We start from the raw sequence: 52,569 nt of genomic DNA, 5'->3' as shown, positions 1-52,569 counted from the left end.
CCATCCGTGGTCACCACCCCGCCGCGCGATTTCAGTCCCCGGGGCGCGCCGACCACCTATTTCTGGGACCCCGATATCATCGCGGTCGATCCGTCGTTCAACGACCTCGCCCAGCCCAACGCGCCAATCCAGCGTCTCCATACCGGACTGCTGTGGGCCGAAGGCCCGGCCTGGAGTTCGCAGGGCCGCTATCTCCTGTGGAGCGACATTCCCAATAATCGCCAGATGCGATGGACCGAGGATGACGGCCGCGTCAGCGTATTCCGCACCCCGTCCAACAATTCCAACGGCAACTCGTTCGACTTCCAGGGCCGGCAGCTGTCCTGCGAGCACCTCACCCGCCGGGTGGTGCGCTACGAGCACGACGGCACCGCGACCGTGCTCGCCGATAATTTCGGCGGCAAGAAACTCAACTCGCCGAACGACGTCGTCGCCCATCCCGATGGCAGCTACTGGTTCACCGACCCGCCCTATGGCGGCCAGCTCTATGAGGGCGAACCGGACGTTGCGGGAGGCCCCAGCAATCCTGCCGGCAAGCTCAACCCTCGGATCGGCCAGCCGGCCGGCTTCGTGCCGGGCAAGCGCGAGCTGCCGACCAATTGCTATCGCATCGACCCCTCAGGCCGCGTCGATCTGGTCGTGACCGAGGAGCAGGTGCCCGATCCCAACGGCCTGTGTTTCTCGCCCGATTACAAGAAGCTCTACGTCGCCAGCACCGGCAAGGGGCCCGGCGATACCGGGCCGGGCGGCAAGGGCGACATGTTCGTGTTCGATGTCGGCACCGACAACAAACTGTCGAACCACAAGCGGTTCAGCGACTTCATGGTAGATGGCGTCAAATGCGGACCGGACGGCGTGCGCTGCGACGTCAACGGCAATGTCTGGGCTTCCAGCAATGCCGGCCGCGCCGTCGGCTACAGCGGCGTGACGATATGGTCACCGGACGGCAAGTTGATCGGCCGGATCCGCCTGCCCGAAGTGTGCGGCAACGTCTGTTTCGGCGGGCCGAAGCGGAACCGCCTGTTCATGGCCGCGAGCCAGTCGCTCTACGCCGTGTACACCGCAACCCAGGGCGCCGGCCCGGGCTGAGCCGTTCGGCACGACGCGAAACAGCGCAAGGAGAAGCCGGCGCAACCCGCCGGCTTTTTCATGCCACACAGTCCTCGACTTCATCTTGTCTCGACAGTTCTTTGTCTCAAGAAATCTTTGGGGATGCTCACGCCTGTGCGCGACCATGCGCATGCGTGGGGTCTCCGCAGTCATACGGAGGCAAATTGTGGCTCCATTGTGCTATATTGAACAGACGCACCAGCGTATTTCGCTATGAATGTCTGAGTTTCATCACGAAAGAATTTTCAAACTAGGGCCCGGCCGGTGTGCCGGGCTTTTGCATATTCGCCTTCGTTCCGCTGGTGGGTCAGGCGCTACGCCCTGCCCGTCGCCCGGTCAGATGCCGCGCCCCCAATAGCAGGGCGGATCGAACCCAACAGTCCTCAATAGTCGCGGCGAGGCTTTTTAGTGCGCTTTCCGCCCTCGTAATAGGGATTGACGACGCATTGTGCGGCGCGGCCGGATGCCGACATATTGCACTGTGGGATCGAGGTGTAGCCGCATTCGAAGTAGAAATCGTTCCGGCCTGTGTAGACCTGAAGGCAGACGGGATATTTCGGATCATAGGTCTGGGCGTGCGCCGACGGCGCTGCAACAGCCGCAGCAATCGCCAATGCAGCCAACGTCAGAATGCGCATCAGAACTCCTTCGACGGCAGAATTGCCCGCTGCCGGGATAACCCCGCGCGGGTGCCGGTAGTTCCTCTCGGACAAGCCGCGCATGCCCGATCCGGAAACCCCGACGCTACATCGCACCGTCGAGAGAGGCCAGCCTGCAGCCGATTGAACCCGGCTGCAGGCCAGGCTTACTTGTCGAGATTACTTGCCGATATTTCTGATGATTGTGCTGGTCGTATCGTTCATGGCGCGGAGCATGGTGGTGGTCAGCTGCAGGGCCATATGCCGCTGAGCCATCATGGCTTTGCAGACTGACCATATCCAGTTCGCCGCCACACACCCGGTCGAGCTCGGTTGCTGACAATTCGTGCACAAGATTAGTCATGTTGTTTTCCCCCAACTGGATGTACCGGCCGGTACTAAACGTTCGATCAGCGGATCGGGAAGATGTCCTTCCACGGGGTCGGCTGAAGCGGCTTCGGGAACAGCACTTTCAGGATGTCGGGAAAACGGATGCAGCCACCTTCGATCACGCCGCCGGCCACGATCTCCAGTTCCTCGATCGCCAGTTCACGGTTTTCGGTATTGCGCTTGGTCATCACATTTCTCCATCGGTTAAGAATGAGGTGAAGAGCGTTAGTGCTCGTCATGACGCAACACTAGGCTTGCCGATCGCGGATCACCGTGACGATCGTCACATGAGCCGGAATGACCGGTGCGGATGAGGCCGATGCTTCAAACCGTGACTTACCTCACGGCACGTCGCTCGCGCGAACCTAGCCTGCCCTGTCTGACGATGCGGATGGTCCCTTCGTCCCACGACAGGAGACAGATATGGAATCCGGGCAAATCAAAACCAGACCGCTCAGGGAAACCGAACTCGACACGATCGCGGGCGGCCGGACTTGTAACCACGGTCCGCCCAGGATGGAAGTGAGCATACCGTTCGGCGGCCAGGTGCTGGTGATCTGGGCGACCTCCACCTGCTCCGGCACCTACTGGTACGTGAAGTAATGCGCAGGCCGGCTCCTTTGGCGGCCTAACCTTCCGCTGATTGTCCGTCCGCGACAATGATCGCGCGCCAGAACCGCCGCGCTTTCGCGGACGCGTGGCTGGTTCGCGTCTCCTGGCCGTGATAGTTATTGCGAAACGGTCAAGTTTGAAAAAAAACGTGACGGGAGATCGCCATGGCTTACCCCAAAGAGGCCCACTTCAAAGCGGCGCGCTTCAAGGACTTCGTACCCCAGGGGGTGATCCCCGCGGTGCTGCTGCCGTTCCACGACGATCTCGCCATCGACGAGTCGAGCTTCCGCAGCCATCTGCGTGACGTCGCTGCTGTCGAGGGCCTGTCGGCAGTAACGATCAATGCGCATTCGACCGAAGTGGCCTCGTGCACATCCGATGAGCAGAGCCGGGTGCTTGACATCGCAGGCGACGAGATCGGCGATCGGCTGCCGTTGATCCACGGCATCTGGGCGGACGGCAGCCTCGAGGCGGCGCGGATCGCAAAGCGCGCGCAGGCCGGCGGCGCTTCGGCGCTGCTGGTGTTTCCGCCGGCGCCCTTCACGCTCGGCCAGACCGCTGACATGGCGCTCGCGCACTTCAGCACAATCGCGGCGGCCTCCGATCTGCCGCTGATCGTCTTCCAGTATCCGCTGGCGACCGGACAAGGTTATCCCGCGGCGACGCTGACCCGCCTGCTCGACGAAATCCCCACCATCCGTGCCATCAAGGACTGGTCGCAAAGCGTGCCGCAGCACGAGGCGCATGTAAGGATGCTGCAATCGCGAAAGCAGCCGGTCAACGTGCTCTCCACCAACAGCGCCTGGCTCTTGAGTTCGCTCGTGCTCGGCTGCAACGGACTATTGTCGGGAAGCGGCAGCGTGATCGCCGATCTGCAGGCCCGGCTGTTCCGCGCGGTCGAAGCCTGCGACCTTGCCGAGGCGCGGCGGCTGAACGATCGCATCCATCCGCTGATGGCTGTGTTCTACGCCGATCCCTTTGTCGACATGCACAACCGCATGAAGGAGGCGCTGGTTCTTCTCGGCCGCCTGCCGCGCGCCGTGGTGCGGCCGCCATTGGTCAAAATCAGCGAGCCGGAGATCGCGCGGATTCGCGAGGCGCTGGTGGCTGCAGGTCTGCTCGATGAATCCGGAAAGCGGCGCGAAGCTGCCTGACGTGGTCTCGCTACTGTTTGCCGGCGGTCGCGACCGCTTCGACGACCTGCTGATCGACGACGCTCAGGCGCCCCGGCAGCGCCCCTGAACGTACCAGCATCGCGACGTTGTTGGCGTCTTCGATCGTAAAGTTGCCCGATATGATCGCCGAGCCGCCGGTGATCGGCTCGCTGATAATCGACTCCGACAGCACCTGGTCGTCAACGACGATCGCGAACGGCTTTGTGATATTCTCCTGCGTGATGGTGGCGAAGCGCCGGGCGCCGCGCGCATTCAAGCGGAACGACGCGATCGGCTGCTGCGTTCGCGGGTCGATCAAGGGCGACGCGTCGATGATATCGTCGCCCTCCATTGCGACCTCCTTCAGGACCACAGAAGGCTCCCTGGTCTTGAAGTGGTAAAGAATTTCGGATGTCGGTGGCAGCGGACCTTTCTGAGCCAGCGCGGCGATCACGGACACATCGACCAGGCGAAACGTCACCCGCCCTCGCTTGCCGAGCAGCGCGCTCACGCGTTCGGGATCCCTGACGCCCGGCAGCAGCACACGAAGCCGGTCGGCCCCGTCGGGCTGCTGGCTGGCGTCCCTGATGCCTGCGTTGCGCAGGCGTTGGTCGATCATCTCGCCGGATTGCCTGACCAGTTCGCGCAGGCGCTCGGCGAACCCGGCCTCCGTCGGCATCAGGCGGATCAGCCCGTCACCGCTGTCGGTGACGCTGATCGTCTGTGCGCTGGAAGGCAATTCTTTCTTGGATGGCACCAGCTTGGCCAGCACGCGCTGCCGGTCCTTGGGCTCGGCAATCCGGACCTCGACGCCGCCGTCGCGCATCGCCAGACCGGAAAACGGAATGCGCCCTTCCCGCACGGTCCGATACAAATCATCGCGCAGCTCCGTCACGACTGCTTCGCGCAACGCGGCGCTATCGACCTTGAACAGAATCTTGGAGCCGCCTTGCCTGGCCAGCGCCTGCTCGGCATTGGCCGCAATCGTCGCGCGCATCTTGTCGACCGCCTGCGCGTCATCGGACGTCGCGCGCGGCGCGGCCACCGCCGAACACGCGGCGGACGCCAGCATGAAGGCGACGATAAACCCTGCCTTCTTGCCTCGCGCGTACATGGTCTCAGCATCCTCTCATCCGGCGGCACTGATGTGCCAGTCCTTTAGTGCCGGAGGGGCGCGCCGAGGTTCAAAAGCCCTTGCCAAAGGCCCAGGGCCAATATGAACTCCCGTAGCTACTCAGGCTGGGAGACGTCGCGTGAGCCCGATCGATACGCTGTTCACCAACGCAAAATTCGCTGACGGTTCGCTCAATGATGTCGCCGTTGCGAACGGACGCATCAGCTCCGTTTCGAGGGCGGGAACCCAAATCTCCGTGGGTGCGCCGACACGCGATCTCGGCGGCGCGCTGATCGTTCCCGGATTTGTCGAAGGACACATCCACCTCGACACCAGCTTCTATGGCGACGACTGGAAGCCCCACGAGCCCTATACCAACGGCTTCAATGTCCATGAACGCGTCGCCTTTCAGGCGCAAAATTTCGCCGAAGCCGCTCCCGTGGAAGTCCGCGCCCGAAATCAGCTCGAGCTTTGCATCGGCCATGGTTCGACGCATATGCGCAGCCATGTCACGGTGGACGGCACCATCGGGCTCAGATCGCTGGAGAAGATTCTGGCGGTGCGCGAAGCCTACCGGAATATCATCGATATCCAGCTCGTCGCGTTCCCGCAGAGCGGCATCCTGCAAAGCCCCGGGACAGCTGAACTGCTCGATGAAGCGGTGGCGATGGGCGCTGATCTCGTCGGCGGCATAGATCCCGCAAGCTTTGATCGCGATGTCGAAAAGCATCTCGACATCGTATTCGGTGTTGCCGAGAAACGTGGCGTCGGCGTCGACATACATCTGCACGATAATGGCACGCTCGGAATCTTCGAAATCGAACAGATTGCGGCGCGGTCGCGCGCGCTCGGCATGGGCGGCCTTGTCGCGATCAGCCACGCCTATGCGCTCGGCGATGTCGCCACGGACATCGCCAAACGCACGGCCGACGTTCTGGCGGAAAGCGACATTGCGATCATGACCAACGCGCCTGGACGCCGGCCCTTTCCGCCCGTCGCCCTTCTGCGCGAGGCCGGAGTCACCGTATTCGGCGGCAGCGACAATATCCGGGATTCCTGGTGGCCTTACGGCGATGGCGACATGCTGGGCCGCGCCAACATGATCGGCTACCGCTCCGGCTTCAACACCGACGACGAATTGGGGATCGCCTTTGACGTCGTGACCAGGGCCGGCGCGAAAGCGCTGCGGCTTAAGGGCTATGGGCTTGAGGTCGGCGACAAGGCCGATTTCGTGACCTTGAATGCGCAACATGTGCCGGAGGCAGTGGTGGCGATCCCGCGCGGGCGATCGGTCTACAAGAATGGAAAACTTGTGGCTCGCGATGGCATGCTGGCCCGATCGTAAGCCTGCCGCGACCCCGGACCTGCGAGCGACCTATCAAGACTTGCCCACGCGCCAGCCCATTTCCCAGAAGTCGGCTTCGAGCCGGGTTGCTTCCTTGAAGGTCGCGATCAGCTCGGCCTCGCGGGCCGGCGTCGCGTAGCGATCGGCAAGGGATTCCAGATGCGCCCGCGCGTTCGCCGCAACTTCCTGATAGGGCGCACCGGCATATTCGGCGATCCAGACACGATATGGGTTGGTTGCGAGCAGCGCGTTCGGGTGCGCGGCGAGCCTGGTTGCGATCTCGGCGTAACCGATCACGCAAGGCGCCAGCGCCACCTTGAGCGACAGCAGGTCGCCGCGCATCCCGGCGTCGAGCACATAGCGGGTATAGGCCAGCATCTCGACCGCCGGAGGGGCTTGTTCGAGATCGCCGGGCGACAGCCCCCAGCCGGCGCAGAGTTTGACGTGCAGGTCCATCTCGACGTCGAGAATCGCCGAAAGGCCGGCCGCCGCCTCGCGCATGTCCGCCAGCTGAGGCGCCTTGTAGACCGCGAGCGCGTAGGCGCGCGCAAACTCGATCAGGAACAAATAATCCTGAACGAGATAGTGACGAAACGCCGCCTCGGCGAGCGAGCCGTCCGCCATGGCGTTCGTAAAGGCATGCTCGGTGTAGGCGCGCCACTCGGCGGATGCTGCGGTCTTCAATCGCTCGAAGAAACTCATGATCTTTCGCTGGGCTGGCTTTTCAACGGATGGCTTGTCGGTGATAACAGACCACTGCGGCCCGGGACAATGCCCGCTCTGCGCAGAAGCATTTCATAGCCGGATGGAGCACGACGGCAGCTTGAATGCTGCTGCGACGTTTCGCGGATCAGCCAGCGCTGCCGGCGCTGGAACCCCGCGGCCTGGACGGCGTTGACGTGTATGGCAACCGTTTTGCGAAAACCCGTGATCATTGCCGTGATTGTCGCGGCCGTCTCGATTACCACCATCATCCTGGTAGATCACACCAACCTGATCATTGACCGACGGCCACCCCAGACGCCTCCCGGCACGACATTCAATACGGTGAATGACGCCGGCGCGACGGTTAATCCGACCCGGCCTGAATCTGCGATCAAGCCGACGCCGCCCGGCCCGGCACCGGTTCAGCCGGCCATCCCGGCCAAGTAGCCGACAGCGCCGCTGGTGCGCAAAAAAACCGATCGTGGTTGCCGGCAATCGCCTGCGAGTCGATGAATTCAGGATATCGGGCCGCGCCTTGCGCGGGACCCGTTGGCTAATCCGGCCGCCGGCCCTACCGGGTCACTTGGCGTAGCCCTGGGATCGGAGCCACGCGACCTTGCGGTTTCCGTTCATCCAGTCGTCGGCATCTGCCTTGCTGGTCAGCCCGGTGATCTCGCGTTGTTCGCTGCCGGGATAATCTGCCTGGATAGTCCAGTCGTCATCTGCGATCCGGACGGTCTTGAAGGTCACTTTTGCTTTTGCCATGAGACATTATGCACCATCCGGAGGGGACTGTGTGAGGTTTCTGAGGATTGAAACCAGCGCGCGGGCAATGAAAAAGGCCGGCAACCGAGGCGGCCTTATCGTTCCAGCACATAGACCGTCTGGTTATGCTCCCCACCCCGTGCTCGATGGGGGTCCATCCCATCCGCGTGTAGAATGCCAATCGCTCCGGCGATGAGCACAGATAGGCGCGCGGGAAGCCGCGTTCGAAACAGCATTGCGCCGCATGCCCGCACCAGCGCGCGTCCAACCTCTTGCCGCCTGTGCTCCGGCTCAACCCACACGGCGGCTACCCACGGCGCGTACTGCCTGCGTTCGGGAAGATCGCACGCGATGCCAAGTGTCGACCCCAGATACCGATCTCCGTCCGCCGCGACGACAGCAAAGGAGATGGGATCGCCCTTCATCATATCGAGCAAGCCGTTCGATACCGTGGAGTATGGGTGGCCGGAGGGGTCCCACCAGGCACGCCACACCCGGTCAGCGACGGTATTGAAGAACTCAGGCCGCTCCCGCAGGTCAAATATCTGCAAATGACGTCCCCCGACAAGGACGGCGAAATTTCTAGCCAGGACACTCCCGAAATCAATTTGGGCCACCGGGGGCAGACACGGACGTCGCCCAGGACGGACCGGCGACAGCTTGATCCGCCTGCCCAAATTGAAAGCATAACGGCAACAATTCCGTAGAAGTACGGAAATCGCGCACCGCCAAAGCAGCGCCTTGCGGGAAATCGCGGGGATCGTTCAATGGAACTTTAGTGTTTGCCGTCTATCAAGCCCGGCACCGACCATTACCGGCTGACATAGATCCGAGGGCGAGCCCAACCGTGCATCTTCAATTTTTTCGGGCTCTGGCCAACGTTGCCAATTCGACGAGGATCGGCGCGATCGAGTGCGTCGCCCGCTTTGGAAAAAACAGCTCGGGCAATATCGCGGTCCTGTTCGGGATTGTCCTGGTGCCCCTGCTGATCGCCGTCGGCTGCGCCATCGACTATTCGGTGGCGAACAATCAGCGCACCAAGATGCAGTCGGCGCTCGATGCCGCGATCCTGGCCGGCTCGATCGCCGGCAAACAAGCGCTCGATTCCGGCGCCAGCAGCACCGCGGCGATTGCGGCAGCCAATGCCGCTGCCGCCAATTTCTTCTCCGCCAATATAACATCGGGCATCTCGGCCAGCATCAGTACCACCTTCACGATGAACGGCCTCACGCTTGCGGGAAAGGGAACGGCGACGGGCACCGTTTCCAACTCCTTCATGAAGGTGGCCGGCCATCCGACCACGCAATTGTCGACGGCCTCGCAGTCGAGTTCGACGGCCCAACCTTACCTGAACGTCTACCTCCTGATCGACATCTCCGCATCGATGCTGTTGCCATCGACCAGTGCGGGCATCACGCAGATGATGAACGGCCAGGGCGGCTGCGCGCTGGCCTGTCATGACAAGGCCAACGGCACCGATTCATATGCCTGGGCCCTGAACAAGGGAATCGAATTGCGCTACCAGGTCGTCAATCAGGGCGTCCAGAATCTGCTGACACACCTCAACAGCAATTCCAGCCTGAAATCCCACGTCAAGGTCGGGCTGTGGTCGTTCGACGACAACCTGACGCAACTGACGGCTCCGACCTACACCTATTCGATGGTATCCGGCAATTTCCCGGCGCCTGCGCTTGCCAACACCGACGCATCGGCGGCAACGCCCTTCAACAGCCTGATATCGAAATTCATCAGCGATGTCGGCCCCGCCGGTGACGGCAGCTCAGCGTCGAGTCCGCAGAAAATGGTGATCATTGCCACCGACGGCGTCAACGATCCGACACGGGCGTGGGTCTCGGAGCCATCGCTTCGATCCCAGGTCAAGGTGTTCGATACGGCCTTCTGCAGCACGTTCAAGAGCAAGGGCGTCACCGTTGCGATCATCAATACGCCCTATTATCCGATGACCTGGGACTGGGGTTACAACGCGACGCTCGGCCAGCCCGGCAGCCTCGGCGGCGCGACCCGCGTCGACGATATTCCGATCGCATTGTCGGCGTGCGCAGGCAAGTATTTTACGGTGGCGTCAGACGTCGCCTCGATCCAATCGGCGTTCACAAAGCTTTTTGTGGCGGCGTCGCCGATACGGCTGACGAACTAGCGCGTGGACTCATAAGCGCGGAGCCATAGCCTGATTGACGCAAGTTGCACGAAGGCAAGGAAGTTGGCAGCCAGCTCGTCGTAGCGCGTCGCAACCCGACGGCATTGCTTGATCGGATTGAAGAAACGCTCGATCCGGTTGCGCTCGCGGTAGAGATAAGGGCTGAAGCAGATCGGATCGTTGCGATTGCGTTTTGGCGGGATGTTGGCCCATGCGCCTCGCCTCATGGCGAGCCCCCTGATCCAATCGGCGTCATAGCCACGGTCGGCAAGCAACGTTGATAAAGACCTGACCTAGCTGAGGTTTGCCAAGAACGCGTTTATCGCATCCGCACCTTGTTTGGGCTGCTGGCACATCCACCAATGACCCGCTCCTTCCAGCACTGCGACTTTTGCGCCGGCGCGCTCTGCAGAACGGCGCGCGAGCGTTTCTCCGCCAACAAAGGTATCTTCCGTAGCGATAATCGCTAGGCCGGGTTTGGCAACGGCTCGCGGCAAGCTCGCACCGAGATCGCGCATCACCGGTTGAGCGGCTGATCTGTACAGCGACAAAATCGCTCGACCCAGGTCCGCGTTCGCACCTGCGATCACTTTCTGAGCGATTGCTCTGGTCATGCCCAGGCTCACGTACCGCTCGACTCGGGCCTCTGCCGGCATGCTGGCCATCTGTGCAAGCGCCTGCTCGCCGATTTCTGCCGTCTGCCAAGCCTGTGCCATGTCGTGCCAGACGTAATCAGGGTCGAAGGCGCCCAAAATATCACTTGCCCAGGACCGTATCAGATCTGGACGGTCCATCGCGATGCGGATGACATGTCCGCCACCCCAATCATGTCCCACAAGATCGATGGGTTGTGCCAACTTTCCAAGTTCGACGGCGAGCCAGTCGCGATAAGCGTCGGTGGAACAGTCAAAGCCCGAAGGGATTGCGGAGCCAAACCCGGGTGGAGACAGACGAACAACGTCGTGGTTGCGCAAATGCGGGACTAAGTCGTCCCATACTGCCTCTGTTTCAGGATTTCCGTGAACGAAAACAATCGTCATCGCGGATCCCCCTTAAACAACGTTTTCGCAATGCCTGTGCGTACCGCCGTAACCTATCGCTTCGACGTTAATGCGGAAAGCGGGCTTCAAGGTGGTTTTTTGGTCGGGTCACGGTAAATTTGGGGTGGGCATGTCAGCTCATGGGCACTTCTCGGACATCCAGCATTGTCCGCTTTCTAGTCGCTATTGGTGGCATAGCGGACATCGGAAATTTATGAGTACACGGCCTAACGCGTCGAGCGGATGAGCTGGAGCGCCATCCGCCGTTCGAACCCAAGACAGGAGGGCGGACTGCGCCGCCACCTGTTCATCGGGCCGCGCCTTGCGCGACCCGTCGGGCTCTTTCCGCCCTATGGCCCTGGCCGAAACAGGCCGCGCGCAGATCAGTACCGGTCGTAGTAACGGCCACGCGGATAGTAGGCGTAGGCGTGCATGGGGTTGATGCCGCAATAGGCGTCGGTCCCGTACGCGGTCGCCATGCACTGCTGGTAGCTGGAGAACTGGCAATTGCCGGGATAGCCCCACTGGCGGCCCTGCAGGCAATAGCGATCCTGGATGCGCTCGGCTGCGGGTGCTGGCGACATCGATCCGACGACGGTCAAGGCGGAAACGGCTGCCAGAATGGCAAGGGAAACATTGCGGCGCATGGTCGAAACTCCTCGAATTGCTGTGAATCGCTTTCGATAGATAGACGGGCCAACCCCTCCAAAAGTTCAAACCCCCGGGGCGAATTAATTCCTGGTCATGTTCGAGGCGTTCATGACGTGGCTGGTCGCTGCCGGCGGATGATATCTGTTGTTGGGGTGCATCGCCGCCGCAGCGAGCAGGGCGAGAAGCACGAAACCGACTATCTTGCGCATCGTCCCGCTCGGTGTTTGGCGAGGAGCTCGCCGTTGATCTGGAGCGAGTGTGCCGAGGCTGTTTTTGCAGGAATGTGATCGGAATCACAAAGGGCGCCCAACTGAAGCGGCCTTATCTGTGTTGATGCTCAAGCCTATCACCAAGCCTAATAACGAAGCCTTGTAACGAAGCCTCGGCCGCTCGGAACCTTCTGACCCATCACGGATTTTCACCCCATGTACCTGAAAAAGCCGGCAGGGATGACCGAGGCGGCTAAATTCGAGGGCGTGCGGCGGGAGAAGGCGCGCTAGTATCAGTGACCGTGTTGCGCGTCTGTGCCGTGCTTTGGCGGCAGACGTTTCGCTCCGGCAAGCGGGCTCAACAATAAACCCGCGAGGCTGTTCTGGTTGGCGACTTCGAGGGATGTTCCGATGCGCATTTTGGCTTTGGCGTTTCTGACGATTGGTCTGGTTACCGCAGCCGAACAAGCTCCGGCGCAGACCTATGACCCGGCGTTTCCAGTTTGTGCGCATGTCGTTCCACCGAGAGGCGGTTCTTTCGAAGATTGCACCTACTATACGATGGCCCAATGCGCGGCATCGGCTTCCGGCCGCGCTGCGCAGTGCCTCCTCAACCCGTTTTACGCTCATGCGGCAGCGCCGAGACAAAGCGAGCGGCGTTATCGCCGGGGCTACTGAGCCGGTCCAGCAGGCCCGTTGGCGGCCCTATTCATCGGCTGCCCGATTTTGAAAGGGCCCGGTCGACGGCCAGCACCACCTGCGTGATGGCCTCGCTGCGCGTTTTCGTTTCGCCGGTTTTGGTGGTGTGGTCGTCAAGCGTCACCGCCCATCGCCACGAATTGGGCTGATCGCCTTCGAAAACCAGATAATTCTTGCCGCGGTATTCCATCGGAAAAAATTCGATACTTGTCTGCAATCAATGCCGGTCGCGCTAATCTCTCAACATACCACGGTTCTGCATCCGGCCGCACGATGAAATTCGTGCGCCACAGCCGAACGGGTGGCCGCGCTGGCAGGCGCGAAGCTTTCAAGGCCATCAGGCCAGCCCCTGCCCTCCCTGGCAATGATGACGGACCTGACAAGGCCCAATGAAAAGGCCGCAATGAGACGCTGGTTCTATTTCTCCCGCAGCGCTCGCGGCAGCGCGTCGTGCAGATGGACGGTATCCAGCACGTTTCCTGCCTCGTCCGCGATCAGAATCCTCATCGGCATGCCGTCGGCAGCGAGGACGATCCACTCGGCAAGCAATTCGCGCGCCGCCAGCAGCGCTTCCCGGCGCGCGGCTTCGAGGTCGGGCAGTTCGGTGCCGTCAGGATCGGTGTCCAGCTCATCGATGTGAAAATAATATCGCGGCATGCCGGTTTCTCAACCACCAAGGCGAACACGCTACTCAACCTACACATTCGCAATAGGTTGCTCTGTCGGTCAGCGAACAATGGCTACAGAGTCTTGCAAGCTTTCCGTCCCAACGTTGCTTAGCGAGCAGACCAACGGCGAAGGGGCAGTTAGCGTGCGGACATCATCGCCCGATTCCCCAGGTATATATCGGTGACAGAGCGACGCTCCCGCCTTCCCCGGAGCACAACTATGGCGCGGCATTATTTCCACTTGGCGAATGGCGCCACAACCCTGGACCCGACCGGCCTTGACCTTGCGGATTTGGGCGCGGTCCAGGAGGAAGCCGTTCGCGCCGTCCGGGAGTTGCTGAACCTCGGCAAAACCGACGGCCTCTGGTCGGGCGATCCCTGGAAGGTGTGGGTCACGGACGGCCCCGACGGCACCGGGCGAACAATCCTCACCGTAGAACTCACGACCGGGTAACGCCACGCGCCGGGCACAGCCGGCCGGGCCGCCCGTTGCCTGCTATGCCGGCAGCTTTCTGTTACGCTGCAGGACGCGCGGTGCCCATTCACTTGCGCGATGCCAGCGCTGGCGACGACAGCCACCGGTTCATGCGTGAAGCTGTTTCAGCCTGTTGCGCCCGGCGCAAAAGCAGCTCCCGAGCCATGCTGCCGGCAGGTTGCTCTTCCGCCGCTTCCTTGAATCGCAGGGCCTCCTCCGCCAGCCGCTCCTCAAAAGTGGCCGTGTGCTTGACCCGCCTCCTCCTCGTCTGAGCCATGGCATTCTACCTCACAAAAACTGCCAATGCCCGATTTTAAACCGCCGTCGCTCGGATCGTCTGCCCGGTTTCTGACATTTCAAACCCTCGCACCGCCCGGCCCGTTGCCGGCATTGGCTCGCCTGCGCGAGGCTTGCGACGTGTTGCGCTGGCATGGCATCGGGAAAATGGGACTGCGGTCAGGGCGCTGGAGGCGGTCGAATGAGGTGTGCTCTTTGATCAGCTGTCGAAGATGCGCGCGTAGTGAGAATTGACGGCTGCATCGCACTCGCACGCGCGCTGCTGAATCTTGGCAATGTCGAGGATGTGAACCCGGCCGCGCGAATAGGAGATCAATCCGGCGTCCTGTAATTTTCCCGCCACTGCCGTGACGCTGGTTCGGCGGACGCCGATCATTTGGGCGAGAAATTCCTGCGTCAACGGCATGTCGTCGCCGACGAGTTGTTGCATCCTCAGGAGCCATTTGCAGGTGCGGGAATAGACGTCATGAACCGCGTTGCACGCACAGGTCTGTTGCACCTGTGCGAGGAAGAACTGTTCATAGTGCATCAGCATCTTCCGAAGTTTAGGATTCTGCTGGGTGAGATCGCGCAGCCGATCGGCATCGACAACCGAAGCGGACCCTGCAACCAGCATCACGACATGGTTCAGGGAGATCTTGTGATCCATCGCGGGGCCTGCGCCGTACTGACCGTCCTTGCCGATCATGCCGGTTTCGATCCGCCCTCCGTTGGACAACTCGACGACGCAGGAAATGATGCCGCCATGCGGGAAGTATACCCTCTGGACATGCGCATGGGTTTCCGCGATCGCAAAACCGTGGCGCAGTTCTGCGATGGTGAGGTGCGGCTCGAGCTGCGCGAACGTGGCGCGATCGAGCCGGGACAGAAGTTGATTTTCGCGATGACCGCGCATGGCGCTCTCTCCGGAAAAGGCGGGAGCGCGACGAACTCTCAGTCACCGAAAGATGCCTAGGACGGCGCGGTGATAATGTCATCTAACCGACATTTACGGCCTTCGTCTGTCCTTTAGGCAACTTAACGGGCACGGGGATGAAGTCGACCGCTCAGGCCGAATAGGCCAGCGGTTCCGCTCTGGCCTGTTCGTGGGTTGTGAGAAGGATACGATACGGTGGAGGCGCGCGGCCCTAGAGCAACGCAAGCGCGATACCAAAGCACGCGATCAGCGTCGCGGTGCTCAGTGACATCACGACGAGAGCCTCTTCCTTGTGCTTTTCCAAATCGTCCATCCGGATTTTACGCCGACGGAGCGGCTTTGTTCCGCTGCCAGCCTATCGCGCGGAGTTTCATTTCCGGAACTCTTGGGGCGCATGTACCAAAGCGCATTTCGCGGCCGACCCGAACACCAAAGGGCGGATGACGCCGGAGCCGGGACGAACTTCACAGGACCTGAGGCGGCCTAGCCGGACGATCTCGCCATGTGAGAAATGACGGCCTTCGCACTGCGGGAATAGTGCGAGCCATGAAAATGCTCGTCCACAAATTGGAGCACAAGGAGAGCAACGATCGTGGCCGCCAACACCCTCATTCGAATATCGTCGCGCCGGGGACTTAACGGCAAGTAAAGAGGCCGCCAACTGCGGCGGCCTCAACTTCATTCCACAAGCCCAAGATAGCGCTTTGCCATCGCCGCTTCGGTACGCAAGGCTGCGGCGCGATCTGCTCTTTCGATACGGATCATCTCATCCGCGGCGTGCTCACGTTCGCTTATTTCCGCAGCCAGGATCACCTGCAATTGCGCATGTCCGAGAGCGAGCCGATCAATTTCTGCCGTGCCCTCCTTGAACCGGTGCTGATCGGCAGCCTTCCGATCAGCGTCAAGCGGCGGCGCCTCGGCATTGTCGATTGCCGCAACCAGCGCCCGAATGAGCTTAACTTCATCGGTGCGCCCTTCTTTCATGGCGGCGCGCAGATCGTCACGCATTCTGGCTTTCAGGGCCTGCGCGTCCAGGGTCATTTCCGCATCTCCTTCCCGTGTTGGCCGGAAATGCCATACAGCGCGTGGGACGGATTAGCGACAGGCCAAACTTCGGTAACGAAAAATTAACCCTGCTCGCGCCACCTTTTCATCAGATGGAGGACAGCCAAGAATGCAGGTTTTCAGAATGACGCTGAGTGACGGTGCGAGGAAATTCCACATCGCCATCCAGGCACCGGATGCCGCCGCCGCGGAGACCAAAGCCGCCGATTGTTTCGATACTTCGAAGTGGCAGATTCTGAATATCAGGCGCGCCGGCGTGGTGGCGGCCAGGCCGGAACCGCAATCCGTCGCGGCTTGATCCGCCGGGAATGTGATCCGGCCCTGCCCGCCGCGTTCGCTCAACCGGCCGCTGCCTTGTCTTCCTTGTCGATACCGCGCGCCATGGATGCGCCGATCGATCCGCTTCCGCGGCACATCGCCTACGACGGCGGCGTGCCGGTATTGAGCAGATTGGAAATGGCGGTCACAAGCTGCGCCGCGGCAAAGGGTTTGGCGAGCAGGACACTGTTGGGAACGCCCTTGGATGCCCACTCCCCTTCGTGAGTGCCGGTCACATAGATGACGGGCATCGCCGGATCGGCCTCTCTGGCAGCGCGAGCGACTTGCCATCCGTTCAGTCTTCCGAGCAGATTGATGTCGGTCACGACCGCCCGGTATTGAGTTTCATCACCCTGGAGAAGCGCAATGGCTTCCTCGCCGGATGTTGTGATGGCCGATTTGAACCCGCCGTCTGCAAGCGCATCTTCGACCATGGCCTGAATGAGCTGGTCGTCCTCGACGACCAGTATCGTAACCGCACGATCCACTTCAAACGCTCCCTGCTGCAGTGTTGCAGTCCTCCGGCAGGGCAAGTGACGCTGGAATGATTGGTTCCGAAATGATGTTCAAAAGTGCACATTGGACGCCGGGGGCTGCGTTAGGCGCGCAGGATCGGCGTTGGCTTCTGCAAGACAGGCCGTGGCTTGATCGACGCAGGCTTCGGGCGTCACCGCGGAGCCTGCAGGCCCGGTGACGCCAGCCATTCCTGCATGTGCGAAGCTGTCTCGGCCTGTCGGGCCCGGCGAATGAGCTTGTCGCGCGCAACTCCCGGCGGGGTGCCTCGCGCTTCCTTGCGCAGGCGTTCTGCCTCTTCCGTCAAGCGTTGATCCAGCGGGGCGGTCTGTTTGAAACTGCGTCGCTGCATGGCGCTGCTCCATTCCTGAGGGAGGCGGGAGCGCAACCGGCGGTCCATCACCGATGGAAGCCACTGGCCGGGCGGTGATGCCACGACAATACGCTGCCGGTACTGTTAGTTCTGTCCACTTGTGCACACAGCGCAAATCAGTGCGTAAGGCGGCGGCAGCGCAATCCACCGTCCATAGACAAAAATGGCGATGACGCCTTCCGCCTTCTCCTTGAGATACGGCGGACAAGTCGGCTGGCCCTTGAATGCCCTTTCTTGATGTGGCCACAAATTTCTTATCGTTTACACCCTAACTGTCTGTCGCTTCCTCGGGAGGCTTGGGAAGATGAAGGCTGGAGAACCGGCGCATTGCCCTACCTGTCAAAGCGACATGACCCTGGTTCGCACGCAGCCAGATCAACCCGGATTCGAGCTGCAAACCTTGCACTGCCCGAGCTGCGATATCACGCATCGCTGGATGGTCAGGAAGCAAGCATCGCCGCCAAGCGGGTCCAGACTTGCCGGGAAGCGACCCAGGCCCAAAATCCTCGCGCGTTTCTGGAAGAAAAAATAAAGCGCGTCGGGCGTGTTAGCGACAACGTGATCCGCCGTCCGGGCTCGAAGCAACATGGCCCCGGCGCTAGTTCTTCAGGACATCGTCGCTTGTCGCTGCGTCAACGGAGTCGACAGCGGCCATTGCCTCTTCTGCTTCTGCTTCTTCACTTTGAACCTGCCGGAAGAGAGTCGTAAAGCTCTCGGCGATCCGTCGCCAAGCAGCCCTGTCCGTCTCATTCGTGGCCCGTCGCGCTTGGTCGTGGGCCGCTAGCGCCCGCCGCCAATATTCGGCGCTGTTATCCATGTCAGTATCGCAATCGGGAAAAATACGTTTCGATCAATGTCACTAAACTGTCGCATCGGCGACCGCCGGTCAATCCGGCTCCCGGGCAATTCCGAGGTAGACCAGGACCAGGCGTCCGGTACTGGCCGAGGACATCAGCCAATCTGAATCAGGACAGTCTTTTTGCAGGGACTTGCGGGACGCTCGGCTTGCCCGGTTTTGGCTTGAGCGGTGGCAGATAGCGGCCGAGTTCGAACAGCGCCGCGAGAAGGTGGCAGATTGCTTCTACGACGACTTCGGCCATCTAACCCTCGCAGAGGGCAGTTCGGACGCCTCTGGATAGGTCGGAGGGCTGGGGAAGCAAGTTCAGTCACTTTTGGAGGCGGTCCTGATCACGGAATCAGGAAGCGCGCCGTGACCCGCACGGAGCGGAGTCCGTCAGAAATGGAACTTGATCAAAAGAGCGGGCACGACGGGTGTATTGACAACGGGCGGCTTGGGTTCCTTGTGGGGCACCGTTTGCCCCTTGGCGTTTTTGTCACCGCCGCTCACGAAGTCGAGTTCGGCATCGCTCAAGATCGAGGTCTGGCTGTGCATGGTCCCGCTCCGTGTTTTGGCGATATGTCGCCGTTGATCTGGAGCGAGTATGCCGTGGCGCTATCCCGCAGACTGTGACCGCAGTCACGCTTTCGCCATCTCGGACAAGCCGCTCTGAGTGAGCGGGCCGCTACGCTTCGCCAGCGCGCAGGGCGGATTGACGGCGGCGTGATCCGCCGTTCGAAGCGAATACAAAATGGTGGATTACGCCTTCAGCTTGATCCGCCGGCCCTAGCCGGTGCGATAGGCGTCCAACGCGTGCGCCACGAAAACGCCTATGCTGAGGAAGGCCAACAGGGCTGCTACGAGCTCGATCATCGCCGCCTCCCCTGGGTCATTGCCATGCCAACGATGGCAGCCGTGAGGAAATGGCGGTAAATCGAATTGAGGATGGCGACTAACATGACCGTTCCCCTTGTTTGAGCTTCCCCTTCTTTGAGCGGGGGCACCCTACCGGCGCTCTGTTTCAGGACGACTTCGCGGCCCGGGAAAACGGTTTCGTCCCGGCCGACCTGTTCGGTGACGAAATCGGCTCCCGCGGACATGCTGGAACCGAATACAAAATGGCGGATGACGCCTTCCGCCTTCGCTCTTTGAGCGACCGTGGACAGCTCGGCTCGATCCGCCTTGCGGACCGACACCTTGGTATGGCTCGCCCTCTCCCTCGGGCCCAATCGACCGCAAACGCACCGCGACGTAGCGTCGTCGATGGTTGCCGTGCGAAGGCGGCGGCGGTCAGCAGGGACAACATGAGCCAGGCGGCTGTCACAAACGACCAGGCTGCCTCGTCTTGAGGATCAGCGCGGTAAATTCTGTCGATGCCGCGGCCGCCAACCCAAGGAGTCCTTTCCATCATGTCGTCGCAACAACAACGCCTGAACTGCGCCCGGCAGGCCCCCGAGCTGTTGCTGCCTGAGTATCTTCGCGAAGATGCTTCCGGTTTCACGGACCAAACCACTGCGCATGGCGATCGCGCTTCGAAGCCGCGCGACGGGAGGGTGTGATGAACGTCGTTGTCTTTGGTGCAACGGGGTCGACAGGACGGCACGTCGTTGAGTCCGCCCTGTCCGCGGGTCACGTCGTCACTGCCTTTGTCCGTGACCCAAAGCGCATGCCCTTGACGCATCCGAGTCTCAGAATCGTCAAGGGCGATGCAATGGATCCGGCCTCGGTGGCATCTGCGGTCCAGGGTACGGATGCAATCATCTGCACGTTGGGGGCGATACCTCAGGCGAAAGACGATCGGGGTCGACGCCAGCCCGGTGTCCCGGTTTGCTCGGTGGGAACCAGGAACATTCTGGCCGCCATGCCTCGAGGCCGGGGCCGGCTCATCGTTGAGAGTTCGGTGAGTGTCGGTGAGAGCTACCACACCGGGAGTTTCGGCGCAGGCTTCCTGGTCAAGCTCGCACTCAAGGAGGTGATGGCAGACAAGGAGGAGCAGGAGGCAGCTGTTCGGGAGAGTGACTGCGATTGGACGATCGTTCGGCCGGCAACGCTGACATTCAAGCCGGCTCGCGGAAACCTGAAGGCCGGACCGATCTGCGCTGGAACATCACCTCAACAGCCACCCGCGCTGATGTGGCCGAGTACATGGTCAAGATCCTCGATGACCGCGCGACCTACAAGAAGGCCATAACGGTGCGCAACTAGGTTTGGCGGCGAACGGTCGTGTGCCCGTTTAGTGGAACATCGTTCACGGTAGGAGAACTACGGGAGTTCGCGAACGTCGATCCGGTCGGTGAGATGCATCAAGCCGATTATTGCGGCCAAGGTCGCCACGCCAAGACGTTGCGATAACCGCGAGCAATGGTACCGGTTTCCGGATTTTTAAAACGGCCCCAACGAGGGGGCCGCCAACCCGAATGGTACGGGTTTTCCTCCAGCAGTCGGGGGGCGCCTTTCTGGCTGGAAGCTTCAATCAGACGCTCTGACAAGTCAGAGGTTCCAAACCGAATTAGCCAGAGGGCGGATTAGCGACAGCGTCATGCGCCGTTCGGTCGTTGCTTCCATTCGACTACGAGCCGGAAAGACGACGGCAGGGGTCTCTAACCAAAGAGGCCGCCAACCGCAGATGGCCTACGGCTGTTGTCGTTCAAATTCAAGCCTCCGCGCTGACGAAACTATCGAACAACTCGTAAGCCTGTTGCGGCGTCTTTCCTTCCTTGAATGCGTTTGGGAAACTGAAAATCGCATCCGCTAGAAGGAATTCATCCTGGACAGGAAACAGGGCGCGAAGTTCGGCGAGCCAGTTCGCGTATGAGGGAGGGTTGAACTTGCCCAAGGTGTAGTTATCGCTGAATGCGTGCATTAGTTCGGAACCTTCAGGCCGGGAGATCGCAGCCAGTCGCTCAAGTGCGATCCGGTCTCGGCTTGTCGTGCCTTGCGGATTGTGGCTTCCCGAACCGCGCCAGGTGGAAGCAATTTGGCTTGCTCGCGCAGGCAGTGTGCTTCTTCGGCAAGACGTTGCTCCAGGATTTCAGGTGGCGTGTCGTGCTGCCTCTGCTGCATGGGGCTGCTCCGTTCCATAAAGGAAGGCGGGAGCGCAAACCGCGCGTTCTCATCACCGATAGGGGCCAACAGGGGCGGTGCGGTGACCAGTGCAATCTGCCATGTCCCGCAGCCGACATCTGGTCAATACAGCTCACATCGCGAAATGTTAACAGCTCAAATCAGCGCGTGGGGCGGATTAGCGACAGCGTAATCCGCCGTCCGAACCAACGACAAAATGGCGGATTACTTTTTATGTCTCATAGCATCACTTGGTCGGCGTCAATTCCAGCATCTTCTTTTCCGCAGCGTCGTACACCTTGACCTGGAGCATCGGAAACTCGGCTTTGAGATCCCTCGCCCTTTTCTGCGCCGCTTCCAGTGTTGGAAATACCGTCTTCATCCGGCCATCGACTTCCAGGCCAAAGCCCGCGGTCATCACAAGGTCAGCGCGTGTGATGTTACGGGGTTGCGGCTCGTCCGGTATCGTCAGAGGCTTTTTCATGGCAACTCCTTGGGTTGCCCCCTCCCTATCTAATCACTGCCCTCCTCGATAGAAGAGCAACGCCTTTCGCGAGGTCGTCCTGGTCGTTCAATCCTTCGACTTTTTCAGCGTGTCGGCCGGCCATCAGATCTCGTCAAAGGTGTTTGGCCTTTTCCGCGGCCTCGCTGTCATCGGCGCAAACCATCGGCTCGTATCCGATGAAATGCCCGTCCTCGCCTACGATGTAAGCGCGCGATACTCTGGCATCAGCGGCGCGCTTGCAGGCCCGGCGAGCCTAGCCACTCTTGGACCTGCAAGGGCGGTCTCCAACTGGCGAACCTGACGAATGAGATTGTCGCGCTTGATCCCCGGCGGCGTGCCTTGGGCTACTTTACGGAGGCGTTCTGCTTCGTGAGATAGACGTTGATCGAGTGGCGCGGACTGTTTGAAACGGCGTCGCTGCATGGGCGCTGCTCCATTCCTTGAGGGAGGCGGGAGCGCAACTGGCGTTCTCATCACCGATGGAAGCCGATGGCCGGGCGGTGATCGGGACAATCTGGCATGTCTGCTGTCCGACATAGTGATCAATATTGCTCACATCGCGAAATCGTTAGCAGCGCATAGGGTGGATTAGCGACAGCGTAATCCGCCGTCCGAACCAAAGACAAAATGGCGGCCCTACGCTTTGGTCAGAGCCTTCTGGCGGGGTGCCGCAACCCTCTTGCTAGAGGCCGGTTCTGCAAGTTGCGCTTCGCGAGCAAGCCTGTCGCGCTCCACCACCCCGGGCAGAGCCATTCGAGCCTCTCTCCAGCGACGCTCGGCCTCCTTCAACAGGCCTTTGTCGAGCGGGTCGATTTGTTTGAAACGTCGCCCTTCGGTCATAGGCCTTTCCTTTAGAGGAACGGCTAGTGGCCGAAATAGGCCACTCGCAGATTCAAAATAGGCCACTCACGCAACAGCGCCCCAAAGCCAAATGATGCTGAGTGGCGCTGTGCTAGCCCCGGAAAGTGCAATCCCCCGGTAGCTATCTGTCTGCAGGGACGGGCAAAGGTTCAAAGGATTGTTTTGGAACCAGCGCCCGGCCGGGGTGCTCGGTCAAGGTGGCAGTTCAAAGTCGCGGTCGACGGCACACCAGGTGTCCCAGGAATCATTTTCTGATTTGCAGAAATTTTCCTTGACGACCACCCCGACTCACCGATTTATTGATCCCGTCTCATCCCTCTACGAGGGGCGTATCGCGATCGTCCGGACGCGGGGTGGGATGCGGTGGACGTCGATGTTGCGCTTGACGCGCGCGACAAAGGCGTACGGTGAAGTCGTGTGGTCCTGACGCCCGTAACGGCGTCAAGTCTTTCGGGAGCCAACGCTTCCGAGGGGCGACGGTGGCAATAGAGGCCGTCTCACCGGGGAGAGCGCGATATAAGCCGTAAAGCCATTGCGCAGGGAATGTCGGATGCTCTCCGCTGCCCTGTATGCTCGTGTGCGCACTCTTGTTGCACAATTGCACACGAGACCGCGGGTGCAGCGCGCACCCGGCATTCCCTGCTCCCTTGTTTTTGGGAGGAACGGATTTGCATGACCCGGGCATTGCGCCGCGGGATCGCGGAGGTGTGTCTGTCTCCGTCGTCCCGGCCTTGAGCCGGGACCCATAACCACCGCCGTTAGCGATTGAAAGAAAGTCGTCGAACATCATCTCTCAAAACAACCGCCGCGGCGTATGGGTCCCGGCTCAAGGCCGGGACGACAGAGATAGGGGGCAAATCCGGCGGCCAAACGACGGCCCAAGCACCCGAAATTAACCCTTTGCTAACCATACACCGGGCAAAATTTGCCCAGTGAAGTCGAGTGTCGTCAGCCGCGTAGAACGGGAGGAACCCCGTGGACGCCAGTGCGGTGCCTCACTTACGGAGCGGCGGCCCTTCGGCCGCCGCGAAGACGTCTGGCGGCCGCGGCCGCCATTCGCGAGGAGCTGCAAGCATGGTCGACGTCACGGCAGGTCAGGGCACGGGGGCAAGCGGCGGATTCCCCAGCTTCAGTGAAATCGGCACCATCCTCCGGCGCGGCGATCTCGCGCTGGCCTTCGGCGTCCTCACCATCCTGGTGGTGCTGATCCTCCCCCTGCCCGCGATCGTGCTCGACCTGTTCCTGGCGATCTCGATCACGGTGTCGATCCTGATCCTGATGACGGCCCTGTTCATCCAGGCGCCGCTGGAATTCTCGTCGTTTCCGACCGTCCTGTTGATCTCGACCATGCTGCGGCTGTCGCTGAACATGGCCTCGACCCGGCTGATCCTGAGCCACGGCCATGAGGGCACGGCGGCCGCCGGCCACGTCATCGAGGCGTTCGGCAATTTCGTGATGGGCGGTAATTTCGTGATCGGAATTATCGTGTTCGCGATCCTGGTCATCGTGAACTTCATCGTCATCACCAAGGGTTCGGGCCGCATCGCCGAAGTCGCCGCCCGCTTCCAGCTCGACTCGATGCCCGGCAAGCAGATGGCGATCGACGCCGACCTGTCCGCCGGCCTGATCGACGAAGCCACCGCCAAGCGGCGCCGCAAGGAACTGGAAGACGAAAGCGGCTTCTTCGGCGCCATGGACGGCGCCTCGAAATTCGTACGCGGCGACGCCATCGCGGGCCTCTTGATCGTTTTCATCAACGTCATCGGCGGCATCATCATCGGCGTCGCCCAGCAGGGCATGAGCTTCGGCGATGCCGCCCGCACCTACACGATCCTGACCGTCGGCGACGGCCTGGTCACCCAGGTGCCGGCGCTGATCGTCTCGACCGCGGCGGGCCTGCTCGTGTCCAAGGCCGGCATCACCGGCGCCGCCGACAAGGCGCTGATGAAGCAGCTCTCGGGCTATCCGCAGGCGCTCGGCATGTCGGCCGGCGTGATGCTGGTGCTGGCCTTGCTGCCGGGTATTCCGATGCTGCCGTTCGTGGCGCTCGGCGGCGGCGCCGCCGTCCTGGCCTGGAAGGCGCGCAACCGCAACCGCAATACCAGGGCGGCCGAAGCCGCCGAGCTCGCCGCGCCCGATATTGCAGCTGCGGCCGCCAGCGCGGCGGCGGAAGAGCCGATCGCCAATTCGCTCAAGATCGACGATCTCAAGATCGAGCTCGGCTATGCGCTGCTGCCGCTGGTCAACGGCCCCGACGGCACCGACCGCCTCACCGAACAGATCAAGGCGCTGCGCCGTTCGCTCGCGGTCGAAATGGGCTTTGTGATGCCGGCGGTGCGCATCCTCGACAACGTCCAGCTCGAGGCCAACACCTACATGATCAAGATCAAGGAAGTCGACGCCGGCAGCGGCAAGATCTGGCCGAACCAGTTCATGGTCATGGACCCCGCCGGCAACCAGGTCGGCGTGCCCGGCATCCACACCATCGAGCCGACTTTTGGGCTGCCCGCGACCTGGGTCGACGCCAGCCTGAAGGAAGAGGCGTCGCTGAAGGGCTATACCGTCGTCGACGCTGCGACCGTGCTGTCGACGCATCTGACCGAGCTGTTGAAGAGCAACATGTCGGACCTGCTGTCCTATGGCGAGGTGCAGAAGCTGATCAAGGACCTGCCGAAGGAACAGGGCGAACTGGTCAAGGACATCGTGCCGAGCCAGGTCACCATGTCGGGCATCCAGCGCGTGCTGCAATTGCTGTTGTCCGAACGGATCTCGATCCGCGACCTCTCCACCATCCTGGAAGGCATTGCCGACGCGCTGGCGTTTTCGCGCAACCCCGCCACCATGGTCGAGCACGTCCGCGCCCGGCTGGCGCGCCAGATCTGCGCCCAGAACACCTCCTACAACGGCTATCTGCCGCTGATCGCGCTGTCGGCGCGGTGGGAGCAGGCGTTCGCCGAATCGATCGTCGGCAGCGGCGAAGACCGCAGCCTGGCGATGCAGCCGTCAAAGCTGTCGGAGTTCATGACCGCGGTGCGCGTCAGCTTCGAGCGCGCCGCCCAGGAAGGCGAGGCGCCGGTGCTGGTGACGTCGGCGGCGATCCGCCCGTTCGTGCGCTCGCTGGTGGAACGGTTCCGCGCCCAGACCACCGTGCTGTCGCAGGCCGAAATCCACCCGCGCGCCCGGCTGAAAACGGTCGGCAGCGTTTAGTTCCGCCGCGAAAATCGACAAGGGCGCCGCGAGGCATTTTCGCCACAGGCAAACGGTTTGTAAAAACCGGCCCCGCCGTGGGTGTTTTGCGACCACCCACGAAATATGCATTTAACATATTGAAATAATTAATAAATTATTGATTTCGAGACACTGCCGCGCGATCTCCAATCGCGGCCGTTCAAGTCTTTTCACTGCGTTGTGATCGCATCTGTGGAACGAAACAGCGAATTCCTACGTTTCCTGTGCCGAGACGTTGAACCTGTTTGTCGATGAGGCCGTCTAATTCGACACAGGGGAAGGCGGGCAGGAGACTTCCATGAACCACTCGATTTACAGCGCAGACCGCACGACCCATCTCAAGATTGTGGTCGTAGCTTTGGTCGTGGGCATCCTGGTCGCCGCCTTCGGCATCACGGCGCGCACCACTTCGGACGAAGGTTTCCAGCAGACCGCGAGCAACCGCGTGATGAAGGCCGGCAAGCCGGTCGTGGTCACGAGCTCGGGCAATTCGGTCGTACGCTAAGAAAAGGAATTCACGAATTCACGCGGCTCTTTACAGCCCCCCAAAGTCGCCACGTGAAGTACTAGAAGACCCCAACTACCCCTAAGTTGACACTACCCCAAGTCGACTACGAAAACGCCCGCTCCCCACGGGCGTTTTCTCTTTATGGGGGTCCCAAATGATGGGGGTCCAAAAAAATCAGCGCGTCGGCCCGGCCGGCACCGTCTCGATCAGCTTGCCGGCGAAGACCGGCGGCAAGTTCGGCTTGCCGTCACGCGATCCGCCGGCCTGCTCGACCGTCACCGCGTAGGTCGCGGCGTTGATCGTGCCGGCGTCGTAGGACGCGAGCACGTTACGCGCGGTGAACTCGCTGCCGCCGATCACACCGAGCGAGCGCGGCTGCGGCAGCTTGTCGGAGACCAGCCATAGCTCGAAGCTCTTGCCGGCTTCGGCATCGGCATTGACCTTGCGGACGGTGAAATTCCTGGTGGCGGCATCGACCGTGAGGATGAACGCCGGCGAGCCGCCGTTCCGCTGCAGGATCGCAACGTATTGCGCCGACGGCGGCGCCGGCAGCGGCGGCGTCTTGACCTCGACCACCTGCGTGCGGATCTTGGGACGAAGGGCATTCGGCAACAGATCCGGCGAATAGACCTGCAGGCCGAGCATCGCGATCAGCGCCGCGGCGGCAGCCGTTGCGAACGACGCCAGATTGCGCCAGCGCTTCACCCGGCCGGACAACTGGACGACGTTGGAATTGTCCGCGGCCTCGGTCAGTTCGGCCATCAGGGTATCCGCCGGCGGCGGAGGGGCGGCGGCTTCCTGCGGCGGAGCAGCGGCTGCGTCCGGCAGCGCCAGCGGCACCTGCGGTCCGGCATGTCCGATCGCGCGTTGAATATTCTCCCAGACGATCGGCCGCGGCTCGACCGAGCCGACCATCTGGTTGAGGACGCCGAGCCTGTACTCCCACGCCTGGACCACGGCGGTGAATTCCGTGTCGACGGCCATCATGGTTTCGACCTGCGCGCGCTCGTCGGCATCGAGGGTGCCGAGCGCATATTCCGCGGCGAGCGCGATATGGTCTTCGCTATAGGCCATCATCTAACGTCCAGGACACCCTTCAAGACAGTTTCCAAAGAACTCAAATCCAAAACTCATTCCAAAAACTCAGTTCAAAAACTCAGTTCAAAAACTCAAAGCCCGAGACATTCCCGGATATCCATCATGCTGCGGCGCAGCCACGTCTTCACCGTATTCACCGGCGTCTCAAACTTGGCGGCCAGCTGCTCGCGGCTCCAGCCGTTGTAATAGGCCAGCAGCACCAGCTTCTGCCGGTCGGGCTCGAGACGGCCGACGCATTCCAGCAGCCGCTTCAACTCTTCCGTCATCTCGCGCCGCGCCAGCGGATCGGGTGAATCGGCGGCCACTTCCATCGCGGTCGGCTCCTCCTCGATCGAGGCCTCGGTCTTCTTGCGCACGACGTCGATCGCCCGGTTGCGCGCGATCGCCGCCATCCACGTTATCGGTGAAGCGAGCGCCGGATTGAATTGTCCGGCGCTGTTCCAGATCTTGACGTAGGCCTCCTGAATGACCTCCTCGGCGAGATCCTGTCGGCGCAAGATACGGAGGACGACACCGAAGAGTTTCGCGCGCGTGGCGGCGTAAAGCCGCTCGAAAGCGGCTTCATCCCCCTTCGCAACAGCGGCAATCAGCCAGACCAGCTCTGCTGGCGTCAGCATTCAGTGTCCCCCAAATCGCGATACCCCATCGCGCTTTACGCCGGGAGCATCGAGAACCCTCCTAGCATACCTTGCAGGAAACCAGCCACCAAGACGCCTGTCTGTGGACATCATCAAAGAAAAACCCGGACCTTGCGGCCCGGGTTGTCGATGATCGGATGAGAGAAGGTTAAGGCGTCAGGCGATGGCGCCGAGGCGGGCGCGCATCAACCCGATGGAGTCCATGTCGGCCTGCTCGCGGGCGTTCTCCTCGGCGCGTTCGCGCGCCTGGTCACGCTCGTCCAGCAGTTCGACCTTCTTGAGCTCCTCGAAGGCTTCGCCGAGGAGGCTCTTGGCATCCTCGAGCTGGATGCGCAGTTCGTCGGCCGAACGGGTCAGGTTCTCGCGCCGCTGGATCGCCGCCTTGGCATAGGTCGGGTAGGCAAAGTGGGACGGATCCTGGATCCCTGCCCGGTCCTGCTCGGTCTGGATTTCGCGCTCGAGGTCGACAGACATGCGCTGGAAATCGGCGATCATGCCTTCGATCTGGGTAACCCTTCGGCGCTTCTCATCGACCTGAAACTTCTTCAGGCGGATCAGCGTTTCACGTGACTTCATCGACTCATACTCCCCAGAAGTCCCAATCTTAACGCGGGACAAAGCCGGCTTCCCCCGGGGGCCCCGCCAGCAAGACTATTCATGTGCCGGGGATGATGGCCTGACAAAGTTAGCGTTCCGTTTCCAAACCAGTCAGGATCTGCGCCAATTGCTGGTAGCCGTCGGCGAGGCTTGCTTTTTCACCCTTGCCCTGCCGCAGGAACCCTTCCAGCGGCTCGTGCAGCCGGATCGCCTCGTCGACCTCCGGGCTCGACCCCGCCCGGTACGCGCCGAGCCGGATCAGTTCCTCCATATCGGCGTAGGTCGCCATCACCTGACGGCCCCGCATGATCACGGGCAGATAGGCCGGATCGGCCGATTTCGGCATGGTGCGGGAGACCGATTTGAGGACGTTGATCGCGGGAAAACGCCCGCGCTCGGCGATCGATCGCTGCATCACGACGTGGCCGTCGAGAATGCCGCGCACCGCGTCCGCGATCGGTTCGTTATGATCGTCGCCATCGACCAGCACGGTGAAAATGCCGGTGATGGTGCCGGTGCTGGTGCCTGGCCCTGCCCGCTCCAGAAGCTTCGGCAGTTCGGTGAACACCGTCGGCGTATATCCCTTGGCGGTCGGCGGTTCGCCCGCCGACAGCCCGATCTCGCGCTGCGCCATCGCAAAGCGCGTCACGGAATCCATCAGGCACAGCACGTCCTTGCCTTCATCGCGAAAATATTCGGAGATCGCGAGCGTCAGATAGGCCGCCTGCCGGCGCATCAAGGCCGGCTCGTCGGAGGTCGCCACCACCACGACTGAGCGCGCCAGGCCTTCATCGCCAAGGTCGTCCTGCAGGAATTCCTGCACCTCGCGGCCGCGTTCGCCGATCAGGCCGATGACCGTGATATCGGCATCGACATTACGCGCCAGCATCGACAGCAGCACCGATTTGCCGACGCCGGAACCGGCGAAGATGCCGAGCCGTTGGCCGCGGCAGCAGGTCAGGAACGTATTCAAGGCGCGCACGCCAAGATCGAGCGGCGCCCCGACCCGCTGGCGCGAATGCGCTGGCGGCGGCGAGTTCCGATACGGCATCGGCGATGGCCCCTGCGTCAGCGGCCCCTTGCCGTCGATCGGTTCCCCCATCGCGTTGAGCACACGGCCGAGCCAGGAAGGCGAGGGCCGCACCTGCCCCGCGGCATTGGCGATCACGGCGCGGCAGCCGCGCCTGACACCCTCAAGGCCGGCGAACGGCATCACCACCGCATTGTTCCCGGAGAAGCCGATCACCTCGGCCGGAATGAAACTGCCGCCGGTCTCGATCACGATCCGGGCGCCGACCGACATCGCATGGATCGGCCCCGCGATCTCGACCATCAGCCCGCGCACGCCGATCACACGGCCATATATATTGACGCCGTCGACGTCGCCGATCTGTTCCGCGAGCGCCTTCATTGCGAAAACCTTAAGTTTCCGCGTGTTTGAAAGGGGCGCTTAACCTCGTGTTTACCCGCATCGTTAATCATTGCGTCACTGTCTTTGGTGACTGAGAGCGCTCGCCCATCAGAAGAAGGATGAGTCGCGGGAGTCGGTTAGGCCCGTCTCTTAATGTGGAACTTGAACGAGAACGGTAAGGAAAAGCTGCTTCGACGCAATATCTTACGGCGATTCGACAAAAATTGCACGGTTAGAGCTTGCGAACACGAATCAGTATTTGTTAACCATATGTCGTCAGGATCCGAATCAGTTGTTCAAAGGCGTTTTGAGTGCCGCAAGTGCGGCCGACCTGACGCCCGGAGCGGCGACTATAGGGGACTGGCATGCGCGTTTTGCTGATAGAAGATGACAGCGCCGTCGCGCAGTCGATCGAGTTGATGCTTAAATCCGAGAGTTTCAACGTCTATACGACGGATCTCGGAGAAGAAGGCGTCGATCTCGGTAAGCTTTACGATTACGACATTATCCTTCTCGACCTCAATCTGCCCGACATGTCCGGTTACGACGTGCTCAAGCAGCTTCGGGTGTCGAAGATCAAGACCCCCATTCTGATCCTCTCCGGCCTCGCCGGCATCGAGGACAAGGTCAAGGGTCTCGGCGTTGGCGCCGACGACTACATGACCAAGCCCTTCCACAAGGACGAACTGGTCGCCCGCATCCACGCGATCGTGCGCCGTTCCAAGGGTCATGCCCAGTCGGTGATCCAGACCGGCGACCTCGTCGTCAATCTCGACACCAAGACGGTCGAAGTCGGTGGCCAGCGCGTCCATCTGACGGGCAAGGAATACCAGATGCTGGAGCTGCTCTCGCTCCGCAAGGGCACCACGCTCACCAAGGAAATGTTCCTCAACCACCTCTATGGCGGCATGGACGAGCCCGAGCTCAAGATCATCGACGTCTTCATCTGCAAGCTGCGCAAGAAGCTCGCCAACGCTTCCGAAGGCCGCAACTTCATCGAGACCGTGTGGGGCCGCGGCTACGTGCTGCGCGAGCCGCACGAGCAGGAAGAACGCATTCCCGCCTGACCAGGGTTTACGGCGAGCCGCAAGGCTCACTCCTCCCCGACTGGACCCCGCCGCGAATGGCGGGGTTTTTGTTTTCGGAGCGTTTTCGAGCGAAGTGGCTGCCGGTTCGCGTGAAGAAAACGCGTCAAGACAAGAGGCTAGAGCTTCGGTTCTGATTCAATCAGAACCGAAGCTCTTGGGCCGCTGACACGCGACAAATTCGCTTACCCCGGATTGAAACCCGCTTCGCGGTGTCTCGTATCTGACGGAATTGTCCGCAAACGAGGGGGAAGTCATGAAAAACGTCAGGCTGCTTGCCGCGGTTGCGCTCGGATCGGCATCGGGCGCGCTCATCGGCTATTCGGCGCTCGCCGGCGGCGACAAGGTCGCCTTCCCGGAGAATTTCGACAAGGACACGCTCTACGCCACCGTCAGCCGTTACGACAACAAGCAGTATCGCGAGCTCTATGCGACGCCGGCGGCGGTCGATGCAGTACGCAAGGGGCAGCCGATCCCGAGCGGCACGGTGCTGACGCTGGTTCAGTACAAGGCGCAGCTCGATGCGGCCGGCGAGCCTATGAAGGATGCCAGCGGCCGTTTCCAGAAGGGCGACCTCATCGCCTACACGGTGATGGAAAAGCGCGGCGGCTGGGGCACCGAGTACAAGGACGACATTCGGAACGGCGAATGGGAGTATCAGGCGTTTGGGCCGGACAGGAAGGTCAACGACAAGGCCAATTTGACGGCTTGCTTCGCCTGCCACAAGCCACATGCCGGGCAGGATTTTGTTATCTCACTGGCGGGCCTGAAGGGCACCCCAGAAGGCGCCATGGCAAAACCCGCGCCGGGCCCCGGGGTGGTCTCGATCTCCGACTTCAAATTCGGACCGGAGACCGTCGTCGTCAACAAGGGCCAGACCATCACCTGGCACAATTCCGATTCCTCGCCGCACCAGGTCACAATCACCGGCGCCAAAGCGCAGCGCTCGTCCATCGCGCTGAAGGGCCAGACCACCCAGCTGACCCTCGCCGATGCCGGAATCTACGATTACATCTGCGGCCTGCACCCGGCGATGAAGGGCAAGATCGAGGTCAAGGAATAGCCGGCTGCGTCAAGGCAGATTTGCTAACCCCGCCTGAAACGGCGGGGTTTTTGCTTGGGATTGAACCGACCTCTCCGATGCGCCGACCAATGGATCGTGCGAACGTGGGGACCGATCGAGTCGGGGCGTTATCAATGATCTTGCAATCCCTCGCCGGGCTACCGGCGTTTCTGGTCTATTTCTGCACGGCGCTGGTCGCCGTGGCCGCCTACCTCTTCGTCTATACCCGTGTCACGCCGCATGACGAGTTCCTGCTGATCCGCGACAATAATCCGGCAGCGGCAATCGCATTGGGGCTCAGCCTGCTCGGCTTCGCGCTGCCTTTGGTCAGCGCCATCGCCCATTCCGCCAATGTCTGGGATTGCCTGATCTGGGCTGTCGTCGCGCTGATCGTGCAGATCATCGTCTTTTACCTCGTCAAGATACCGGTGCCGAACCTGTCGCAGCGCATCGCAGGCGGCGAACTTGCCGCCGCCATCTGGCTTGGACTAGCCTCGCTGGCCGCGGGCGCGCTCAACGCTGCCAGCATGATCTACTGACCATGGCGAACAAGCCCCCCAAACGCACAAGCGAATTCGGGACGCGCAAACCATCGGTGCCGCCTGTGCCGCAGTCGTCGGGCCCGCCGGCAAAGCGTTCGGGCCACGTTGCGTTGTTTCTGATGGGCACGCTCGCGGTTGGCAGTGCCGCCTACACGCTGATGCCCAGCAACAAATGCGAACCGTCGCCGAACACAGCGCAGCCGTCGCTGCTGCAAAGCAGCGCCGCCGAATGCCAGCAGCGCGGATCTTCATCCAGCAGTTCGGGTGGCGGCGGAAGCTCCTCACGCAGCAGCTATTACTCCGGCGGCTCCTCGTCGAGCTCTTCGGGTTCGAGCAATCCCTCCTCGAACTATTCGGGCTCCAGCACGTCCGATTCCGGCTCGCACAGCGCGCAGCGCGGCGGCTTCGGATCGTTCGGGCATGCCGTCGGCTTCTCTGGCGGCTGAATGTCATGGAACGCATCCCCTGCCCCGAACGCGACGACTGGCGTGCTACCGCCGAAAGCGCCGGATTCACTTTTCACACCATCGGCGGCGAGCGTTATTGGGACGAGCGGGCCTATTACGCGTTCACGCTGAACGAGATCGAACGGCGGATCGAGGCGCCCACCGGCGAGATCGAGGCGATGTGCCTCGAGGTGGTCGGCCGCGCGATCAACGACGAGAAATATTTGCGCCGGTTGAAAATACCCGAAGCCTTCTGGCCCCTGCTGTCGGAGAGCTGGCGCCGCCGCGACGCCAGCCTCTATGGCCGGCTGGACCTGAGCTACGACGGCTGGAGCCCGGCGAAACTGCTGGAGTACAACGCGGATACGCCGACCTCGATTTTCGAAGCGGCGGTTTTTCAGTGGACCTGGCTCGAACAGGCGATCGAACGCAGCATCATCCCGAAGCGCGCCGACCAGTTCAACTCGATCCATGAGCGGCTGATCGACGCCTGGAAAAAACACGGCAGCGCAAAGCACCTGCATCTGGCCGGGATGACCGACAATGCCGAGGACGCCGGCACGCTGGCCTATCTGCAGGACACCGCAAGTCAGGCCGGATTGAAGACCACGCTGATGGACATCAAGGACGTCGGCCTCGGGGGCGATGGCCGGTTCGTCGATCTCGACGATCGCGGCATTGAGCTTGCGTTCAAGCTCTACCCCTGGGAATGGATGTTTCAAGACACGTTCGGCGCAAATCTGTCGAGCGCCCCGACGCGCTGGATCGAGCCGCCGTGGAAAGCGATCCTGTCCAACAAGGGCATTCTTCCGCTGCTCTGGGAGATGTTCCCAAAACACCCCAATTTGCTGCCGGCCTATTTCGAGGACGATCCGAAGGCGGCAATGCTCGGCTCCTCGTTCGTGCGCAAGCCGCTGTATTCGCGCGAAGGCGCAAATGTGACGCTCGTCAGCGCCGGCTCGACGCTGATGGAACAGCAAGGCCCATATGGGGCGGAAGGCTTCATCGTGCAGGGTTTCGCGTCCCTGCCGAGCTTTTCCGACCAATACCCGGTGCTCGGAAGCTGGCTGATCGATCACACACCGTGCGGACTATCGATCCGCGAGGACGAAAATCCGATCACCGGCAACACGTCGCGGTTCGTACCGCACGCGATTCTGTAGCAGAAGCGATCGATAGACCGATAGATCAGCGTGCCGACGCCACCGACCTTGGCGCCTGCGGCACCAGGGTCGCTACCCCGGGGCGCACAACGGTTGGTGCGGCATTTGGACGATAGAGCCCACGGCGATCCGGATAGGGCTTGAAGGCATTGGTGATTCCGACCACGGATTCGGCAGCCCCCAGCGCCAGCACGCCATCGGGCTCCAGCATCCGCGAGATGCGTTCGAAGATTTTGGCTTTGGTGTCCTGGTCGAAGTAGATCAGGACGTTGCGGCAGAAGATCACGTCGAACGTGCCGAGGTGAGAAAAATCCTGCAGCAGGTTCAACTGACGGTGCTGCACCATGCTGCGGATGTCGGCGTTGAGCTGCCACAGCTCGCCATTCTGCGTGAAATATTTCACCAGCATCTGGATCGGCAGGCCGCGCTGCACCTCGAACTGGCTGAAGATGCCGGCCTTGGATTTTTCCAGCACGGCCAGCGAAAGGTCGGTCGCGACGATCTCGGTGCGCCAGCCCGCCAGCATGGCGCCGGCCTCCTTCAGGCACATCGCAATCGAGTACGGCTCCTGCCCGGTCGAGGAAGCCGCGCACCAGATGCGCAGGGAACGACGCGCCGCGCGCGCCTGCGCCAGCGCCGGGAGAACCGCCTCTTTCAGATGATCGAACGGAAGCTTGTCGCGAAAGAAGAAGGTCTCGTTGGTGGTCATCGCCTCGACCACCTCGGCAGTCAGCGCGTCGGCACCGGCTTTTATCTTCTGAACGAGTTCGGGGATACCGGCAAGGCTCGCCTTGCGCGCCAGCGGCACCAGACGGCTCTCGACGAGATATTGCTTGTCGGGGGACAGGTCCAGCCCGGAACGCTCTTTCAGAAGCTTACGCAGATACTCATAGTCTTGAGGCGTCACGCACGATCTCCCGAAAACAACCGAACCAGTTTCGGCGCGATCTGATTAAGCGGCAATATCGCGGCGCAAATGCCGGCATTCGCGGCCGCACCCGGCATGCCCCACACCACACTCGTCGCCTCGTCCTGGGCAATCACGCTGCCGCCGGCCGCGACAATATCCTTGCCGCCGCGCATGCCGTCGGAGCCCATGCCGGTCAGGATCACGGACATGATGCCGCCCTGCCAGACGTCGATCGCCGAGGTGAACAGCGGATCGACCGCAGGCTTGCAGAAATTCACCGGCGGTCCGTCGTCGAGCGCGATCGCCGCCTCCGCGCCATGGCGCACGACCTTCATATGACGGCCGCCCGGCGCGAGATAGATCCGGCCGGCCTTGACGATTTCGCCATCGACCGCCTCATGCGCCGGCCGACGGCTCGAACGCGCCAGATGCTCGGCGAGAATCGTGGTGAAGGTCGGCGGCATGTGCTGCGTGATCAGAACCGGGAAACGGTCGATCACAGGCCCGATTTCGGTGACCAGCGACATCAGCGCCTGCGGACCACCGGTCGACGAACCGATCAGGAGCACGCGCGGCGCCAGCATGCTGAACGGGCGGCGTGCCAATTGCGATTGCGCTGCCGGTGCCACCGTCGGCGCTCGGACCGAAGCTTCACGCGGCCGCTCGTGGACCGGCGCCAGAGGCGGCGTCACATGCGCGGGCGCGTGCACGTTGCGGCGGATCTTGGCGCCGAGGTGACGGATCTTCTGGATCAGATCGTGGCGAAAAGTTTCGGCTGCGGAAGCCTCGCGCGTGCTTTCGGGCTTTGGAATGTAGTCGGAGGCGCCAAGCGAGAGCGCCTTGAAGCTGATCTCCGCATTGCGGCGGGTCAGCGTCGAGGCCATGATGATGATGAGATCACGCTTCTTCGCCAGCAGTTTCGGCAGCGCGGAAATGCCGTCGAGCTCCGGCATTTCGATATCGAGCACGGCGACGTCGGGATTGATGCGTTCGAGCTGGTTGACGGCGTCGAGGCCGGTGCGCAGGGAGGCGACGACCTCCATGTCCGGCTCGGCTCCGATCCAGCGCGAGATCATCCCGCGGATGACGACGCTGTCGTCGACCACCATAACACGCAGCTTGTCCTGCCGTGTCGAAGTCGGGGCCGCGGCACTTGTCAACGCAATACTCATTACTTCACCAGGAACGACTCGAACGGCACGCTTACGAAAACAACGCCGAAGGCCGCCTGGCCGCCGGATCGTCTGGACCGATCAGATCAGGCCGACTTCCTGGAACTTCGCGGTGACGATGTCCTTGTCGAACGGCTTCATGATGTATTCGTTGGCGCCGGCGTGCAGTGCACGTGCGATGTGCGCGACGTCGTTTTCGGTGGTGCAGAACACCACCTTGGGCGCATCGCCGCCGGGCATGCGGCGCAGATTGCCGAGGAATTCATAGCCGTCCATCACGGGCATGTTCCAGTCGAGCAGGACCGCCTCGGGCATGGCGCGCTTGCAGGCGTCCAGCGCTTTCGCGCCGTCCTCGGCTTCGATGATCTGGAAATCAAGACCTTCCAGGATACGACGTGCGACCTTTCGAATGACACTGGAGTCATCGACGACGAGACATGTTCTCATTTTCGGCCTCTACTTCCATTCCCCAAAAGGGGACGTTTCCAAATGTTATGTACGCTTTCGCCTTGCTTCTGCTTCTTATGCCGCCAACAGATCCGGCACGATTTCGAGGACGCGATCGACATCGAGGACGACCATGAGCTGGCCATCGAGGCGGTGGACGCCGCCGGCGAGTTTGGCCATGCGGGGATCGAGATTGACGGGGTTTTCCTCGCGGCTGTCGTCGGGCAGCCTGAGCACCTCGCCGATCTGGTCGATCAGCAGGCCGTAGGACTCGCCGCGCAGGTCGACGCCAACCGCCATCGGCGGCTTGCCGTCGTCGTTCCGGGGCAGCCCGAGCCGGGCGCGCATGTCGACGACCGTGACGATGCGGCCGCGCAGATTGAGCACGCCGGCGATCTCGGCCGAGGACAGGGGAACGCGGGTCAGCCGCTCCGGCATGAACACGTCCTGGACGCGGGAGATCGGCAGGCCGAACAATTGCCCGCCGATCACGGCGGTGACGTATTCGACCACGGTGCCCTCAATGGTATCGGTCTTGGTTGTCATCGTGTGCGATCCTTGATTCCTACGCCGCGCGCCTGGTTTCGCCGGCGGTCTGTTCCTTCAGCGCCGCGATCAGGCCGGGACGGTCGAACTTGGCGACGTAATCGTGGAAGCCGGCCTGCCGCCCGCGCTCGATCGCCGCCGGAGAGACCATCGAGGACAGCGCGATGATCGGCATCGCGCTCAAGTGCTGGTCAGCCCGGATCGTCTCGGCAAACTCGAACCCGTTCATGTCGGGCATCTCGATGTCGGTCAGCACCACGTCGAAGGTCTGGCCCGAACGCAGCGCGGTGAGGCCTTCCTGCGCATTGGGGGCGACCCGCACCCGGTAGCCGGCGGCTTTGAGCACCGGCGCCAGCATGTTGCGGAAGAAGGCTGAGTCGTCGACCAAGAGCACCGACTGCGCGGTCACTGACGGGCGCATCTCCTTGCGGGAGAACCAGTCGGCAAACGCCATCGGGAGGAAATGACCGACGTCGATCACTTCGGTGGCCTGGCCCTTGATCACGGCCGAACCCAGAATGCCTTCACTGGAACCGGCGACCTCGATGTGCAGCCGCTCCTCGACGATGTCGATGATCTCGTCGACCACCAGCCCCATCGAGCGGCCGTCGTCGGCGAACACCAGGATCGGCTGGGCGCCCGAGGTCTGGACGTTGACCCCGGTCATCTGCACCAGCGGCATCAGCTGCTCGCGATACTGCACCATGTAGCGGCCGTTAGAGAGTTCGATCTTGTCGGTGGCGATCTCCTCCAGCCGGGTGACGAGGCCGAGCGGCACCGCCTTGGGCTGGGTCGAGCCGGCGCGGAACACCAGCAGCGAGGTCAGCTGTTCGCCGGTGTTGGCATGGGCCGCCGCGTTCTCGTCCGCCATCCCCTGGGCGGAGGAGCCGGCGGCGCCGAGCGCTTTGGCAAAGCCGTTGGGGTCGATGATCATGATCACGGCGCCATCGCCCAGGATGGTGTTGCCGGAGAACATGTCGATGTGACGCAGCTTTGTGGACATCGGCTTGACCACGATCTCTTCGGTGTGGAACACGCCGTCGACCACGATGCCGAACGTCTGGCTGCCGACCTGGGTCACCACGATAAAACCGTTCTCGGGGTCGGAGGAGGAGCCGTCGTCGATCTTGAGGAGCTTCTTCAGGTGCATCAGCGGCAGCAGCTTGTTGCGCAGCCGCAGCACCGCGGTGTCCTTGATGCGCTCGATGCGGTGTTCGGAGTTGGCGCGGGCGCGGACCAGCTCGACAACAGACAATTGGGGTATAGCAAAGCGGTCGCCGCCGGCTTCCACGATCAGGGCCGAGACGATGGCGAGCGTCAGCGGGATCTTGATGGTGACGCTTGACCCCTCGCCGGCCACCGACTTGATGTCGATGGTGCCGCCGATCTGGTCGATATTGGTGCGCACCACGTCCATGCCGACGCCGCGGCCGGAGACCGAGGTGACGGTGGCGGCGGTGGAGAAGCCCGGCGCGAAGATGAACTTGTGGATCTGGGCTTCGGTCATCTTCTCCAGTTCAGCCTCGGAGACGAGCCCGTTCTGCAGTGCCTTGGCCTTGATCCGCTCGGTGTTCAGCCCGCGGCCATTGTCGGCGATGCAGATGATGATGTGGCCGCCCTCGTGATAGGCGGAGAGGCGAATGGTGCCCTGCTCGGGCTTGCCGGAGGCGGCCCGCTCGGCCGGGGTCTCCAGGCCATGATCGGCGGAGTTGCGCACCATATGGGTGAGCGGGTCCTTGATCAGGTCGAGCACCTGGCGGTCGAGTTCGGTGTCGGCGCCGTGCATCTCGAGTTCAATCTGCTTGCCGAGTTCGCCGGAGAGATCGCGGACGATCCTTGGCAGCTTCTGCCAGGCATTGCCGATCGGCTGCATCCGCGTCTTCATGACGCCTTCCTGCAGTTCGGCGGTGACGTTGGAGAGGCGCTGCAGCGGCACCTTGAACTCGGTGTCCTCGTTGCGGCGGGAGATCTCCAACAGCTGGTTGCGGGTCAGCACCAGCTCGGAGACCATGGTCATCAGGTGTTCCAGCGTGTCCACGTTGACGCGGATCGACTGGTTGGCGATCTTGTTGGCTTCCTGCACGTCGCCGACATCGGAGGCGGCGGCCGCCTTGCGGACCGGTTTTGCCTTTACTTCCTTTGCCGCCTGCGGCGCAGGGGCGGCTTCCGGCGCCGCGGGAGCCGCGGCTTTGGCAGCAACTGCGGGCGCGGGTACGACTTCGATCGCGGTCTCGCGGAAGGCGCGTTCGAGATCGTCGAGCGAGACTTCGCCCGGACGCAGCGGCCGTTCCAGCACCTGATCCACCAGCGTGCCCTTGGCAACCTCTTGTGTCTTCGCGGGCTGTATAGGGGGCGCGGCCACGACCAGCGCCGGCGCTTCCACGGAGGCGACTTCGGCGTCAGCGTGCGCGTCGTGCGCCCCGCCTTCCGCCAACAGATGCAGCTTCTCGATCAGGTCCTCGTCGCTGCCTTCCGGCTCGTTCTCGGTCGCTTCGAGACCTGCGAGGATTTCCTTGATGCGGTCGATCGAGGACAGGATCAGCGTGACGGCGCCGGCGGTGACCGGCATGCCGTCGCGGAATTTGCCCATCAGGGTCTCGCCGGCATGGGCCAGCGCTTCCAGCCTCGGCAGGCCGAGGAAGCCGCAGGTGCCCTTGATCGTGTGTACCAGGCGAAAGATGTTATCCAGAATCTTCGCATCGCTCGGATCCTGCTCGAACCGCACCAACTGATTGTCGACCGTATCCAGGCTCTCGTTGGTCTCTGTCAGGAATTCCCGCAAAAGATCATCCATCAGAGCGCGCCCTTCAACTATCGATGTAACGGTCGTCTGTTAGGCATAGCCTTTCTGATTTCACGACCACGTTAATTTCACTGTCCGTGTAAATACGGATAACCCAAATAAATTGTCGTAAAATGCTGCACAGATAGCGCGATTGCACCGGCAAAACGCCGTTGGCTGGCGCCTTGAAAATCCGCCGGCGGTTAGCCACGGAATCCGGCTGATGATTTCATGGACGAGGAGCCGCTTGGCCGGCTTAGACCGGCAAAGCGGCATTATCATTTCTGGTAAACAGACTCCTACCAATGCTGCAGCTGGTTCGAATGTCGGCTTTGCGTCCAAGCTGCGCCCTCTCGATCAGTTCTGCGATGGTTCTCGGATATGAGGCGAACCAGCATCCCCGACGGGGTCCAATCGACCCGGCAATGGCAGCGTAGACATCATCGCGATCGCGACCTGAAATTGCCGCATCCGAAAGCGCTATCTGGATTCGGCGACGCCCGCATAGCGTGCCCGCGCTTCGGAGAGGCATTCGTCAATCACCGCCAGCAGCGCCGCCGGCGTGAACGGCTTGCGCAGGCAGCGCGCCGCGCCGAGTTCGAGCGCCATTCGCAGAAAATCCGGCGCCGGCGATTCAAGATTCGCAAACGCATATCCCGACATCGCGACCAGCGGAATCGCCGGCGCGCGCTCGTGGAATATCCGGATCGATTCGAAACCGCGCATATGCGGCATGAAGATATCGACGATCATCAGGTCGAAGCTGGCGTCTTCGAGAGCGCGAAGCCCGGCTTCGCCGCCATTGGCTATCGTCACTTCGAAGCCGTGACGCTCCAGATAGATTTCAATGGCCGTGCAGACCATTGAATCGTCATCGACAACCAGTACCCGTGTCATTTCAGCCCCCGAAGCAAGATATCTGCTTTCAATCGCTCCTCAGTCGCAATGGGTGCCCGCCACCCTTTTCTGGTTCGACGCAAAGTTGTTACGTCTTGCTGGCAGCTCAGCCCGTAGCGATCCTCTCTTTCGAAGTATCTAACGATGTCGTTGCGCCTTGCAGTTCCGACGGCGCGGTTGTGACCGCGGCAAGGGTTGCGGCGTGTCTTCGGTGCGGCTCGGCTTCCGACAGACATTCGTCGATCACGCTGAGCAACGTCGCCGGCCGGAAGGGTTTGTGCAGGCACTTGGTCGCACCGAGGCTGAGAGCCATTTTTAGGCAAGCAACATTGTCCGTTTCCGGACCGGAGAACGCGTAACCGGAAATTGCGATCAACGGTACCGTAAGGGCGCGCTGGTGAAATATCCTGATCGACTCGAAACCGCGCATGTTCGGCATGAAAATATCGACGATCATCAGGTCGAACGTTGCGTCGTCGAGCGCCGCGAGGCCGTTGGGCCCGCCGTCCGCGATCGCGACCCTGAAACCGCAGTGCTTGAGCCAGGCGCGCATAGCAAGGCGGGTATGAAGGTCGTCATCGACAACCAGAATACGACGCATGACGGCCTCCTCCGCCGTATCGGACGCGCTGCAAGAAGACACAAAACGACAAGCCCGCCCGACAGGACACGCCTGGCCAGGCACCCCAACAGCGCATCAAGGCTTCTCCGCGAGCAGTTTTGCCTTGCGAATCAGCGCGCTATTCGCAATTCCGTCGCAAATTGGCGAGTCTGTCTGCCCTCCACAGTGTATAGGGTGGGTTCCACAACCTTTGGGTCATCGGGCCAGCGGAGTTCCATCCGTGCCTCGAGACCTTCGAACTGCCAAGGGGCCGTCCCGAGCAAGGCCGGCGCGCCTCTGCCGCAGGCCTACCTGCCTCACAGGGCTCCAAAGCTACCCGACGGGAGGTACGGAATCGTGAGCCGCGACGGCTTTGCCGCCGTCAGAGTGCGGCTATTTGCCGATATTTCCCGCCGGCGATTCATGGCAAGATGAACGGACATTTTTGACGGCGGATATTGCATATTTTTGGTGCCTGGCACCCTGAGACCGGCTTTGACCGTAAGGCAGGAGACTGCTTTGGATTCAGCCCCTCGTTCCCCGAATGGATTTTTGTCCTCGCTGACTGCGGACGATTTTGAACTGATCCGCCCGCATTTGCGCTCCGCCGACCTCACCCAGGACTTGGTGCTGGTGGAAGTCGACGAGACGCTCAAGCGCGCCTACCTGCCGCACCGAGGCGTGATCTCGCTCGTGGTCAAGCTCGCGCGAGGCGAGCACGTTCAGATCGCGATGGTCGGCCGCGACAGCATCTTCGGCGCATTCTCCGCCCTCGGCGATCCAACCGCGCTGAACAGCGCGCTGGTGCTGGTCCCCGGCGTGGCCTCGACGATCGACCTCGATCAGCTTCGGGCGGCTGCCGACCAGAGCGTGACGCTCCGCACTTTGCTGGCACGGCACGGATTGGCGGTCTACGCGCAAATCCAGCAGACTGCGGGCTGCAACGCCTCGCACACGGTAGAGTCCCGCCTGGCGCGCTGCCTGTTACATACCCGCGACCTGTCCGGCAGCGACAAGCTCGTGCTGACCCAGGAAGCGATGGCACAGATGATCGGCGCGCGCCGCAACAGCGTTTCGCTGGTGGCCAACACACTGCAGCAGGCGAATTTCATCCATTACAGCCGCGGACATATCGAGATCACCAATCTGGACGGCCTGATCAGGACCTCCTGCGAGTGCTACGCGACGGTCAAGACCCAGTACGACCGCCTGCTGCATCCGCGCATCCATTGCGCGGCAGCGTGACCCCTCGGCCGCTGTCCATGGGCGGGCGGGTGCCCGAACCCATTGATAGTCGCCGGCCCGGCGATGCGCGTGAAGATTGCGCCCTGCGATCCGGCCCGCGGGAACTCACCGTATAATTACGGCCGGCTTGGCATTTGCCCGGGATTTATTCGGCCGGGAATTAACGCGCTGTTCAATGACCCCTGATACTTGTCACGGTGCTGACGGGTGCAGGTTCGGGAAAGAGCATCGAGACGATTTCGAATGCCACGCGAGTTCACCCGTGTTCGGCGGTTTGCTAGCTGCGCGGAGTAAAGACATGGCTTTTGATTTGTCGATGCCGATCCTGGTGGTCGATGACTACAGCACCATGATCCGCATCATCCGCAACCTCCTCAAGCAGCTCGGATTCGAGAACGTCGACGATGCCAGCGACGGCTCGGCGGCGCTCGCCAAGATGCAGGGCAAGCGATACGGCCTCGTGATCTCCGACTGGAACATGGAGCCCATGACGGGCTACGACCTGCTGAAGGAAGTCCGCGCGAGCCCGGAATTCTCAAACACGCCCTTCATCATGATAACAGCGGAATCGAAGACAGAGAACGTCATCGCCGCGAAGAAGGCCGGCGTCAGCAACTACATCGTCAAGCCGTTCAACGCGGCGACGCTGAAGACCAAGATGGAAGCCGTGTTCCCCAGCGCGGCCGAATAGCATCGTGCCCGGGCGCGCCGCACCAGGCTGAAGGCCGCCATCCATCGCCGCCCCGCCTTCTATCCTCGCGACCATCAGACGCAGAGCGGGATCGGCGAACGCCGAGGCGGCATCCGACCTGTTTCGCCGTGTCCGGACGGGACGGCCCCGCGCGCCGCACTCGCGGCTTGCCGTACTACTACGGTTTGCGATTTTCACAGACGGATAACGTTGAATCGCGATAGTCGCGTGGACCAAGGAGCCCCCTCATGTTCACGTTCGAAACGAGCGATCAGAAAGAAGTGCGGCGTTTTCGTATCGCCCAGTTCAACGGCAGAACCGCAACCTTCCGCTCGGCCGGCTCGGCCGTCACCGGCCACGTTCGATCGATCGTGGAAAGCAAGTCGAGTGTTCCGGCGGCCTGGGTGATCACCATCATCCCGGAAGAGCCAAAACCTGTTATCGCGACCCGGCCCGCGCCCCGTATGCGCTCTTTCGCGGAAGACTTCTGCTGAGCGGCAACCTGGCGCGATCTTCTCGGAAAGCGGGCTCCCGCTGTTCCGGATCACGCCCTGGTCCGGCCTCGTCGGCCCTGTCGCGTTACAATCGGCCTTTGTGAGCTTGCAGCATTGCGGCGCTTTCACTGCAGGCGCAGTGCGCTTCGCCTTCATTTTTGAGCAAATGAAATCAGGCTGGCTGCAACAACGCCTTGCGGACGAGATCCGCGGTGTTGCGGGCGCCGAGCTTGCGCATGGCCTCGGCGCGATGGCTCTCGAACGTCCTCGGGCTGATGTTCATCCGCAAGGCGCCTTGCTTGTTGGAGCAGCCTTCACTGATCAGGCTCAGCACCTCGCGCTCGCGCTTGGTCAGCGGCTTCTGACCGGACTCCGAGGCGAACATCACCCCCGGCGTGCGACCGCCATCCTTGGTGCGGCTGGCCTGGCTCTCCCGCCCCTGCTTGCGATCGGATTCGGAAGCAAAGGCGGGATGCTTGTCCGACATCTGCTTCACCACGACGCAGACGCGTTCGAGTTGTTGAACCGCGTTGTCCACGACCTGTTGCAGGTATACGCGATTGCCGGGCGCCTCGGAGAACTGGTGGCTGTGCTGCTTGATCTCGTTCATGTAGAGCAGCAGCGCCGTCAGCGGCCCGTTCAACTGGCGAGCGATCGACGCTTCCGCTTCTTCCGTTGCGCGAGCGCGCGCGACGGACAATTGGACGATTTCAAGATTGCTCTCGAGAGGCGTGACGGTTTCCATCCACTTCGGGAAGTGCGAATCACCGGCTCGATGGTCTTGCTGCGACATATAACTAATTTATCGATTCCATTGCCGCCGGTGGTTAATTTTTTAACCAGTAAGAATACGGGGAACCGGCAAGTGGACCGGAAACTGAACCAACGGGAAGGGTTTTGGCCTTCAATCGAGGAAGTAGGATGTCACCAGGTCAGGACTCCGTAGTTTTACGGCCCGTAGAAATGCGTTGGCCCCGCGCCTAATCCCTCATAATTCCGCCTTATGAGTATTTGCTTCTCTAATGCATTCAATTTGATTCGTTATGGTCCCCGTCCGCCGGACTATTTAAACCCAGGCAGCCACGCGGCAACGCAACAAGCCGCGTGTGACGGACCTCACCGGCAATTCATAGGCGCGGCTTCCATGAAATAATCGACCCGTTTCCGTTACGACGGATCGGACGTAGCCTCGACGCGGGTCAGTTGCGCGGGAGCCTCAGGAACTTTTCGAGGAAGCGTCCCGAGGCAACGAGCCTGAACCACCAATATGCTATCCGCCGCGTTGTCATGCGCCGTCGTTAACGCCCGTGCCGGCACCCGCGTGTGACTTGCTTCACAAAGAGCCGTAGAAACACTGTGATCGCAGGCGACCACGGCTTCACCGATTTGCGAGGTGCAGGTCCCGGCGGCCGCGCGATGACCGACGCGCGACATCAACAATAACGAAATCAAGAGAAGGCAAGACGGCGATGCCGACATCGCCGCGCACGGCAAGGCGATGCGGGCGCGCGCCAACCGTCCAAACAAGCTTCCGTCCAAATGAAGAATGGCGGCGGATCAGCCAAGCCGGCTGATCTGCTCCTCGGTCACGACGCGCTCGACGTTTTCGGTCTTGCTCTTGATGCGGTAGCGCGGGCGGCCGTCGGCTTCGATCGGCAGGCAGGTGACGATGGTGTAGATGCTGCGTTCCTTGACGGTGGCGCGGCCCTGCGGCCCCTGCAGCTGGTGGTGCACGTCGTCATTGATTGCGTAATTGTGGGCCATCGCCTGTCTTCCCGTTGGAAAAAAGGCTTGTAGTCTCAACGGTCTCGCAAGGCAACCCGCCATTGGCGGGGAACCGGCGCGCCGGTACGCATAGCGCAGTCTCCGGGGCCCGTCAGGCAGCCAAAAGCGCCTTTCGCCGGGCTACCCGGGCGATCGAACCCCTAATGGCGGAACCCACCAGGGCCCCCTCGTGCAGGCCCTGTTCAATGGACTGGGCGATTCCGGCCATTTCCCGCTCCTGATCGAACAGATTGTTGCCGATGCAGAGCATGTCGATACCGGCCCTCAGCGATTGAAGGCTGGCCTGCCTGGTGCCCAACGCCTTCTGCAGACCCTGCATTTGCATGTCGTCGGTGATCAGGAGCGTATCGGGAAGCCGCTGGCGCAACCGGGCAAGGCCAGCGGCAGACAGGGTCATCGGATTGTCGCGGTCCCATTGCCTGACGATGGCGTGGCTGACCAGCACGGCATCGCCGAACATTTTCGGCGCCAGCGAATAGAACAGCTCTTCCTGCTCGGTGCGCAAACTGTCGGAAATGTCCATGAACTCCTGATGCGAGTCCACCACCGCGCCGCCGATGCCGGGGAAATGCTTCAGACAAAGCCCGATGCCCGTCTCGCGCGCGACCTCGCTCACCAGCAGCGCATTGGCCTCCACCTCGCCGATATCGGCGGACCAGGAACGCTTGATTTTGCCGATGTTCGGATTGTCGGGATTGTAATCGACGTCGATGACGGGCGCGAAGTCGTAGTGAATGCCGAGGCGGCGCATTTCGGCGAAACTGGCGGCGAGTACTTCCCGCTTCTCGCTCAAGGCGAGATGGTTGAATTCCTTCGCGCTCGGCAGCGGTTTGAACCCCTTGCTCTCCTTGAGCCGCCGCACCAGCCCGCCCTCCTGGTCGATGAACACCATCGGGCGCGACGGCAGGCAGGAAATCTCTTCACAGAGAGACTGCACCTGCTCCGGCGATTCAATGTTGTTGTCGTATTTCTGCGTTTGGCAGGAATAGTCGAACAGGATCACGCCGCCCAAGCCGTAGTTGGTTGCAAATTCCCGCAGCCATGCCGGGATGGTTTTGCCGAAGAAGCCGAGAATGAAGAGTTCGCCGACGGGCATGCTGGCTGTCCTGATCACCGTTTCAGCGTGCCGAAAAAAAGTTTCAATGGTCGACTGGGCTTGTCCCGGAATCCTGTACCATCCAAGGACACTTTCGGTCCAGCCTGCGAGCTGGCACTTCCATCATTGTTCACCTGGCCTCTGTTCGTGGTGCTGCGCGAAGGGGCCGCGCTCAACGACGCGATCGAAGGCGGACCATCGCCGGTTTGTCGAAGTTCTGCATTGCGCCGAAAGCGATCGTCCGCCGAAGATCGGCATCGCCCCTCACGACCGCGAACGATTCCACGTTCGGTGCAAGGGCAGTCCCGCTCACAGTAAGCGGTGGCAAATCGACAGGGAGAGCCTAGATAGGCTGCATGAAAAGCATAGGATTCCTTTCGTTCGGGCACTGGACGCCCTCTACGCAATCGCAGACCCGCTCGGCGGCGGACGCGCTGCTGCAATCGATCGATCTGGCCATCGCGGCTGAGGAATTGGGCGCCGACGGCGCCTATTTTCGCGTTCATCACTTCGCCCGCCAACTCGCCTCGCCTTTCCCGTTGCTGGCAGCGGTCGGCGCGAAAACCAGCCGCATCGAGATCGGCACGGCCGTTATCGACATGCGCTATGAGAACCCGCTCTACATGGCCGAAGACGCCGGCGCGGCCGATCTCATCTCGGGCGGGCGCCTGCAACTTGGTATTAGCCGAGGATCGCCCGAACAGGTCATCGATGGATGGCGGTATTTCGGCTATCAACCGGCCGAAGGCGAGACCGAAGCCGACATGGGCCGGCGTCATGCCAAGGTCTTTCTCGACGTGCTGCGCGGCCATGGCTTCGCGCAGCCCAATCCACGTCCGATGTTTCCAAATCCGCCGGGGTTGCTGCGTCTTGAACCGCATTCCCAAGGACTGCGTGATCGCATCTGGTGGGGAGCCGGCTCGAACGCCACGGCAATATGGGCAGCGAAGCTGGGCATGAACCTGCAGAGTTCGACGCTCAAGAACGACGAAACCGGCGAGGCTTTCCACATCCAGCAGGCTGCCCAGATCAGGGCCTATCGCTCGGCGTGGAAGGAGGCAGGCCATGCGCGCGAGCCACGGGTGTCCGTCAGCCGCAGCATCATCGCCATCATGGGTGATCGTGATCGCGCTTACTTCGGCCGCGGTAGAGACGAGGATGACCAGATCGGCTTCATCTCTCCGGAGACCCAGGCGATCTTCGGCCGCAGCTATGCTGCCGAGCCGGACGTCCTGATCGAGCAGCTGAGGAAGGACGAGGCGATCAATGAGGCCGACACGTTACTGTTGACCGTCCCGAACCAGCTCGGCGTTGCCTACAATGCCCATGTCATTGAATCGATTCTGACGCACGTGGCTCCCGCTCTCGGGTGGCGCTAAGGGCTGTTGGGATGTTTCCACGGCTGGCATCCGCTTCGCGCCAGGATCGAGCGACCTCCAGAAGAAGCGGTACCCCAAAATAGGCAACCAGGTTCCATCCGCTCCGCGATATGTGATACGCAAAAACCGCCGAGCGTTGTGTTACAATTCCATCTCCTGGCATATCCCCTCGAAAGGAGGCCGAGTTGAGCGTTGCCTTCACCAAGGAAGACAGTGCCGAAACCGCATCGGAGACGCTGCTACCCGACCGCCCGATCTCTGCTCATCCGAACCTGGTTACGGAAGCGGGATTGAAGGCGCTCGAGTTTCAACTGCAACAGGCTCGCGAGGCGTACGAGACGGCGCAGCAGATCGAAGACGTGAACGAGCGGCGGCGGCAAGCGGCGACCCCGTTGCGCGATGCGCGCTATTTTGCGGCGAGAGTTCGGACGGCCCAGCTCATCACCCCTCCTGCGTCGACCGATACTGTTGCGTTCGGGAGCACGGTGACCTTCAGGCGCGAGGATGGGCGCGTGCAGAAGTATCATATCGTGGGAGAGGACGAAGCGGACCCGAAGGCCGGCTCCATTTCCTTCGTGTCTCCGGTGGCAAAGTCCCTGATGGGCAAAGCTGTCGGCGATGTCGTCGGCGTATCCGGTCACGAGCTCGAGATCATTGCGATCTCTTAAACCCCACCGCACAAGACGCAGCCGATGCGTGGAGCGCAGCGTCTTGTGAGCTTATGGTCGACCGCGACGGTGAGGCTGCGCAGGACGTCCCGCGTTGCGCGAGAGCGCTCGACGCAGCAGGTCCGCAGGCCGGCGGAATTCGACCACTTCACAGCAAGTTGACGGCCGCTTCCCGATAAGCGCCGGAATCGTGCAGGTAAGAAGGTCCTTCGGCGTCAACGAGACGATGGCTCAGTATGGTGACAAGTTCCATGCGCTGGTGGCGATATCGTCGATCGACAGGCCTGATCATTTTCCCCGTTCTGCTACTCGCGCTGGCGGGCGGGTCGGTTGCGGATATTGGTATGGACGCCAAAATTCAGCACATCGTCACGGCCTATCTGGCGCCGGAGACCGTGGGGAAGCCGGGCGGTCTCGCTGTGGCCGTCTACGCTGCGGGTCACACCGAGTTTTTCAACTACGGCGTCGCCGACGAATCGACAAAGCAGCCGATCACTTCAGACACGTTGTTCAACGTAGCGTCAGTGCGCAAACCGTTTGAAGCAATCCTGGTCGCGCTGGGTACGCTTCGCGGCGAACTCCGTCTCGATGACCCCGTGAGCAGGTATGTCCCCGAGCTGCGCGGCGACTACATCAAAGGCGTGACGATCGGTGAACTGGCAACGCATGCGTCCGGACTCCTGCTGCCGACCGATCACCCGCCATGGCCGAACGATTCGTTTACGCTGCCGCAGTTCTTCAAGGCGCTCAACGCATGGACGCCGCAATCAGGCGAGCAGCCGGGCAAGCAGCGCATCTACACGCATGCGGGGTATGTGCTGCTTCAGCTCGCGCTCGAACGTCGCTACCGTCGACCTATCGGTGATCTTATCGAGGCACGTATCCTGAAACCGCTCGGCATGAACCAGACATTCCTCCCCGAGCGCGGGCCGGACCACCGCGCCATCATGGCTCCGGAGCTGATGAAACGTGTCGTGCAGGGCTACTCCGATACGGGCATGGCGATTGGTCCACGTGGAGATCAGCAGAGTTACTACGATTTCCCGGGGACTGGCCAGATGTTCACCTCGGCGCGCGACCTGGCCACCTTTCTGGCTGCCTTCATCGATGGCGAGGCGATCGATCCGCAGTTGCGGCAAGCGTTGCAGATGACGCAGCGTGAGGCATTTCACGTGACCGAGAAGTTCGGACAGGCGATGGCCTGGGAAAACATCCACTTGAACGACGAGGTCGTCGTCGACAAGCCGGGCGGACTTAACAACGCCTCGGCCTATGTCGGCCTGGTGCCGGCACACAAGACCGGCATCGTCCTGCTCGCCAACCGCGGCGAGTTTCCGCATGAGATCGCCCGCTACCACGTGCTGCCGGAGTTGGCGCGAGAATGAGAAGAACAGCGACGATTCGCCAGTGGTGATCATAAGTCACCGGGCCTGTCGCGCGTCCGGCAGCTCTTCAATTCTGCAATAGAAGCCATATCGATTTTTGACCTTCTTTTCGAAACGGCGGCGTACTATCCCTCAACGGGGTTCGTTCGAGCCCGATAAAAAAAGGGGGGAGCTTCTCCATGGCGGATCCGCAGAAACAAGAGCCGGCCCGAAACGAGCCGGTCGCACTGCCGACCTGGCCCGATGAAGTGTACCGCGTCCTCAAGGACGCTGACGTGCGCCAGGTCGGAATGGTGCCGGATGCAGGCCACAGCCGCCTCATCCGCGCATTCGAGGCGGATCCTCAAGCCCGCGTCATCACCCTGACCACCGAAGAGGAAGGGATCGCCATGCTGGCAGGTGCCTGGCTCGGCGGAGAACGGGGCGTCCTGCTGCTGCAATCGAGCGGCGTCGGCAATTGCATCAACATGCTGTCGCTGCCGATGATCTGCCGCATGCCGCTCTTGATGCTGGTGACGATGCGCGGCGAATGGGGGGAGTTCAACCCGTGGCAGGTCCCGATGGGCCAGGGCACCAGGGCCGTGCTCGAAGCCATGGGCGTGATCGTGACCCGCGCCGATGAGCCGCATCTGGTCGCCTCGACCGTTTCCGGCGCGGCCAACCTTGCCTTCAACACCTGGCGGCCTGCCGCCGTCCTGATCGGACAGCGCGTGCTCGGTGCCAAGAATTTCAAGGAGCTTGCCCGCAAATGAACGTTCCCAACGAACTGCTGCATCGCCGCGACGTCGTCAATGAATTGCTGCGCGACCGGAGCGATCTCCTGGTCGTTGCCGGGCTCGGCGCTCCCAACTGGGATATCTCGGCTGCGGGCGACAGCCCGAACAACTTCCCGCTCTGGGGCGCGATGGGCGCGGCCGCCATGATGGGCTTTGGTCTCGCTATCGCGCAGCCCAAGCGCCGCGTGCTCGTCATCACCGGCGACGGCGAAATGCTGATGAGCCTCGGCGCGCTTGCCACGATCGCCGTGCAAAACCCTCCTAACCTCACTATCGCCGTGCTCGACAACGAGCGCTTCGGTGAGACCGGAATGCAGAAGACGCATACGGCAGGCGGTGTCGACCTCGCCGGGATAGCTGCGGCCGCCGGCTTCAGGACATCGCGGATCGTCAGGACCATGGCTGAGGTGACCGAGATCCGCGAGCTGGCGCACCATGGAAACGGGCCCGTGTTCGCGCAGGTCAAGATCAATCCGGAAGCACTTTACTTCGTGCTGCCGCCCGCCGACGGCGGCATCCTCACTACCCGCTTCAGGCAATCCGTCCTCGGTGAAAGCTCGCTCTATAATTGACGCAAATATTCGACAATAGCCAAGCCCACACCCATCGGGACCATCGAACCAAGGAGAAGGAACACCATGAGCGAGAACGCACAATTCGAAAAAGGCCTTGAGGTCCGGCGCGCCGTGTAGGGCGCCGAGTATGTCGACGGAAGCCTTGCCAAGGCTGACGACTTCATGATGGCCTTTCAGCGCATCACCACGGAATGGTGTTGGGGTTACGCGTGGACGCGAGACGGTCTGAACCGCAAGACGCGAAGCATGCTCAGAGGCGGCGGCCTTGTCGAGATCGATCAGGCGTGGATCGGAGGTCGGGACCTGAACGCCCTTGTACCCTAGTCCTGCCGCCCAGCCGCAGATGGCATCGAAGCTGTCAAACGGCTGATCATCGCCGATGAACTGCGCCGGAAAAATTGCGGACCCCTTCATGGTGGCCGGCCGGATGGTCGTCGCTGACATGTCATCTTCTCCGGTTCAGACGGCTGCGCCACGCAGATAGGACGCCGCGTCATTGTCCGACATGCCGGCCGTTCAATACGCGAGACGATCTTGATGGTCCGGGATGGCCTTGCCGAAGAGGCCGAGAATGAAGAGTTCGCCGGCGGCGCATAGCTGGCAGTCCTGCATACTTTTCAATGAACGCATCGCAACGGACGCAGATTTACGATCCCGCAGCGCGATGCGCTCAAGGTTTGTACGTAACGTCGCACCTCTCGAAAAAGAGAGGGCGCAGGGAATGCCGGATGCGCGCTGCACCCGCGGTCTCGTGTGCGAATAGTGCAAAGAAAGCTGCACACGAGCATACAGGGCAGCGGAGAACATCCGACATTCCCTGCGCAGTGGCTTTACGGCTTATGACGCGCTCTCCCCGGTG

The 52,569-nt window shown here is 61.7% G+C and carries 65 protein-coding genes and 4 pseudogenes (1 of these 69 only partly in view); 28 read left to right on the top strand and 41 right to left on the bottom strand.

What is annotated here, in order from left to right; genetic code table 11:
• Positions 1 to 1,089: the 3' portion of an SMP-30/gluconolactonase/LRE family protein gene (locus JQ597_RS20520; protein WP_212266020.1), read on the top strand. 138 nt of this gene lie to the left of the window's left edge; 1,089 of the gene's 1,227 nt are visible here — the last part of the coding sequence; the start codon falls outside the window, past its left edge; its stop codon occupies positions 1,087 to 1,089.
• A gap of 404 nt (positions 1,090 to 1,493) precedes the next feature.
• Here the strand turns inward: JQ597_RS20520 and JQ597_RS20515 are convergent, their stop codons facing one another.
• The 3 genes from JQ597_RS20515 to JQ597_RS20505 all read right to left on the bottom strand — a co-directional run bounded on the left by JQ597_RS20515 (position 1,494) and on the right by JQ597_RS20505 (position 2,326).
• Positions 1,494 to 1,748, bottom strand: coding sequence for a DUF3551 domain-containing protein (locus JQ597_RS20515; protein ID WP_212266019.1), 255 nt, complete (start codon positions 1,746 to 1,748; stop codon positions 1,494 to 1,496).
• Between the two features lie 106 nt (positions 1,749 to 1,854).
• On the bottom strand, positions 1,855 to 2,112 hold the full coding sequence (locus JQ597_RS20510) for a hypothetical protein (protein ID WP_212266018.1): 258 nt from the start codon (positions 2,110 to 2,112) through the stop codon (positions 1,855 to 1,857).
• A gap of 46 nt (positions 2,113 to 2,158) precedes the next feature.
• Positions 2,159 to 2,326: a hypothetical protein gene (locus JQ597_RS20505; RefSeq protein ID WP_212266017.1), complete on the bottom strand. Its 168-nt coding sequence runs from the start codon at positions 2,324 to 2,326 to the stop codon at positions 2,159 to 2,161.
• A gap of 235 nt (positions 2,327 to 2,561) precedes the next feature.
• Between JQ597_RS20505 and JQ597_RS20500 the strand changes: the two genes are divergently transcribed.
• Together JQ597_RS20500 and JQ597_RS20495 are read left to right on the top strand one after the other, a co-directional pair.
• Positions 2,562 to 2,741: a hypothetical protein gene (locus JQ597_RS20500; protein ID WP_212266016.1), complete on the top strand. Its 180-nt coding sequence runs from the start codon at positions 2,562 to 2,564 to the stop codon at positions 2,739 to 2,741.
• A gap of 173 nt (positions 2,742 to 2,914) precedes the next feature.
• Positions 2,915 to 3,904: a dihydrodipicolinate synthase family protein gene (locus tag JQ597_RS20495; RefSeq protein WP_212266015.1), complete on the top strand. Its 990-nt coding sequence runs from the start codon at positions 2,915 to 2,917 to the stop codon at positions 3,902 to 3,904.
• Positions 3,905 to 3,914: 10 nt separating this feature from the next.
• On the opposite strand, the gene JQ597_RS20490 is transcribed toward JQ597_RS20495, so the two are convergent.
• The gene (locus tag JQ597_RS20490) at positions 3,915 to 5,018 is read right to left on the bottom strand and encodes a SecDF P1 head subdomain-containing protein (protein ID WP_249148055.1); all 1,104 of its coding nucleotides are present in this window, start codon (positions 5,016 to 5,018) and stop codon (positions 3,915 to 3,917) included.
• A gap of 139 nt (positions 5,019 to 5,157) precedes the next feature.
• Between JQ597_RS20490 and JQ597_RS20485 the strand changes: the two genes are divergently transcribed.
• Complete coding sequence (locus JQ597_RS20485; protein ID WP_212266014.1) at positions 5,158 to 6,363, top strand: amidohydrolase family protein; 1,206 nt, start codon at positions 5,158 to 5,160, stop codon at positions 6,361 to 6,363.
• 33 nt (positions 6,364 to 6,396) lie between these two features.
• Here JQ597_RS20485 and tenA read toward each other — a convergent pair whose 3' ends face one another.
• On the bottom strand, positions 6,397 to 7,065 hold the full coding sequence (gene tenA, locus JQ597_RS20480; RefSeq protein WP_212266013.1) for a thiaminase II: 669 nt from the start codon (positions 7,063 to 7,065) through the stop codon (positions 6,397 to 6,399).
• A gap of 201 nt (positions 7,066 to 7,266) precedes the next feature.
• Between tenA and JQ597_RS20475 the strand changes: the two genes are divergently transcribed.
• The gene (locus JQ597_RS20475) at positions 7,267 to 7,515 is read left to right on the top strand and encodes a hypothetical protein (RefSeq protein WP_212266012.1); all 249 of its coding nucleotides are present in this window, start codon (positions 7,267 to 7,269) and stop codon (positions 7,513 to 7,515) included.
• A gap of 132 nt (positions 7,516 to 7,647) precedes the next feature.
• Here the strand turns inward: JQ597_RS20475 and JQ597_RS20470 are convergent, their stop codons facing one another.
• Together JQ597_RS20470 and JQ597_RS20465 are read right to left on the bottom strand one after the other, a co-directional pair.
• Complete coding sequence (locus JQ597_RS20470) at positions 7,648 to 7,833, bottom strand: hypothetical protein (protein WP_212266011.1); 186 nt, start codon at positions 7,831 to 7,833, stop codon at positions 7,648 to 7,650.
• 95 nt (positions 7,834 to 7,928) lie between these two features.
• Positions 7,929 to 8,384: a GNAT family N-acetyltransferase gene (locus tag JQ597_RS20465; protein ID WP_212266010.1), complete on the bottom strand. Its 456-nt coding sequence runs from the start codon at positions 8,382 to 8,384 to the stop codon at positions 7,929 to 7,931.
• Between the two features lie 296 nt (positions 8,385 to 8,680).
• Between JQ597_RS20465 and JQ597_RS20460 the strand changes: the two genes are divergently transcribed.
• Positions 8,681 to 9,991 carry a TadE/TadG family type IV pilus assembly protein gene (locus JQ597_RS20460; RefSeq protein ID WP_312011801.1) on the top strand — a complete coding sequence of 437 codons (1,311 nt, stop codon included), beginning with the start codon at positions 8,681 to 8,683 and terminating at the stop codon, positions 9,989 to 9,991.
• Here the strand turns inward: JQ597_RS20460 and JQ597_RS20455 are convergent.
• From JQ597_RS20455 to JQ597_RS38125, 4 genes and pseudogenes are all read right to left on the bottom strand, one after another.
• Positions 9,988 to 10,266: pseudogene (locus JQ597_RS20455) on the bottom strand (transposase); the annotation flags it as partial. The gene JQ597_RS20460 and the pseudogene JQ597_RS20455 overlap by 4 nt on opposite strands.
• Positions 10,267 to 10,284: 18 nt before the next feature.
• Entirely contained in the window at positions 10,285 to 11,031 is a 747-nt protein-coding gene (locus JQ597_RS20450; protein WP_212390062.1) for an alpha/beta fold hydrolase, read from the bottom strand.
• 383 nt (positions 11,032 to 11,414) lie between these two features.
• A complete protein-coding gene (locus JQ597_RS20445) occupies positions 11,415 to 11,678 on the bottom strand; it encodes a DUF3551 domain-containing protein (RefSeq protein ID WP_192739909.1) in 264 nt (87 codons plus the stop codon).
• An 84-nt stretch (positions 11,679 to 11,762) separates the two neighbouring features.
• Positions 11,763 to 11,891: a hypothetical protein gene (locus JQ597_RS38125; protein ID WP_283813443.1), complete on the bottom strand. Its 129-nt coding sequence runs from the start codon at positions 11,889 to 11,891 to the stop codon at positions 11,763 to 11,765.
• A 411-nt stretch (positions 11,892 to 12,302) separates the two neighbouring features.
• Here JQ597_RS38125 and JQ597_RS20440 point away from each other — a divergent pair, with 411 nt between their 5' ends.
• Positions 12,303 to 12,569, top strand: a complete 267-nt coding sequence (locus JQ597_RS20440; RefSeq protein WP_212266009.1) for a DUF3551 domain-containing protein — start codon at positions 12,303 to 12,305, stop codon at positions 12,567 to 12,569.
• Positions 12,570 to 12,600: 31 nt separating this feature from the next.
• Here JQ597_RS20440 and JQ597_RS20435 read toward each other — a convergent pair whose 3' ends face one another.
• Together JQ597_RS20435 and JQ597_RS20430 are read right to left on the bottom strand one after the other, a co-directional pair.
• Entirely contained in the window at positions 12,601 to 12,780 is a 180-nt protein-coding gene (locus tag JQ597_RS20435) for a hypothetical protein (protein ID WP_212266008.1), read from the bottom strand.
• 227 nt (positions 12,781 to 13,007) lie between these two features.
• Positions 13,008 to 13,247 (bottom strand): DUF6894 family protein, encoded by a 240-nt coding sequence (locus JQ597_RS20430; RefSeq protein ID WP_212266007.1) that lies wholly within the window; start codon positions 13,245 to 13,247, stop codon positions 13,008 to 13,010.
• Between the two features lie 231 nt (positions 13,248 to 13,478).
• On the opposite strand from JQ597_RS20430, the gene JQ597_RS20425 reads away from it, so the two are divergent.
• Entirely contained in the window at positions 13,479 to 13,712 is a 234-nt protein-coding gene (locus JQ597_RS20425; RefSeq protein WP_212266006.1) for a DUF6894 family protein, read from the top strand.
• A gap of 88 nt (positions 13,713 to 13,800) precedes the next feature.
• Here JQ597_RS20425 and JQ597_RS20420 read toward each other — a convergent pair whose 3' ends face one another.
• Positions 13,801 to 14,010, bottom strand: coding sequence for a hypothetical protein (locus tag JQ597_RS20420; RefSeq protein WP_212266005.1), 210 nt, complete (start codon positions 14,008 to 14,010; stop codon positions 13,801 to 13,803).
• A 219-nt stretch (positions 14,011 to 14,229) separates the two neighbouring features.
• The gene (locus tag JQ597_RS20415; RefSeq protein WP_212266004.1) at positions 14,230 to 14,718 is read right to left on the bottom strand and encodes a Crp/Fnr family transcriptional regulator; all 489 of its coding nucleotides are present in this window, start codon (positions 14,716 to 14,718) and stop codon (positions 14,230 to 14,232) included.
• A gap of 87 nt (positions 14,719 to 14,805) precedes the next feature.
• Between JQ597_RS20415 and JQ597_RS20410 the strand changes: the two genes are divergently transcribed.
• Positions 14,806 to 14,985 carry a hypothetical protein gene (locus tag JQ597_RS20410; protein ID WP_212266003.1) on the top strand — a complete coding sequence of 60 codons (180 nt, stop codon included), beginning with the start codon at positions 14,806 to 14,808 and terminating at the stop codon, positions 14,983 to 14,985.
• Positions 14,986 to 15,624: 639 nt separating this feature from the next.
• Here the strand turns inward: JQ597_RS20410 and JQ597_RS20405 are convergent.
• Positions 15,625 to 15,987: a GatB/YqeY domain-containing protein gene (locus JQ597_RS20405; protein ID WP_212266002.1), complete on the bottom strand. Its 363-nt coding sequence runs from the start codon at positions 15,985 to 15,987 to the stop codon at positions 15,625 to 15,627.
• 133 nt (positions 15,988 to 16,120) lie between these two features.
• Between JQ597_RS20405 and JQ597_RS20400 the strand changes: the two genes are divergently transcribed.
• Positions 16,121 to 16,309, top strand: a complete 189-nt coding sequence (locus JQ597_RS20400) for a hypothetical protein (RefSeq protein WP_212002287.1) — start codon at positions 16,121 to 16,123, stop codon at positions 16,307 to 16,309.
• Positions 16,310 to 16,430: 121 nt separating this feature from the next.
• Here JQ597_RS20400 and JQ597_RS20395 read toward each other — a convergent pair whose 3' ends face one another.
• The 5 genes from JQ597_RS20395 to JQ597_RS20380 form a co-directional block, all read right to left on the bottom strand.
• Positions 16,431 to 16,817, bottom strand: a complete 387-nt coding sequence (locus JQ597_RS20395) for a response regulator (protein WP_212266001.1) — start codon at positions 16,815 to 16,817, stop codon at positions 16,431 to 16,433.
• Positions 16,818 to 16,996: 179 nt separating this feature from the next.
• Complete coding sequence (locus tag JQ597_RS20390) at positions 16,997 to 17,194, bottom strand: hypothetical protein (protein ID WP_192739899.1); 198 nt, start codon at positions 17,192 to 17,194, stop codon at positions 16,997 to 16,999.
• A gap of 986 nt (positions 17,195 to 18,180) precedes the next feature.
• Positions 18,181 to 18,315 carry a hypothetical protein gene (locus JQ597_RS38120; protein WP_283813442.1) on the bottom strand — a complete coding sequence of 45 codons (135 nt, stop codon included), beginning with the start codon at positions 18,313 to 18,315 and terminating at the stop codon, positions 18,181 to 18,183.
• A gap of 134 nt (positions 18,316 to 18,449) precedes the next feature.
• Positions 18,450 to 18,608, bottom strand: coding sequence for a hypothetical protein (locus tag JQ597_RS20385; RefSeq protein WP_192739897.1), 159 nt, complete (start codon positions 18,606 to 18,608; stop codon positions 18,450 to 18,452).
• Between the two features lie 314 nt (positions 18,609 to 18,922).
• Positions 18,923 to 19,249: a hypothetical protein gene (locus JQ597_RS20380; RefSeq protein WP_212266000.1), complete on the bottom strand. Its 327-nt coding sequence runs from the start codon at positions 19,247 to 19,249 to the stop codon at positions 18,923 to 18,925.
• Between the two features lie 362 nt (positions 19,250 to 19,611).
• Between JQ597_RS20380 and JQ597_RS38485 the strand changes: the two are divergent.
• Together JQ597_RS38485 and JQ597_RS37715 are read left to right on the top strand one after the other, a co-directional pair.
• A pseudogene (locus tag JQ597_RS38485) lies at positions 19,612 to 20,067 on the top strand (NAD(P)-dependent oxidoreductase); the annotation flags it as partial.
• Between the two features lie 11 nt (positions 20,068 to 20,078).
• Complete coding sequence (locus JQ597_RS37715; protein ID WP_249148054.1) at positions 20,079 to 20,258, top strand: hypothetical protein; 180 nt, start codon at positions 20,079 to 20,081, stop codon at positions 20,256 to 20,258.
• A gap of 448 nt (positions 20,259 to 20,706) precedes the next feature.
• Here JQ597_RS37715 and JQ597_RS20370 read toward each other — a convergent pair whose 3' ends face one another.
• From JQ597_RS20370 to JQ597_RS20355, 4 genes are all read right to left on the bottom strand, one after another.
• Positions 20,707 to 20,916 (bottom strand): hypothetical protein, encoded by a 210-nt coding sequence (locus tag JQ597_RS20370; RefSeq protein WP_212265998.1) that lies wholly within the window; start codon positions 20,914 to 20,916, stop codon positions 20,707 to 20,709.
• Positions 20,916 to 21,116 (bottom strand): hypothetical protein, encoded by a 201-nt coding sequence (locus JQ597_RS20365; protein ID WP_212265997.1) that lies wholly within the window; start codon positions 21,114 to 21,116, stop codon positions 20,916 to 20,918. Before JQ597_RS20365 ends, JQ597_RS20370 begins: the two co-directional genes overlap by 1 nt.
• A 247-nt stretch (positions 21,117 to 21,363) precedes the next feature.
• Positions 21,364 to 21,600, bottom strand: a complete 237-nt coding sequence (locus tag JQ597_RS20360; RefSeq protein ID WP_212265996.1) for a hypothetical protein — start codon at positions 21,598 to 21,600, stop codon at positions 21,364 to 21,366.
• A 657-nt stretch (positions 21,601 to 22,257) separates the two neighbouring features.
• On the bottom strand, positions 22,258 to 22,461 hold the full coding sequence (locus JQ597_RS20355) for a hypothetical protein (protein ID WP_212265995.1): 204 nt from the start codon (positions 22,459 to 22,461) through the stop codon (positions 22,258 to 22,260).
• 1,095 nt (positions 22,462 to 23,556) lie between these two features.
• On the opposite strand from JQ597_RS20355, the gene flhA reads away from it, so the two are divergent.
• Together flhA and JQ597_RS20345 are read left to right on the top strand one after the other, a co-directional pair.
• The gene (gene flhA, locus JQ597_RS20350; RefSeq protein WP_212265994.1) at positions 23,557 to 25,689 is read left to right on the top strand and encodes a flagellar biosynthesis protein FlhA; all 2,133 of its coding nucleotides are present in this window, start codon (positions 23,557 to 23,559) and stop codon (positions 25,687 to 25,689) included.
• A gap of 319 nt (positions 25,690 to 26,008) precedes the next feature.
• Positions 26,009 to 26,215 (top strand): hypothetical protein, encoded by a 207-nt coding sequence (locus tag JQ597_RS20345; RefSeq protein WP_212265993.1) that lies wholly within the window; start codon positions 26,009 to 26,011, stop codon positions 26,213 to 26,215.
• 177 nt (positions 26,216 to 26,392) lie between these two features.
• Here JQ597_RS20345 and JQ597_RS20340 read toward each other — a convergent pair whose 3' ends face one another.
• The 4 genes from JQ597_RS20340 to fliI form a co-directional block, all read right to left on the bottom strand.
• On the bottom strand, positions 26,393 to 27,292 hold the full coding sequence (locus JQ597_RS20340; RefSeq protein ID WP_212265992.1) for an anti-sigma factor: 900 nt from the start codon (positions 27,290 to 27,292) through the stop codon (positions 26,393 to 26,395).
• A 95-nt stretch (positions 27,293 to 27,387) separates the two neighbouring features.
• Positions 27,388 to 27,933 (bottom strand): sigma-70 family RNA polymerase sigma factor, encoded by a 546-nt coding sequence (locus JQ597_RS20335; protein WP_192739890.1) that lies wholly within the window; start codon positions 27,931 to 27,933, stop codon positions 27,388 to 27,390.
• 177 nt (positions 27,934 to 28,110) lie between these two features.
• On the bottom strand, positions 28,111 to 28,530 hold the full coding sequence (fliJ, locus tag JQ597_RS20330; protein WP_212265991.1) for a flagellar export protein FliJ: 420 nt from the start codon (positions 28,528 to 28,530) through the stop codon (positions 28,111 to 28,113).
• Positions 28,531 to 28,639: 109 nt separating this feature from the next.
• Entirely contained in the window at positions 28,640 to 29,962 is a 1,323-nt protein-coding gene (gene fliI / locus JQ597_RS20325) for a flagellar protein export ATPase FliI (RefSeq protein ID WP_212265990.1), read from the bottom strand.
• Between the two features lie 365 nt (positions 29,963 to 30,327).
• On the opposite strand from fliI, the gene ctrA reads away from it, so the two are divergent.
• From ctrA to JQ597_RS20300, 5 genes are all read left to right on the top strand, one after another.
• The gene (gene ctrA, locus JQ597_RS20320) at positions 30,328 to 31,029 is read left to right on the top strand and encodes a response regulator transcription factor CtrA (RefSeq protein WP_015688285.1); all 702 of its coding nucleotides are present in this window, start codon (positions 30,328 to 30,330) and stop codon (positions 31,027 to 31,029) included.
• A gap of 274 nt (positions 31,030 to 31,303) precedes the next feature.
• The gene (locus tag JQ597_RS20315) at positions 31,304 to 32,110 is read left to right on the top strand and encodes a cytochrome P460 family protein (protein WP_212265989.1); all 807 of its coding nucleotides are present in this window, start codon (positions 31,304 to 31,306) and stop codon (positions 32,108 to 32,110) included.
• A 134-nt stretch (positions 32,111 to 32,244) separates the two neighbouring features.
• Positions 32,245 to 32,649 (top strand): DUF350 domain-containing protein, encoded by a 405-nt coding sequence (locus JQ597_RS20310; RefSeq protein WP_192739886.1) that lies wholly within the window; start codon positions 32,245 to 32,247, stop codon positions 32,647 to 32,649.
• Between the two features lie 2 nt (positions 32,650 to 32,651).
• Positions 32,652 to 33,098 carry a hypothetical protein gene (locus JQ597_RS20305; protein WP_212265988.1) on the top strand — a complete coding sequence of 149 codons (447 nt, stop codon included), beginning with the start codon at positions 32,652 to 32,654 and terminating at the stop codon, positions 33,096 to 33,098.
• 5 nt (positions 33,099 to 33,103) lie between these two features.
• Positions 33,104 to 34,261 carry a glutathionylspermidine synthase family protein gene (locus JQ597_RS20300; RefSeq protein WP_212265987.1) on the top strand — a complete coding sequence of 386 codons (1,158 nt, stop codon included), beginning with the start codon at positions 33,104 to 33,106 and terminating at the stop codon, positions 34,259 to 34,261.
• 25 nt (positions 34,262 to 34,286) lie between these two features.
• Here JQ597_RS20300 and JQ597_RS20295 read toward each other — a convergent pair whose 3' ends face one another.
• From JQ597_RS20295 to JQ597_RS20265, 7 genes are all read right to left on the bottom strand, one after another.
• A complete protein-coding gene (locus JQ597_RS20295; protein ID WP_212265986.1) occupies positions 34,287 to 35,168 on the bottom strand; it encodes a CheR family methyltransferase in 882 nt (293 codons plus the stop codon).
• Complete coding sequence (locus JQ597_RS20290) at positions 35,165 to 36,343, bottom strand: protein-glutamate methylesterase/protein-glutamine glutaminase (protein ID WP_212265985.1); 1,179 nt, start codon at positions 36,341 to 36,343, stop codon at positions 35,165 to 35,167. Before JQ597_RS20290 ends, JQ597_RS20295 begins: the two co-directional genes overlap by 4 nt.
• A gap of 81 nt (positions 36,344 to 36,424) precedes the next feature.
• Positions 36,425 to 36,790 carry a response regulator gene (locus tag JQ597_RS20285; protein WP_192739881.1) on the bottom strand — a complete coding sequence of 122 codons (366 nt, stop codon included), beginning with the start codon at positions 36,788 to 36,790 and terminating at the stop codon, positions 36,425 to 36,427.
• A gap of 75 nt (positions 36,791 to 36,865) precedes the next feature.
• On the bottom strand, positions 36,866 to 37,336 hold the full coding sequence (locus JQ597_RS20280) for a chemotaxis protein CheW (RefSeq protein ID WP_212265984.1): 471 nt from the start codon (positions 37,334 to 37,336) through the stop codon (positions 36,866 to 36,868).
• A gap of 19 nt (positions 37,337 to 37,355) precedes the next feature.
• Positions 37,356 to 40,130 carry a hybrid sensor histidine kinase/response regulator gene (locus JQ597_RS20275; RefSeq protein WP_212265983.1) on the bottom strand — a complete coding sequence of 925 codons (2,775 nt, stop codon included), beginning with the start codon at positions 40,128 to 40,130 and terminating at the stop codon, positions 37,356 to 37,358.
• 468 nt (positions 40,131 to 40,598) lie between these two features.
• On the bottom strand, positions 40,599 to 41,015 hold the full coding sequence (locus JQ597_RS20270; RefSeq protein WP_212265982.1) for a response regulator: 417 nt from the start codon (positions 41,013 to 41,015) through the stop codon (positions 40,599 to 40,601).
• Between the two features lie 106 nt (positions 41,016 to 41,121).
• Positions 41,122 to 41,616 carry a response regulator gene (locus tag JQ597_RS20265; protein WP_212265981.1) on the bottom strand — a complete coding sequence of 165 codons (495 nt, stop codon included), beginning with the start codon at positions 41,614 to 41,616 and terminating at the stop codon, positions 41,122 to 41,124.
• 519 nt (positions 41,617 to 42,135) lie between these two features.
• Here JQ597_RS20265 and JQ597_RS20260 point away from each other — a divergent pair.
• The 3 genes from JQ597_RS20260 to JQ597_RS20250 all read left to right on the top strand — a co-directional run bounded on the left by JQ597_RS20260 (position 42,136) and on the right by JQ597_RS20250 (position 44,046).
• Complete coding sequence (locus JQ597_RS20260) at positions 42,136 to 42,861, top strand: Crp/Fnr family transcriptional regulator (RefSeq protein WP_212265980.1); 726 nt, start codon at positions 42,136 to 42,138, stop codon at positions 42,859 to 42,861.
• A 298-nt stretch (positions 42,862 to 43,159) separates the two neighbouring features.
• Complete coding sequence (locus JQ597_RS20255) at positions 43,160 to 43,552, top strand: response regulator (protein WP_192740568.1); 393 nt, start codon at positions 43,160 to 43,162, stop codon at positions 43,550 to 43,552.
• 248 nt (positions 43,553 to 43,800) lie between these two features.
• Positions 43,801 to 44,046 (top strand): hypothetical protein, encoded by a 246-nt coding sequence (locus JQ597_RS20250; RefSeq protein ID WP_212265979.1) that lies wholly within the window; start codon positions 43,801 to 43,803, stop codon positions 44,044 to 44,046.
• 172 nt (positions 44,047 to 44,218) lie between these two features.
• Here the strand turns inward: JQ597_RS20250 and JQ597_RS20245 are convergent, their stop codons facing one another.
• From JQ597_RS20245 to JQ597_RS20235, 3 genes are all read right to left on the bottom strand, one after another.
• Complete coding sequence (locus tag JQ597_RS20245; protein ID WP_212265978.1) at positions 44,219 to 44,839, bottom strand: response regulator transcription factor; 621 nt, start codon at positions 44,837 to 44,839, stop codon at positions 44,219 to 44,221.
• Between the two features lie 764 nt (positions 44,840 to 45,603).
• Positions 45,604 to 45,810 (bottom strand): hypothetical protein, encoded by a 207-nt coding sequence (locus JQ597_RS20240; protein WP_192740564.1) that lies wholly within the window; start codon positions 45,808 to 45,810, stop codon positions 45,604 to 45,606.
• A 112-nt stretch (positions 45,811 to 45,922) separates the two neighbouring features.
• Entirely contained in the window at positions 45,923 to 46,927 is a 1,005-nt protein-coding gene (locus JQ597_RS20235) for a glycoside hydrolase family 3 N-terminal domain-containing protein (RefSeq protein WP_212265977.1), read from the bottom strand.
• Between the two features lie 356 nt (positions 46,928 to 47,283).
• Between JQ597_RS20235 and JQ597_RS20230 the strand changes: the two genes are divergently transcribed.
• From JQ597_RS20230 to JQ597_RS37705, 6 genes and pseudogenes are all read left to right on the top strand, one after another.
• On the top strand, positions 47,284 to 48,306 hold the full coding sequence (locus tag JQ597_RS20230; protein ID WP_212265976.1) for an LLM class flavin-dependent oxidoreductase: 1,023 nt from the start codon (positions 47,284 to 47,286) through the stop codon (positions 48,304 to 48,306).
• 185 nt (positions 48,307 to 48,491) lie between these two features.
• Complete coding sequence (gene greA / locus JQ597_RS20225) at positions 48,492 to 48,974, top strand: transcription elongation factor GreA (RefSeq protein WP_212265975.1); 483 nt, start codon at positions 48,492 to 48,494, stop codon at positions 48,972 to 48,974.
• Between the two features lie 344 nt (positions 48,975 to 49,318).
• Entirely contained in the window at positions 49,319 to 50,359 is a 1,041-nt protein-coding gene (locus JQ597_RS20220; RefSeq protein ID WP_212265974.1) for a serine hydrolase, read from the top strand.
• Positions 50,360 to 50,538: 179 nt separating this feature from the next.
• Complete coding sequence (locus JQ597_RS20215; protein WP_212265973.1) at positions 50,539 to 51,111, top strand: thiamine pyrophosphate-binding protein; 573 nt, start codon at positions 50,539 to 50,541, stop codon at positions 51,109 to 51,111.
• Positions 51,108 to 51,707 carry a thiamine pyrophosphate-dependent enzyme gene (locus tag JQ597_RS20210; protein ID WP_212265972.1) on the top strand — a complete coding sequence of 200 codons (600 nt, stop codon included), beginning with the start codon at positions 51,108 to 51,110 and terminating at the stop codon, positions 51,705 to 51,707. The genes JQ597_RS20215 and JQ597_RS20210 overlap by 4 nt, the downstream gene beginning before the upstream one ends.
• 66 nt (positions 51,708 to 51,773) lie before the next feature.
• Positions 51,774 to 51,962 (top strand): annotated as a pseudogene (locus tag JQ597_RS37705) (carboxymuconolactone decarboxylase family protein); the annotation flags it as partial.
• Here JQ597_RS37705 and JQ597_RS37700 read toward each other — a convergent pair.
• Both JQ597_RS37700 and JQ597_RS20205 read right to left on the bottom strand, forming a co-directional pair.
• A pseudogene (locus JQ597_RS37700) lies at positions 51,960 to 52,154 on the bottom strand (hypothetical protein); the annotation flags it as partial. The pseudogenes JQ597_RS37705 and JQ597_RS37700 overlap by 3 nt on opposite strands.
• A 72-nt stretch (positions 52,155 to 52,226) precedes the next feature.
• On the bottom strand, positions 52,227 to 52,517 hold the full coding sequence (locus JQ597_RS20205) for a hypothetical protein (RefSeq protein WP_212265971.1): 291 nt from the start codon (positions 52,515 to 52,517) through the stop codon (positions 52,227 to 52,229).
• Between the last annotated feature and the right edge of the window lie 52 nt (positions 52,518 to 52,569).

Origin of the sequence: Bradyrhizobium sp. AUGA SZCCT0177, from assembly GCF_018130125.1 — a bacterium.
Lineage (GTDB): Bacteria > Pseudomonadota > Alphaproteobacteria > Rhizobiales > Xanthobacteraceae > Bradyrhizobium.
Note: the sequence above shows the minus strand (reverse complement) of the source record. Positions and strands in the feature narration are given on the sequence as shown.

Excerpts from the sequence above, each read along its gene's own strand:
- JQ597_RS20495 (WP_212266015.1), top strand. The coding sequence starts at position 2,915 with ATGGCTTACCCCAAAGAGGCCCACTTCAAAGCGGCGCGCTTCAAGGAC.
- JQ597_RS20435 (WP_212266008.1), bottom strand. The coding sequence starts at position 12,780 with ATGGAATACCGCGGCAAGAATTATCTGGTTTTCGAAGGCGATCAGCCC.
- JQ597_RS20355 (WP_212265995.1), bottom strand. The coding sequence starts at position 22,461 with ATGACCGAAGGGCGACGTTTCAAACAAATCGACCCGCTCGACAAAGGC.
- JQ597_RS20400 (WP_212002287.1), top strand. The coding sequence starts at position 16,121 with ATGCAGGTTTTCAGAATGACGCTGAGTGACGGTGCGAGGAAATTCCAC.
- JQ597_RS20360 (WP_212265996.1), bottom strand. The coding sequence starts at position 21,600 with ATGAAAAAGCCTCTGACGATACCGGACGAGCCGCAACCCCGTAACATC.
- JQ597_RS20305 (WP_212265988.1), top strand. The coding sequence starts at position 32,652 with ATGGCGAACAAGCCCCCCAAACGCACAAGCGAATTCGGGACGCGCAAA.
- JQ597_RS20410 (WP_212266003.1), top strand. The coding sequence starts at position 14,806 with ATGGGTTTCCGCGATCGCAAAACCGTGGCGCAGTTCTGCGATGGTGAG.
- JQ597_RS20365 (WP_212265997.1), bottom strand. The coding sequence starts at position 21,116 with ATGCAGCAGAGGCAGCACGACACGCCACCTGAAATCCTGGAGCAACGT.
- JQ597_RS20385 (WP_192739897.1), bottom strand. The coding sequence starts at position 18,608 with ATGCACAGCCAGACCTCGATCTTGAGCGATGCCGAACTCGACTTCGTG.
- JQ597_RS38125 (WP_283813443.1), bottom strand. The coding sequence starts at position 11,891 with ATGCGCAAGATAGTCGGTTTCGTGCTTCTCGCCCTGCTCGCTGCGGCG.
- JQ597_RS20265 (WP_212265981.1), bottom strand. The coding sequence starts at position 41,616 with ATGCGTCGTATTCTGGTTGTCGATGACGACCTTCATACCCGCCTTGCT.
- fliI (WP_212265990.1), bottom strand. The coding sequence starts at position 29,962 with ATGAAGGCGCTCGCGGAACAGATCGGCGACGTCGACGGCGTCAATATA.
- JQ597_RS20415 (WP_212266004.1), bottom strand. The coding sequence starts at position 14,718 with ATGATCGGCAAGGACGGTCAGTACGGCGCAGGCCCCGCGATGGATCAC.
- JQ597_RS20310 (WP_192739886.1), top strand. The coding sequence starts at position 32,245 with ATGATCTTGCAATCCCTCGCCGGGCTACCGGCGTTTCTGGTCTATTTC.
- JQ597_RS20345 (WP_212265993.1), top strand. The coding sequence starts at position 26,009 with ATGAACCACTCGATTTACAGCGCAGACCGCACGACCCATCTCAAGATT.
- JQ597_RS20290 (WP_212265985.1), bottom strand. The coding sequence starts at position 36,343 with ATGAGTATTGCGTTGACAAGTGCCGCGGCCCCGACTTCGACACGGCAG.
- JQ597_RS20240 (WP_192740564.1), bottom strand. The coding sequence starts at position 45,810 with ATGGCCCACAATTACGCAATCAATGACGACGTGCACCACCAGCTGCAG.
- JQ597_RS20270 (WP_212265982.1), bottom strand. The coding sequence starts at position 41,015 with ATGACACGGGTACTGGTTGTCGATGACGATTCAATGGTCTGCACGGCC.
- JQ597_RS20220 (WP_212265974.1), top strand. The coding sequence starts at position 49,319 with ATGGACGCCAAAATTCAGCACATCGTCACGGCCTATCTGGCGCCGGAG.
- flhA (WP_212265994.1), top strand. The coding sequence starts at position 23,557 with ATGGTCGACGTCACGGCAGGTCAGGGCACGGGGGCAAGCGGCGGATTC.
- JQ597_RS20490 (WP_249148055.1), bottom strand. The coding sequence starts at position 5,018 with ATGTACGCGCGAGGCAAGAAGGCAGGGTTTATCGTCGCCTTCATGCTG.
- JQ597_RS20250 (WP_212265979.1), top strand. The coding sequence starts at position 43,801 with ATGTTCACGTTCGAAACGAGCGATCAGAAAGAAGTGCGGCGTTTTCGT.
- JQ597_RS20450 (WP_212390062.1), bottom strand. The coding sequence starts at position 11,031 with ATGACGATTGTTTTCGTTCACGGAAATCCTGAAACAGAGGCAGTATGG.
- JQ597_RS20280 (WP_212265984.1), bottom strand. The coding sequence starts at position 37,336 with ATGACAACCAAGACCGATACCATTGAGGGCACCGTGGTCGAATACGTC.
- JQ597_RS20405 (WP_212266002.1), bottom strand. The coding sequence starts at position 15,987 with ATGACCCTGGACGCGCAGGCCCTGAAAGCCAGAATGCGTGACGATCTG.
- JQ597_RS20340 (WP_212265992.1), bottom strand. The coding sequence starts at position 27,292 with ATGGCCTATAGCGAAGACCATATCGCGCTCGCCGCGGAATATGCGCTC.
- JQ597_RS20430 (WP_212266007.1), bottom strand. The coding sequence starts at position 13,247 with ATGCCGCGATATTATTTTCACATCGATGAGCTGGACACCGATCCTGAC.
- JQ597_RS20275 (WP_212265983.1), bottom strand. The coding sequence starts at position 40,130 with ATGGATGATCTTTTGCGGGAATTCCTGACAGAGACCAACGAGAGCCTG.
- JQ597_RS20300 (WP_212265987.1), top strand. The coding sequence starts at position 33,104 with ATGGAACGCATCCCCTGCCCCGAACGCGACGACTGGCGTGCTACCGCC.
- JQ597_RS20230 (WP_212265976.1), top strand. The coding sequence starts at position 47,284 with ATGAAAAGCATAGGATTCCTTTCGTTCGGGCACTGGACGCCCTCTACG.
- JQ597_RS20420 (WP_212266005.1), bottom strand. The coding sequence starts at position 14,010 with ATGGCTCAGACGAGGAGGAGGCGGGTCAAGCACACGGCCACTTTTGAG.
- JQ597_RS20500 (WP_212266016.1), top strand. The coding sequence starts at position 2,562 with ATGGAATCCGGGCAAATCAAAACCAGACCGCTCAGGGAAACCGAACTC.
- JQ597_RS20215 (WP_212265973.1), top strand. The coding sequence starts at position 50,539 with ATGGCGGATCCGCAGAAACAAGAGCCGGCCCGAAACGAGCCGGTCGCA.
- fliJ (WP_212265991.1), bottom strand. The coding sequence starts at position 28,530 with ATGAAGTCACGTGAAACGCTGATCCGCCTGAAGAAGTTTCAGGTCGAT.
- JQ597_RS20440 (WP_212266009.1), top strand. The coding sequence starts at position 12,303 with ATGCGCATTTTGGCTTTGGCGTTTCTGACGATTGGTCTGGTTACCGCA.
- JQ597_RS20245 (WP_212265978.1), bottom strand. The coding sequence starts at position 44,839 with ATGTCGCAGCAAGACCATCGAGCCGGTGATTCGCACTTCCCGAAGTGG.
- JQ597_RS20255 (WP_192740568.1), top strand. The coding sequence starts at position 43,160 with ATGGCTTTTGATTTGTCGATGCCGATCCTGGTGGTCGATGACTACAGC.
- JQ597_RS20510 (WP_212266018.1), bottom strand. The coding sequence starts at position 2,112 with ATGACTAATCTTGTGCACGAATTGTCAGCAACCGAGCTCGACCGGGTG.
- JQ597_RS20445 (WP_192739909.1), bottom strand. The coding sequence starts at position 11,678 with ATGCGCCGCAATGTTTCCCTTGCCATTCTGGCAGCCGTTTCCGCCTTG.
- JQ597_RS20210 (WP_212265972.1), top strand. The coding sequence starts at position 51,108 with ATGAACGTTCCCAACGAACTGCTGCATCGCCGCGACGTCGTCAATGAA.
- JQ597_RS20470 (WP_212266011.1), bottom strand. The coding sequence starts at position 7,833 with ATGGCAAAAGCAAAAGTGACCTTCAAGACCGTCCGGATCGCAGATGAC.
- JQ597_RS20515 (WP_212266019.1), bottom strand. The coding sequence starts at position 1,748 with ATGCGCATTCTGACGTTGGCTGCATTGGCGATTGCTGCGGCTGTTGCA.
- JQ597_RS20335 (WP_192739890.1), bottom strand. The coding sequence starts at position 27,933 with ATGCTGACGCCAGCAGAGCTGGTCTGGCTGATTGCCGCTGTTGCGAAG.
- JQ597_RS20475 (WP_212266012.1), top strand. The coding sequence starts at position 7,267 with ATGGCAACCGTTTTGCGAAAACCCGTGATCATTGCCGTGATTGTCGCG.
- JQ597_RS38120 (WP_283813442.1), bottom strand. The coding sequence starts at position 18,315 with ATGGCCGAAGTCGTCGTAGAAGCAATCTGCCACCTTCTCGCGGCGCTG.
- JQ597_RS20285 (WP_192739881.1), bottom strand. The coding sequence starts at position 36,790 with ATGAGAACATGTCTCGTCGTCGATGACTCCAGTGTCATTCGAAAGGTC.
- JQ597_RS20315 (WP_212265989.1), top strand. The coding sequence starts at position 31,304 with ATGAAAAACGTCAGGCTGCTTGCCGCGGTTGCGCTCGGATCGGCATCG.
- ctrA (WP_015688285.1), top strand. The coding sequence starts at position 30,328 with ATGCGCGTTTTGCTGATAGAAGATGACAGCGCCGTCGCGCAGTCGATC.
- JQ597_RS20390 (WP_192739899.1), bottom strand. The coding sequence starts at position 17,194 with ATGCAGCGACGCAGTTTCAAACAGACCGCCCCGCTGGATCAACGCTTG.
- JQ597_RS20425 (WP_212266006.1), top strand. The coding sequence starts at position 13,479 with ATGGCGCGGCATTATTTCCACTTGGCGAATGGCGCCACAACCCTGGAC.
- JQ597_RS20235 (WP_212265977.1), bottom strand. The coding sequence starts at position 46,927 with ATGCCCGTCGGCGAACTCTTCATTCTCGGCTTCTTCGGCAAAACCATC.
- JQ597_RS20370 (WP_212265998.1), bottom strand. The coding sequence starts at position 20,916 with ATGCACGCATTCAGCGATAACTACACCTTGGGCAAGTTCAACCCTCCC.
- JQ597_RS20205 (WP_212265971.1), bottom strand. The coding sequence starts at position 52,517 with ATGTTCTCCGCTGCCCTGTATGCTCGTGTGCAGCTTTCTTTGCACTAT.
- tenA (WP_212266013.1), bottom strand. The coding sequence starts at position 7,065 with ATGAGTTTCTTCGAGCGATTGAAGACCGCAGCATCCGCCGAGTGGCGC.
- JQ597_RS20505 (WP_212266017.1), bottom strand. The coding sequence starts at position 2,326 with ATGACCAAGCGCAATACCGAAAACCGTGAACTGGCGATCGAGGAACTG.